The 56,352-nt window shown below is 66.7% G+C and carries 53 protein-coding genes (1 of these 53 only partly in view); 22 read left to right on the forward strand and 31 right to left on the reverse strand.

The genetic code is table 11. The features are described 5' to 3' along the window. Positions 1-809: 809 nt before the first annotated feature. Genes ACQR2C_RS30145 through ACQR2C_RS30155 form a run of 3 tightly spaced genes read right to left on the reverse strand, consistent with a single transcriptional unit; the run spans position 810 to position 3,468 of the window. A complete protein-coding gene (locus ACQR2C_RS30145) occupies positions 810-1,625 on the reverse strand; it encodes an arylamine N-acetyltransferase family protein (RefSeq protein WP_434882746.1) in 816 nt (271 codons plus the stop codon). A 15-nt stretch (positions 1,626-1,640) separates the two neighbouring features. Next, the gene (locus ACQR2C_RS30150; RefSeq protein WP_434882747.1) at positions 1,641-2,456 is read right to left on the reverse strand and encodes an arylamine N-acetyltransferase family protein; all 816 of its coding nucleotides are present in this window, start codon (positions 2,454-2,456) and stop codon (positions 1,641-1,643) included. A 10-nt stretch (positions 2,457-2,466) separates the two neighbouring features. Next, the gene (locus tag ACQR2C_RS30155) at positions 2,467-3,468 is read right to left on the reverse strand and encodes a KpsF/GutQ family sugar-phosphate isomerase (RefSeq protein WP_315801808.1); all 1,002 of its coding nucleotides are present in this window, start codon (positions 3,466-3,468) and stop codon (positions 2,467-2,469) included. Between the two features lie 169 nt (positions 3,469-3,637). On the opposite strand from ACQR2C_RS30155, the gene ACQR2C_RS30160 reads away from it, so the two are divergent. Then, complete coding sequence (locus ACQR2C_RS30160) at positions 3,638-5,356, forward strand: outer membrane beta-barrel protein (protein ID WP_434873544.1); 1,719 nt, start codon at positions 3,638-3,640, stop codon at positions 5,354-5,356. A gap of 139 nt (positions 5,357-5,495) precedes the next feature. Here ACQR2C_RS30160 and ACQR2C_RS30165 read toward each other — a convergent pair whose 3' ends face one another. The 3 genes from ACQR2C_RS30165 to hemH form a co-directional block, all read right to left on the reverse strand. Further along, positions 5,496-5,942, reverse strand: a complete 447-nt coding sequence (locus ACQR2C_RS30165) for an NfeD family protein (protein WP_316236783.1) — start codon at positions 5,940-5,942, stop codon at positions 5,496-5,498. A gap of 16 nt (positions 5,943-5,958) precedes the next feature. Then, a complete protein-coding gene (locus tag ACQR2C_RS30170; RefSeq protein WP_315801805.1) occupies positions 5,959-6,963 on the reverse strand; it encodes an SPFH domain-containing protein in 1,005 nt (334 codons plus the stop codon). A gap of 209 nt (positions 6,964-7,172) precedes the next feature. Beyond that, the gene (gene hemH / locus ACQR2C_RS30175; protein WP_316217184.1) at positions 7,173-8,255 is read right to left on the reverse strand and encodes a ferrochelatase; all 1,083 of its coding nucleotides are present in this window, start codon (positions 8,253-8,255) and stop codon (positions 7,173-7,175) included. A 95-nt stretch (positions 8,256-8,350) separates the two neighbouring features. On the opposite strand from hemH, the gene ACQR2C_RS30180 reads away from it, so the two are divergent. Both ACQR2C_RS30180 and shc read left to right on the forward strand, forming a co-directional pair. Beyond that, the gene (locus tag ACQR2C_RS30180) at positions 8,351-8,758 is read left to right on the forward strand and encodes an MAPEG family protein (protein WP_434873545.1); all 408 of its coding nucleotides are present in this window, start codon (positions 8,351-8,353) and stop codon (positions 8,756-8,758) included. Between the two features lie 216 nt (positions 8,759-8,974). Then, the gene (gene shc, locus ACQR2C_RS30185) at positions 8,975-11,065 is read left to right on the forward strand and encodes a squalene--hopene cyclase (RefSeq protein WP_434873634.1); all 2,091 of its coding nucleotides are present in this window, start codon (positions 8,975-8,977) and stop codon (positions 11,063-11,065) included. Positions 11,066-11,290: 225 nt separating this feature from the next. Here shc and ACQR2C_RS30190 read toward each other — a convergent pair whose 3' ends face one another. Genes ACQR2C_RS30190 through ACQR2C_RS30200 form a run of 3 tightly spaced genes read right to left on the reverse strand, consistent with a single transcriptional unit; the run spans position 11,291 to position 15,238 of the window. Then, positions 11,291-12,514: a nickel/cobalt transporter gene (locus ACQR2C_RS30190; protein WP_434873546.1), complete on the reverse strand. Its 1,224-nt coding sequence runs from the start codon at positions 12,512-12,514 to the stop codon at positions 11,291-11,293. Continuing rightward, the gene (locus ACQR2C_RS30195) at positions 12,511-13,146 is read right to left on the reverse strand and encodes a DUF1007 family protein (RefSeq protein ID WP_315801801.1); all 636 of its coding nucleotides are present in this window, start codon (positions 13,144-13,146) and stop codon (positions 12,511-12,513) included. Before ACQR2C_RS30195 ends, ACQR2C_RS30190 begins: the two co-directional genes overlap by 4 nt. A 10-nt stretch (positions 13,147-13,156) precedes the next feature. Further along, a complete protein-coding gene (locus ACQR2C_RS30200) occupies positions 13,157-15,238 on the reverse strand; it encodes a M3 family metallopeptidase (RefSeq protein ID WP_434873547.1) in 2,082 nt (693 codons plus the stop codon). A 132-nt stretch (positions 15,239-15,370) separates the two neighbouring features. Here ACQR2C_RS30200 and ACQR2C_RS30205 point away from each other — a divergent pair, with 132 nt between their 5' ends. From ACQR2C_RS30205 to ACQR2C_RS30230, 6 genes are all read left to right on the forward strand, one after another. Then, the gene (locus tag ACQR2C_RS30205; RefSeq protein ID WP_434873548.1) at positions 15,371-15,631 is read left to right on the forward strand and encodes a hypothetical protein; all 261 of its coding nucleotides are present in this window, start codon (positions 15,371-15,373) and stop codon (positions 15,629-15,631) included. 674 nt (positions 15,632-16,305) lie between these two features. Beyond that, on the forward strand, positions 16,306-17,448 hold the full coding sequence (locus tag ACQR2C_RS30210) for a type III PLP-dependent enzyme (protein ID WP_315716540.1): 1,143 nt from the start codon (positions 16,306-16,308) through the stop codon (positions 17,446-17,448). A gap of 177 nt (positions 17,449-17,625) precedes the next feature. After that, a complete protein-coding gene (locus tag ACQR2C_RS30215) occupies positions 17,626-18,219 on the forward strand; it encodes a GNAT family N-acetyltransferase (RefSeq protein WP_434873549.1) in 594 nt (197 codons plus the stop codon). Then, positions 18,207-18,371, forward strand: coding sequence for a hypothetical protein (locus ACQR2C_RS30220; protein WP_434873550.1), 165 nt, complete (start codon positions 18,207-18,209; stop codon positions 18,369-18,371). The genes ACQR2C_RS30215 and ACQR2C_RS30220 overlap by 13 nt, the downstream gene beginning before the upstream one ends. Before the next feature lie 95 nt (positions 18,372-18,466). After that, a complete protein-coding gene (locus tag ACQR2C_RS30225; RefSeq protein ID WP_434873551.1) occupies positions 18,467-18,856 on the forward strand; it encodes a RidA family protein in 390 nt (129 codons plus the stop codon). Positions 18,857-18,929: 73 nt separating this feature from the next. Continuing rightward, complete coding sequence (locus tag ACQR2C_RS30230; RefSeq protein ID WP_434882748.1) at positions 18,930-20,354, forward strand: homospermidine synthase; 1,425 nt, start codon at positions 18,930-18,932, stop codon at positions 20,352-20,354. A 382-nt stretch (positions 20,355-20,736) separates the two neighbouring features. On the opposite strand, the gene ACQR2C_RS30235 is transcribed toward ACQR2C_RS30230, so the two are convergent. The 9 genes from ACQR2C_RS30235 to ACQR2C_RS30275 form a co-directional block, all read right to left on the reverse strand. Continuing rightward, positions 20,737-21,057 carry a hypothetical protein gene (locus ACQR2C_RS30235; RefSeq protein WP_434882749.1) on the reverse strand — a complete coding sequence of 107 codons (321 nt, stop codon included), beginning with the start codon at positions 21,055-21,057 and terminating at the stop codon, positions 20,737-20,739. Positions 21,058-21,203: 146 nt separating this feature from the next. Next, positions 21,204-22,223: a WD40 repeat domain-containing protein gene (locus ACQR2C_RS30240; RefSeq protein WP_316217195.1), complete on the reverse strand. Its 1,020-nt coding sequence runs from the start codon at positions 22,221-22,223 to the stop codon at positions 21,204-21,206. Next, positions 22,223-23,266, reverse strand: a complete 1,044-nt coding sequence (locus ACQR2C_RS30245; RefSeq protein ID WP_409997906.1) for a CobW family GTP-binding protein — start codon at positions 23,264-23,266, stop codon at positions 22,223-22,225. The genes ACQR2C_RS30240 and ACQR2C_RS30245 overlap by 1 nt, the downstream gene beginning before the upstream one ends. A 69-nt stretch (positions 23,267-23,335) precedes the next feature. Continuing rightward, positions 23,336-24,205, reverse strand: coding sequence for a metal ABC transporter substrate-binding protein (locus tag ACQR2C_RS30250; protein ID WP_434882750.1), 870 nt, complete (start codon positions 24,203-24,205; stop codon positions 23,336-23,338). Between the two features lie 11 nt (positions 24,206-24,216). Next, entirely contained in the window at positions 24,217-25,089 is an 873-nt protein-coding gene (locus ACQR2C_RS30255) for a metal ABC transporter permease (protein WP_316236776.1), read from the reverse strand. Then, positions 25,086-25,844 carry a metal ABC transporter ATP-binding protein gene (locus ACQR2C_RS30260; protein ID WP_315801791.1) on the reverse strand — a complete coding sequence of 253 codons (759 nt, stop codon included), beginning with the start codon at positions 25,842-25,844 and terminating at the stop codon, positions 25,086-25,088. Before ACQR2C_RS30260 ends, ACQR2C_RS30255 begins: the two co-directional genes overlap by 4 nt. Before the next feature lie 2 nt (positions 25,845-25,846). Continuing rightward, on the reverse strand, positions 25,847-26,068 hold the full coding sequence (locus ACQR2C_RS30265) for a hypothetical protein (protein WP_315801790.1): 222 nt from the start codon (positions 26,066-26,068) through the stop codon (positions 25,847-25,849). A 330-nt stretch (positions 26,069-26,398) separates the two neighbouring features. Then, the gene (crcB, locus tag ACQR2C_RS30270) at positions 26,399-26,785 is read right to left on the reverse strand and encodes a fluoride efflux transporter CrcB (protein WP_315801789.1); all 387 of its coding nucleotides are present in this window, start codon (positions 26,783-26,785) and stop codon (positions 26,399-26,401) included. A gap of 175 nt (positions 26,786-26,960) precedes the next feature. Next, a complete protein-coding gene (locus tag ACQR2C_RS30275) occupies positions 26,961-27,560 on the reverse strand; it encodes a superoxide dismutase (protein WP_315801788.1) in 600 nt (199 codons plus the stop codon). A gap of 105 nt (positions 27,561-27,665) precedes the next feature. Here ACQR2C_RS30275 and ACQR2C_RS30280 point away from each other — a divergent pair, with 105 nt between their 5' ends. Then, on the forward strand, positions 27,666-28,199 hold the full coding sequence (locus ACQR2C_RS30280; protein ID WP_316217199.1) for a GNAT family N-acetyltransferase: 534 nt from the start codon (positions 27,666-27,668) through the stop codon (positions 28,197-28,199). A 1,155-nt stretch (positions 28,200-29,354) separates the two neighbouring features. Beyond that, positions 29,355-29,789: a DUF2147 domain-containing protein gene (locus ACQR2C_RS30285; RefSeq protein ID WP_315802707.1), complete on the forward strand. Its 435-nt coding sequence runs from the start codon at positions 29,355-29,357 to the stop codon at positions 29,787-29,789. Positions 29,790-29,796: 7 nt separating this feature from the next. Here ACQR2C_RS30285 and ACQR2C_RS30290 read toward each other — a convergent pair whose 3' ends face one another. Continuing rightward, a complete protein-coding gene (locus ACQR2C_RS30290) occupies positions 29,797-30,945 on the reverse strand; it encodes a DUF3095 domain-containing protein (RefSeq protein ID WP_316236774.1) in 1,149 nt (382 codons plus the stop codon). Between the two features lie 155 nt (positions 30,946-31,100). Between ACQR2C_RS30290 and ACQR2C_RS30295 the strand changes: the two genes are divergently transcribed. Then, entirely contained in the window at positions 31,101-31,901 is an 801-nt protein-coding gene (locus tag ACQR2C_RS30295) for an RMD1 family protein (RefSeq protein WP_434882751.1), read from the forward strand. A gap of 203 nt (positions 31,902-32,104) precedes the next feature. Here ACQR2C_RS30295 and ACQR2C_RS30300 read toward each other — a convergent pair whose 3' ends face one another. Further along, positions 32,105-32,821 (reverse strand): MgtC/SapB family protein, encoded by a 717-nt coding sequence (locus ACQR2C_RS30300; protein ID WP_315802704.1) that lies wholly within the window; start codon positions 32,819-32,821, stop codon positions 32,105-32,107. A 157-nt stretch (positions 32,822-32,978) separates the two neighbouring features. On the opposite strand from ACQR2C_RS30300, the gene ACQR2C_RS30305 reads away from it, so the two are divergent. Further along, entirely contained in the window at positions 32,979-33,386 is a 408-nt protein-coding gene (locus tag ACQR2C_RS30305) for a hypothetical protein (RefSeq protein WP_434882752.1), read from the forward strand. 10 nt (positions 33,387-33,396) lie between these two features. On the opposite strand, the gene ACQR2C_RS30310 is transcribed toward ACQR2C_RS30305, so the two are convergent. From ACQR2C_RS30310 to ACQR2C_RS30330, 5 genes are all read right to left on the reverse strand, one after another. Then, positions 33,397-35,691: a heavy metal translocating P-type ATPase gene (locus ACQR2C_RS30310; protein ID WP_434882753.1), complete on the reverse strand. Its 2,295-nt coding sequence runs from the start codon at positions 35,689-35,691 to the stop codon at positions 33,397-33,399. 98 nt (positions 35,692-35,789) lie between these two features. Beyond that, entirely contained in the window at positions 35,790-36,521 is a 732-nt protein-coding gene (locus ACQR2C_RS30315; protein WP_434882754.1) for an SDR family NAD(P)-dependent oxidoreductase, read from the reverse strand. Further along, entirely contained in the window at positions 36,514-37,902 is a 1,389-nt protein-coding gene (locus ACQR2C_RS30320) for a class I adenylate-forming enzyme family protein (RefSeq protein WP_434882755.1), read from the reverse strand. Before ACQR2C_RS30320 ends, ACQR2C_RS30315 begins: the two co-directional genes overlap by 8 nt. Next, positions 37,889-38,134, reverse strand: a complete 246-nt coding sequence (locus ACQR2C_RS30325; RefSeq protein ID WP_315802699.1) for an acyl carrier protein — start codon at positions 38,132-38,134, stop codon at positions 37,889-37,891. The genes ACQR2C_RS30320 and ACQR2C_RS30325 overlap by 14 nt, the downstream gene beginning before the upstream one ends. Positions 38,135-38,261: 127 nt before the next feature. Continuing rightward, the gene (locus ACQR2C_RS30330) at positions 38,262-40,067 is read right to left on the reverse strand and encodes a long-chain-acyl-CoA synthetase (protein WP_434882756.1); all 1,806 of its coding nucleotides are present in this window, start codon (positions 40,065-40,067) and stop codon (positions 38,262-38,264) included. Positions 40,068-40,243: 176 nt separating this feature from the next. On the opposite strand from ACQR2C_RS30330, the gene ACQR2C_RS30335 reads away from it, so the two are divergent. Continuing rightward, entirely contained in the window at positions 40,244-41,224 is a 981-nt protein-coding gene (locus ACQR2C_RS30335) for a Bug family tripartite tricarboxylate transporter substrate binding protein (protein ID WP_434882757.1), read from the forward strand. A 24-nt stretch (positions 41,225-41,248) separates the two neighbouring features. Here the strand turns inward: ACQR2C_RS30335 and htpG are convergent, their stop codons facing one another. Further along, complete coding sequence (gene htpG, locus ACQR2C_RS30340; protein WP_434882758.1) at positions 41,249-43,120, reverse strand: molecular chaperone HtpG; 1,872 nt, start codon at positions 43,118-43,120, stop codon at positions 41,249-41,251. 68 nt (positions 43,121-43,188) lie between these two features. Beyond that, entirely contained in the window at positions 43,189-43,707 is a 519-nt protein-coding gene (locus ACQR2C_RS30345) for a MarR family winged helix-turn-helix transcriptional regulator (RefSeq protein ID WP_434882759.1), read from the reverse strand. A gap of 137 nt (positions 43,708-43,844) precedes the next feature. Between ACQR2C_RS30345 and ACQR2C_RS30350 the strand changes: the two genes are divergently transcribed. The 6 genes from ACQR2C_RS30350 (at position 43,845) to ACQR2C_RS30375 (ending at position 48,790) form a co-directional block, all read left to right on the forward strand. Then, positions 43,845-44,387: a VOC family protein gene (locus tag ACQR2C_RS30350; protein WP_434882760.1), complete on the forward strand. Its 543-nt coding sequence runs from the start codon at positions 43,845-43,847 to the stop codon at positions 44,385-44,387. A gap of 51 nt (positions 44,388-44,438) precedes the next feature. Further along, a complete protein-coding gene (locus ACQR2C_RS30355) occupies positions 44,439-46,076 on the forward strand; it encodes an FAD-dependent oxidoreductase (RefSeq protein WP_434882761.1) in 1,638 nt (545 codons plus the stop codon). Further along, positions 46,073-46,267 (forward strand): DUF2783 domain-containing protein, encoded by a 195-nt coding sequence (locus ACQR2C_RS30360; protein WP_315802692.1) that lies wholly within the window; start codon positions 46,073-46,075, stop codon positions 46,265-46,267. Before ACQR2C_RS30355 ends, ACQR2C_RS30360 begins: the two co-directional genes overlap by 4 nt. Positions 46,268-46,514: 247 nt before the next feature. After that, positions 46,515-47,165: an Mpo1-like protein gene (locus ACQR2C_RS30365; protein WP_315802691.1), complete on the forward strand. Its 651-nt coding sequence runs from the start codon at positions 46,515-46,517 to the stop codon at positions 47,163-47,165. 126 nt (positions 47,166-47,291) lie between these two features. Beyond that, positions 47,292-47,702, forward strand: coding sequence for a hypothetical protein (locus tag ACQR2C_RS30370; RefSeq protein WP_434882762.1), 411 nt, complete (start codon positions 47,292-47,294; stop codon positions 47,700-47,702). Between the two features lie 656 nt (positions 47,703-48,358). Beyond that, on the forward strand, positions 48,359-48,790 hold the full coding sequence (locus tag ACQR2C_RS30375) for a bleomycin resistance protein (protein ID WP_434882763.1): 432 nt from the start codon (positions 48,359-48,361) through the stop codon (positions 48,788-48,790). 250 nt (positions 48,791-49,040) lie between these two features. Here ACQR2C_RS30375 and ACQR2C_RS30380 read toward each other — a convergent pair whose 3' ends face one another. The 4 genes from ACQR2C_RS30380 to ACQR2C_RS30395 form a co-directional block, all read right to left on the reverse strand. Further along, positions 49,041-49,523: a hypothetical protein gene (locus ACQR2C_RS30380; protein ID WP_434882764.1), complete on the reverse strand. Its 483-nt coding sequence runs from the start codon at positions 49,521-49,523 to the stop codon at positions 49,041-49,043. Between the two features lie 152 nt (positions 49,524-49,675). Then, a complete protein-coding gene (locus tag ACQR2C_RS30385) occupies positions 49,676-50,164 on the reverse strand; it encodes a DUF427 domain-containing protein (RefSeq protein WP_434882765.1) in 489 nt (162 codons plus the stop codon). 120 nt (positions 50,165-50,284) lie between these two features. Then, the gene (locus tag ACQR2C_RS30390; protein WP_434882766.1) at positions 50,285-51,892 is read right to left on the reverse strand and encodes a hypothetical protein; all 1,608 of its coding nucleotides are present in this window, start codon (positions 51,890-51,892) and stop codon (positions 50,285-50,287) included. A 220-nt stretch (positions 51,893-52,112) separates the two neighbouring features. After that, a complete protein-coding gene (locus ACQR2C_RS30395) occupies positions 52,113-52,916 on the reverse strand; it encodes an MBL fold metallo-hydrolase (protein WP_434882767.1) in 804 nt (267 codons plus the stop codon). A 120-nt stretch (positions 52,917-53,036) separates the two neighbouring features. On the opposite strand from ACQR2C_RS30395, the gene ACQR2C_RS30400 reads away from it, so the two are divergent. Beyond that, positions 53,037-54,155, forward strand: a complete 1,119-nt coding sequence (locus tag ACQR2C_RS30400) for a ring-opening amidohydrolase (protein WP_434882768.1) — start codon at positions 53,037-53,039, stop codon at positions 54,153-54,155. Positions 54,156-54,426: 271 nt separating this feature from the next. Next, positions 54,427-56,352: the 5' portion of a TonB-dependent receptor gene (locus ACQR2C_RS30405; RefSeq protein ID WP_434839620.1), read on the forward strand. Its footprint extends 468 nt past the window's final position; the window shows 1,926 of its 2,394 coding nt (coding positions 1-1,926); the start codon lies at positions 54,427-54,429; the stop codon falls past the right edge of the window.

Below are 56,352 nucleotides of genomic sequence, written 5' to 3' on the forward strand. Positions count from 1 at the left end.
CAAGACGGAAAATTCGGAGTTTTCTTTGCCGCTCATCAGATCGCAGCGATCGATTTGCGTGACCCCAAAAGTGTCAACCATGTCCCCGAACAGGTGTAAGCTATGTCTCCGGGCTAAACGCTGCGCTCGCAATGACGCGGTGAGACTATCGAGCTCAGCAGGCGCCCTACTCACGGATAGAGAATTCAGCTCTCATCAGATCGAACGTGACTCGTGGACCCTCACCCCCGCGACCCCTCCCCGCAAGGGGGAGGGGAGCGCACCGATAGCGTCGCTTGCAGCTCCAATCCAATTTGCAGCATTCATTGCACGGACAACAAAAAAGGGGTGGGGGCTTCCTCGACACGAGTCTCCGCTCGGCCTGAAGTGGCAGGTCAGGCCGTGGTCTCATGATCGATCGGATGAGCGTCGAAGCGTCAGGGTCGACGTTGCAACCTTGAAGCCCCCACCCGTCCTGGCCGTGAGGCCAGCTCGGATGAGCCGCGGTGCGCGGCTCCGATGTCAGGAAGGATGCGGCCGTGTTCGGTGAGGGCAGCCCTGCTCGGACACACTCGGCAGGATTGATCGCGTCGCGTGCATCACGATGTCAGTCATGCTGGACGATCCCCATTGTTCGACGGCTGGCAGCCGCGAGCCCCTCAGGTTTCCGCAACCTAAGGGTGCGACCCTTAACATAAACACAATGAGAGGGCCGGCATTCCCGTCAAATTCCGCACGACACGCGAAAAAGGTCCGCAGCGACTCGTGCTCGCATGCGCGGCCGCAACGCACGTTCGATCACAGAACATCGCGTGCAACCTGCAACGCGATCAGCTCGACGTCCGCGCCCAGATGTCTTCGACCGGCACCGGGGGCGTCACACGGAAGATGTCGTCGATGAGACGGCCAAGCTCGCCGGCGCTCTCGATGATCCGCTCCTCGATCACCTCGCCATCGCGCGCCTGCCGCTGATAGCGGCGGCTGACCAGCTTGTGCCGCACACGAGGCTCGACACGCTCCATCATCAGCGTATGCGTGGCCGGCACGTTCGGGCTGGTCGAGGTGTACCAGTTGCCGAGCACGTAGTCGGCATGGATCTGCGGCGCGAGATCGAAGGCGTACATCATGCGCCAGCCCGCCGGCTGCTTTGCGCTGACCGTGTAGAGTCCGTCCCACGTGCCGATGCGAAACGTCCCCATCGGCGTCTGCTGCTCGGGCCCGATCTCGAGACGGATGGGCGCATCCATCATGCAGATGCCGAAGCCGACATCGACGAGATGCGGATGGCCGTCGACCTCGACGAGCAGCATCATGTGCTGGCGCGGCCCGAGCGGATCTGATGGCGCCGAGCGCCAGCGCACGCGCCCCGTCAGGCCGTTGACCTTGAATCCGATCGCTTCCAGCGCGGCCTGGAACAGCACGTTCTGCTCGAAGCAGTAGCCGCCGCGGCGGCCGAGCACGAGCTTCTGCTGCACGGACGGCAGGTCGACATGGACGAGACGGCCCATCAACGGATCGAGCGCCTCGAATGGCAGCGCGTCGACATGCGCGGCCTGCAGCGCTGCGAGCGTCGCCAGGTCGGGCGCGAGCGGCCCGCGATAGTCGATGCGGGCAAGATAGGAATCCAGCTGAAACTCATCCGCCATCGCAACGCCTTCCCGTCAACCCTCGATGCGCGCCCAGATCACATCGACGGACACCGGAGGTGTCAGCCCGAACACCTCCTCGATGACGCTGCGCAGCGTCTCGGGCGTTTCGATGATCTGCTCGCTCCTCACCTCGCCATCGCGCGCCTCGATGACCAGGCGGCGATTGACCAGCTTGTAGCGCGCCTCGCGGGTCAACCGCTCCAGGATCAGCATCGAGGTGAACGGCGTCAACGGGCTGGTCGAGGTAAACCAGTTGCCGAGCACGTAGTCGGCATGAATCTGCGGCGCGAGGTCGAAGACGTACATCGTGCGCCAGCCGGCCGGCTGCCTCGCCGCGAGCCAATACAGCCCGTCGGAGAGCGTCAGACGGAACGTCCCCATCGCGGTCGGCTGCTCGATGTCGGCAACCATCTGCAGCGGCGTATCGAGCAGGCAGGAGCCGAAACCGACATCGGCGAGATAAGGCCCCTCCGGCAGGTCCACCTTCAGCATCATGTGCGTGCGCGGCGTCAGCGGCGCATCGGCATCGAGCCGCCAGCGCACCCGTGCCGAGAGCGGCGTCACCGCAAAGCCGATCGCCTCGAGCGCGGCCTTGAACAGCGCGTTCTGCTCGAAGCAATAGCCGCCGCGGCGGCCGTCGACGATCTTAGCCTGCACCGAGGCGAGATCGATGTTCACGGGCCGGCCGAGCAGCGGATCGATGCCTTCGAAGGCGATGGCATCGACATGCGCCGCCTGCAATCCGGCCAGCGTGTCGAAGGTGGGGGCCAGCGGCCCGCGATAGCCGATCCGGGCGAGATATTTATCGAGGTTGAAACGGTCGGTCATGGTGGAAAGATCACGCCACCCCTGCGCGCAACAGATCGTGCATGTGCAGGATGCCGACCGGCTTGGCGCCGTCGGTCACGATCAGGGTCGTGATCTTGGCGGAGTTCAGGATTTCCAGCGCCTCGGAGGCCAGCGCCTCGCGGCGCACGGTGCGCGGGTTCGCGGTCATGATCTCGTCGACCGAGACGGACAGCAGGTCGGCACGCATCTTCCGGCGGAGGTCGCCGTCGGTGATGATGCCGGCGACATGGCCACGGCCATCGACGATGATGACGCAGCCCAGACCCTTGGCCGACATCTCGGCAAGCGCATCGGCCATGCCGGTGCCGAGCGGCTTCAGCGGCACCGCGTCGCCCGAGCGCATCAGATCGGAGATATGTTTGAGCATGGCGCCGAGCTTGCCGCCCGGATGGAAATTGGCGAATTCGAGCGCGGTGAAGCCGCGGCCTTCGAGCAGCGCGATCGCGAGCGCATCGCCGATCGCGGCCTGCATCAGGGTCGAGGTGGTCGGCGCCAGATTGTGCGGACAGGCCTCGCGCGCCTTCGGCAGCTCCAGCACGATGCGCGCCGCCTCTCCCAGCGACGATTGCGCATTGGAGGTGACCGCGATCAGCGGGATGGCGAAGCGCTTGGTATAGTTGACCAGCGTCTTCATCTCCGGCTGCTCGCCGGACCACGACAGCGCGATGACGACGTCGTCCGAGGTGATCATGCCGAGATCGCCATGGCCGGCCTCGGCGGAATGGACGAAGAAGGCGGGCGTGCCGGTCGAGGCGAGGGTTGCGGCCATCTTGCGGGCGACGTGGCCGGACTTGCCGAGGCCGGTGAGGATCGCCCGGCCCTTGGCTTGGCGGATCAGCTCGACGGCAGCGGCGAAGGCTGCTCCCAAGGGCCCGGATAGCGCCGCGGAGATCGCGGCAATGCCGTTGCTGCCGGCGTCGAGCGTGCGCAGCGCCGACTGGATATCTGCGTTGGCGGGAGCGGTGTCGGGCAACGGCTTCGATCTCGGCATGCGGACTTCCAGGGCTGAACAGTCAGGCGCCGCTCTTTAGCATGGGTAAGGCAGCAAGGCGCCATCAACAGCCCATTAACCATATTTGTTTTTACTCCCTTAACGACGCGGTTTGCCGGCGGCGCGGGCGTCCCGACGACGCAATTGATTTTGTTGGAGTATTTTCATCGTGGGGTGGAGGCCTGACAGCGGCCGCGCGAGGCGCGCGCGAAGGCGCGCGGTGTGGCGCGGCGCGTCCGCCGCATGCCTGCTGCTCGCCGCGCTCGGCCCCGAGGCGGCCCGCTCCCAGACCATCGACGTGTTCCGGCCGGTGCGCGACGGCTTCCTGGCTCCGCAGGACTCCCCGTTGCGGCGGACCGTGGTCAGCGGCCTGACCGATGCCGTCCCGACGCCAGGGCTGCCCGCGACGCCTACGCCGGCCAGCTCGGCCGCACGACGAAATCTGGTCCCCCTGCCCGGTGTGCCCGCGGCCAGCGGCGCATCCGATGTCGGCTATGATTCGCTGAATCGCACCCGCAAGAAGCCGAAATACTATCCCGCCCAGGCGCGGCCCAAGCCGGCGCCGGGCCCCGGCACACCGCCGTCCGGCGAGCTGACCGGCCAGTTGCGCCCGACCCTGCCGCCCTCGGCCTCCGCCAACCGGCAACCGCTGCCGCCCGCGATGGCGGGCACCGTCCCCGGCCAGCCGCCGCGCAAGCGCCTCAGAATCGACGATGACCCGTTCGGCGCGGTCGGCGACTACGCCGGGCCGTTCCTGATCAAGGGCGCGGTGGAGCTCTCCGCCGGCTATGACAGCAACCCGGCCCGCCTCGCCAGGCCGCGCGGCATGCCGGCCTGGGTGATCGCGCCGGAATTCCTGGCGGTGTCGAACTGGGAGCGTCACGCCCTCGTCGCCGACCTCAGGGGATCCTTCACCGGCTATGGCAGCACCCTGCCGGCCATCATGGACGGCGGCATCAATTCGGCGCCGACCACGCTCGACCGCCCCGACTTCACCGGCCATGTCGACGGCCGCCTCGATATCACGCGCGACACCTCGATCGGCGCCCAGCTCCGCCTGCGCGCGGCGACCGACAATCCCGGCAGCCCCAGCGTGCAGGCCGGATTGTCGCGCTATCCGGTCTACACCACGCTCGGCACCACCTTAGGCATCGACCAGCGCTTCAACCGGCTGCAGGTCTCGGCCGGCGCCACCGCCGATCGCACCAGCTATCAGCAGAGCAAGCTGACCGACGGCACGATGACGTCGAACGATGACCGCAACTACAACCAGTTCGGCGGCATCGGCCGGGTGTCCTACGAGGTCATGCCCGGCCTGAAGCCGTTCGCCGAGATCCAGGGCGACAGCCGCGTGCACGATGAGCGGATCGACCGTTCCGGCTATCAGCGCGATTCCTCCGGCGGCTACGCCAAGGCCGGCACCTCGTTCGAGTTCACCCGGCTGCTGACCGGCGAGGTCTCGCTCGGCTATGCCACGCGCAGCTATGTCGACCCGCGGCTGAACCGGCTGCAGGGCTTCCTGACCACGGCCTCGCTGGTGTGGTCGGCGACGCCGCTGACCACCGCGCGCTTTCTCTCCGACACGCAGCTCGCGGAGACCACGGTGGCCGGCGCCTCCGGCGTGCTGGTGCGCACCTACACGGTGCAGGTCGATCACGATTTCCGCCGCTGGCTGACCGGCATCGGCAAGTTCAGCTTCGGCACGCTCGACTATCAGGGCTACGGCCGCAGCGACCGCACCTATTCGGCCGAAGGCAACCTCGTCTACAAGATGTCGCGCAACGTCTGGGTCAAGGGCACGCTGCGCTATGACAAGCTGGACTCCAACATTGCCGGTGCCGGTTCGTCGGGCACGGTGGTGATGCTGGGCGTGCGGCTGCAGAACTGATCCCCGCTCTCTCCTCCGTCATTGCGAGGAGCGCAGCGACGAAGCAATCCAGGGTTTTGGAAACGACTCTGGATTGCTTCGCTGCGCTCGCAATGACGTGGTGAGAGCGTTGCTTCAATCAGGCGACATCACCCGGAGCTTACGCCGCCGTCACCGTCAGATGTGCGCCGTCCGCCTGCACGATGCGCACGCGGCTGCCGGCGGGCGTGTCCGGGCCGGCGACGCGCCACACCGTGTCGTCGATGCGCACGGTGCCGTTGCCGCCGACGATCGGCTTCTCCAGGGTGAACTCGCGGCCGACCAGCGCGGCCGAGCGGCGGTTGAGGAACGGATTGTCCTGCGATGGCGCCGCGTTGGCGCGCGCCAGCCGCCGCCACAGCGGCACGGCCGCGATCGCGAACAGCGCGAACAGCAGGATCTGCAGCTGCCATCCCGGCGCGACGACGAACGAGATCAGGCCGACCAGCAGCGCCGCGAGGCCTAGCCAGAACAGGAAGATGCCGGGCGCCAGCAGCTCCAGCGCCATCAGCAGGACGCCGAAGATCAGCCAGTTCCAGGTGCCGAGCGTGACGAACATGTCGCTCATGATCGCCTCCTTCGCTCTACGTCCGCGGCGGCACGGGCGGCGCCGGCGGCGTCCCCGCCGACGGCACCGAACCGCCGCGGCGCGCGGCGGCCACGGCCGAAGCCGCGCTCTCACCGAACGTCGCCTTGGCGATCTCGCCGATGCCGGCGAGCGAGGCCAGCATGCCCGTCGCCTCCAGCGGCAGCATGATCACCTTCTGGTTCGGTGAATCGGCGAGCTGGCCGAATGCCTTGATGTATTTGTCCGCGATGAAGTAGTTGAGCGCGGCGACATCGCCCTTGCCGATCGCGTCCGACACCATCTGCGTCGCCTTGGCCTCGGCTTCGGCCGCGCGCTCGCGCGCCTGGGCATCGAGAAAGGCCGATTCGCGGCGGCCCTCCGCCTGCAGGATCTGGCTCTGCTTCGCACCTTCCGCGCGCAGAATCTCCGACTGGCGCTGGCCCTCGGCCTGCAGGATGTCGGCGCGCTTGACGCGCTCGGCCTTCATCTGACGGCCCATCGCCTCGACCAGATCGGCCGGCGGCACGATGTCCTTGATCTCGATCCGGTTCACCTTGAGGCCCCACGGCGACACCGCGGCGTCGACGACCCGCAGCAGCCGCTCGTTGATCTCGTCGCGATGCGACAGCACCTGGTCGAGATCCATCGCGCCCATCACCGAGCGGATGTTGGTCATGGTCAGCGTGACGATCGCCTGGTTGAGGTTCGACACCTCGTAGCTCGCCTTGGCGGCGTCGAACACCTGGTAGAAGGCGACGCCGTCGACCGTCACGGTGGCGTTGTCCTTGGTGATGACCTCCTGCTCGGGGATGTCGATCACCTGCTCCATCATGTTGATCTTGCGCCCGATGCGATCGAAGAAGGGCACGATGATGTTGAGGCCCGGCGACAAGGTGCGGGTGTATTTGCCGAACCGCTCGACGGTCCAGTCGAACCCCTGTGGCACGGTCTTCACGCCGGAATACAGCGTGAAGATGACCAGCAGCACCAGCGCTATGGCGAAAATGTCGAAACCGCTCATGGATCCTCCAAGGGAGGAGACGGTCGTCCCCTCACCAGCCTCTGCAGCCATCACAATCTAGGGATTGCTGCATGATTTTGTCGGGGATTCGCTAGGCGCGGTTCAGGAAAGTATTTTCGAAGGTTGCGGCGGCATTAACCTTGCGCCGCCGCACGGCTCACCTAGCCGAAGGCAGAGAAGCGCCGGCGGGCCGGCTCGGAGCCAGCCCGTTACAGCCAACCCTGCAGCTCGCGCAGCACGAGCTGCCGCAGCACCTCCATGCCCGGGGCACTGTCGTTCAGGCACGGCACGGCGGAGAATTCCTCGCCGCCATTGTGCTTGAAGATCTCGCAGTTCTCGCCGGAGATCTCCTCCAGCGTCTCCAGGCAGTCGGCGGCGAAGCCGGGCATCACCACGGCGATGCGCTTGACGCCGTCCTTGGCGAGCTTCTCGATGGTCTTGTCGGTGTAGGGCTGCAGCCACTCCGAGAAGCCGAAACGCGACTGGAAGGTCAACAGCAGCTTGGTGTCGTCCATGCCGAGCCGCTTGCGCAGCAGCTCGGTGGTGGCGACGCACTGCTCGCGATAGGGGTCGCCCTTGTCGACATATTCCTTCGGCATGCCGTGGAACGACGCCACGATCAGCTCGGGCGTGTACGGCAGCGTCTTCAGATGGTCCTCGATCGAGACCGCCAGCGCCTCGATGTAGAAATCGTCGTTGTAATAGGGCGGCGTCACCCGGATGGTCGGCTGCGCCCGCAGCTCGGTCAGGACGCGGAACGCCTCGTCGCACACGGTGGCCGAGGTCGCGGCCGAATATTGCGGATACAGCGGCACGACCAGGATGCGGTCACAGCCTTTGGCCATCAGGCCATCGACACCGGCCTTGATCGACGGATTGCCGTAGCGCATCGCCCAGTCGACGAGGACGTGGCTGCGGTCGGCGATCGCAGCGGCCAGCTTCTCGCTCTGCGCGCGGGTGATCGTCTTCAGCGGCGATTCGTTCTTCTCGGTGTTCCAGATCGACTGGTAGTCCTTGGCCTTCTTGCGCGGCCGGACGTTGAGGATGATCCCGTTGAGGATGATCTTCCACAGCAGGCCCTGGTCCTCGATGACGCGACGGTCGGACAGGAACTCTTTCAGATACACCCGCACGCCAGCGGCGTCGGCCGTATCGGGCGTCCCGAGATTGACCAGCAGCACGCCGACGCGTGACGTGCTCGCGGCCGGCAACGGTTTGGCATCAAGAGCCTTGGCATCAAGAGCCTTGGCATCGACAGGCCTGGCATTGTCGAGGGAGATGGCGGCGGTCATGATGCCTGTGACTGGTGAAGGGCGTGGCTTGGCGGCTTGTTTCGACATTGTCAAGATAAGGGCCATTTCACCGATGTCATCGGGCTGGAGGAGCCATGACGATTGCAGAATGGTGCATTTTCGCCAGCGTAATGCTCTACCTTTTAACGATCGTGCCGGCGAAATGGATCAAGGTCGACGGCGCCGGGCGCTATGACAACGCCCGGCCGCGAGATCCCGCCTTCTACGCCGGCGGCATCCGCGAGCGGGCGCTGGGCGCCCACCAGAACGGCATCGAGGCGTTCCCGTTCTTTGCGGCGGCGGTACTGCTGGCCGAGTTCCGCGGCGCGCCGCAGAACCTGATCAACGAGCTGTCGGTGCTGTTCCTGATCGTGCGCATCGCCTACGTCCTGACCTACGTCGGCGACCGGCCGTCGCTGCGCTCGATCCTGTGGGCGATCGGCTTCCTCATCACGGTCGGGATCTTCTTCCTGCCTTTGCTGCGCAATTACCTGCCGGTTTGAGCGGAAGCCGCGGTCCCTGCGCGTGAGCGGTGTCACATCCCTGTCCCCGCCGAGGTGCTAACCACGAGCGCTGAAGACCTCGGTCCGTACGCTTTTCGTTTCCGCTTTGATCCGGCCTGCTACGGCCAGTTGATTGGATTTGACGGCGAAATTCCCTATAGGGCGGGGTGAATTCGACGGCTGCAGCGGCGCTATCGGGCCGCCAGAGGGATGATGATGACTTTGACCAGCTCGGCTTCCGCGCGCGCGCCGCGCGACCCGGGAAATTACCAGACCGCCCTGCAATCGACGGTGCGGGCGGCTTCGGACTGGCTGATCGCCAACCAGAAGCCGGACGGCCACTGGGTCGGCCGCGCCGAATCCAACGCCTGCATGGAGGCGCAATGGTGCCTGGCGCTGTGGTTCATGGGGCTCGAGGACCATCCGCTGCGCAAGCGCCTGGGCCAGTCGCTGCTCGACAGCCAGCGCCCGGACGGCGCCTGGCAGGTTTATTTCGGCGCGCCCAATGGCGACATCAACGCGACCGTCGAGGCCTATGCCGCGCTGCGCTCGCTCGGCTTCCGCGACGATGAGCCGCCGGTGCGCCGCGCCCGCGAATGGATCGAGGCCAAGGGCGGCTTGCGCAACATCCGCGTGTTCACGCGCTACTGGCTGGCGCTGATCGGCGAATGGCCGTGGGAGAAGACGCCGAACATCCCGCCCGAAGTGATCTGGTTTCCGCTCTGGTTTCCGTTCTCGATCTACAATTTCGCGCAATGGGCACGCGCCACCCTGATGCCGATCGCCGTGCTGTCGGCGCGGCGCCCGAGCCGGCCGCTGCCGCCCGAAAACCGGCTCGACGCGCTGTTTCCGCATGGGCGCAACGCGTTCGACTACGACCTGCCGGTCAAGGCCAACGCCGGCGGCTGGGACAAGTTCTTCCGCGGCGCCGACAAGGTGCTGCACGCCCTCCAGAACTTCGGCAACAAGCTCAATCTCGGCCTGTTTCGCCCGGCGGCGACCAGCCGCGTGCTGGAATGGATGATCCGCCATCAGGATTTCGACGGCGCCTGGGGCGGTATCCAGCCGCCCTGGATCTACGGCCTGATGGCGCTCTATGCCGAGGGCTATCCGCTCAATCACCCCGTTCTCGCCAAGGGCCTCGATGCCCTGAACGATCCCGGCTGGCGGGTCGATGTTGGCGATGCCACCTACATCCAGGCGACCAACAGCCCGGTGTGGGACACGATCCTCACTTTGCTCGCCTTCGACGATGCCGGCGTGCTCGGCGATTATCCGGAAGCCGTCGACAAGGCGGTGAACTGGGTACTGGAGCGCCAGGTGCGCGTGCCCGGCGACTGGTCGATGAAGCTGCCGCACGTCAAGCCCGGCGGCTGGGCGTTCGAATACGCCAACAACTACTATCCCGACACCGACGACACCGCGGTCGCGCTGATCGCGCTGGCGCCGCTGCGGCATGACCCCAAGTGGAAGGCGAAAGGCATCGACGAGGCCATTCAGCTCGGCGTCGACTGGCTGATCGGCATGCAGAGCCACGGCGGCGGCTGGGGCGCGTTCGACAAGGACAACAACCAGCAGATCCTGACCAAGATTCCGTTCTGCGACTACGGCGAGGCGCTCGATCCGCCGTCGGTCGACGTCACCGCGCATATCGTCGAGGCGTTCGGCAAGCTCGGCATCTCGCGCAACCATCCCGCCATGGTGCGCGCGCTGGACTACATCCGACGGGAGCAGGAGCCGAGCGGTCCATGGTTCGGCCGCTGGGGCGTCAACTACGTCTACGGCACCGGCGCCGTGCTGCCGGCGCTGGCCGCGATCGGCGAGGACATGACGCAACCCTATATCGGCCGCGCCTGCGACTGGCTCGTCGCCCATCAGCAGCCGGACGGCGGCTGGGGCGAGAGCTGCGCGTCCTACATGGACGTCAGCGCGGTCGGGCGCGGCACCACCACAGCGTCGCAGACCGCCTGGGCGCTGATGGCGCTGCTCGCCGCCAACCGTCCACAGGACAAGGACGCCATCGAGCGCGGCTGCCTGTGGCTGGTCGAACGCCAGTCCGCCGGCACCTGGGACGAGCCGGAGTTCACCGGCACCGGCTTCCCCGGCTACGGCGTCGGCCAGACCATCAAGCTCAACGATCCCTCGTTGCAGGAACGGCTGATGCAGGGCCCGGAACTGTCCCGCGCCTTCATGCTCCGCTACGGCATGTACCGCCACTACTTCCCGCTGATGGCCTTGGGACGCGCGCTGCGGCCGCAGGGGCATGGCAACACCGCATCCGCACCCTCGCTGTCGTCCCGGCCTTGAGCCGGGACCCATAACCACAGGGAGCGGTTTGAGGCAGGCGGGCAACTACGTGCTCGCGCCTCACGACCGCCGCGGAGTATGGGTCCCGGCTCAAGGCCGGGACGACACTCGTGGTGTTGCGCGATCTGGGCCACATCCACCGCTGTCATGCCCCGCGCAGGCGGGGCATCCAGTACGCCGTGGCGGATGTGGTGGGCAGACGCGTAGTCGCTGGGCGCTGTCCGCTCAGAAGCAGGTCGTGCGTTCCGCCGCCATGTAGCCGAACAGCAGGCCGACACCGAACAGCAGCACCAGCCCGGCCGCGCCGAACTCCAGTCCCCGCATGATCAGGGCGCCGCCGCCGTCGCGGCCGGCGCTGAGGCGACGGGCGATGTCCTTGGCGGCGACCGCGATGACGGCGATGGTGGCGACGGTGATCGCGGTGCCCATACCCATCACGATGGTGGCGGCGACGCCGGCCCAGAACATTCCCTGTGCCAGGGCGAACACCAGCACCAGGATCGCACCCGAGCAGGGGCGGATGCCGGCGGCGAAGATCGCCTGGAAGCCGCGCTGCCAGCCGCCGGGGCCGGCGAGCTCGCTCGGCGCGGGTCCGTGCGAATGGCCGCAACCGCAATCGTCGCCATGGACGTGATCATGATGCACGTGATCGTGATGGACATGATCATGATGGACATGATCGTGAGCGGCGTGACCATGGGCCGCGGCCGCATGCGTGTGAGCATGACCGTGGTGATGATCATGTCCATGATGGTCGTGGCCGTGATGGTGGTCATGCCCATGGTGATCTTGAGGCGCGCGATGCTGATGATCATGCGCGTGGCCGTGATCATGCCCTGACGGCACCACCGCAGCCGCCGGCCCACCAGCCAGCGCCAGCGCTGGGGTCGCCGGCTGCCACGTCCGCAGGAATGCCGCGCCCTTGACCCAGACCAGACGTGCGCCGAGCAGCGCGATCAGGCCGTAGCTTGCAATCTCCACCACCTTCTCGGCGCTGCACATGCTGGCCGCCGTCGCGTTCAGCAGCACCGCGCCGATGCCGACGATCGCCACTGCCACCAGCGCCTGCATCAGGCCCGAAGCAAATGACAGCACGATGCCGCGCTTCGCCGTCTCCTGGTTGGCAACGAGATAGGAGGCGATGACCGCCTTGCCATGGCCGGGGCCAGCCGCATGGAAAATGCCGTAGGCAAAGGAGATCGCGAGCAGCCACCACACCGCCGAGCCGTCCTCTTTGGCGGAGCGGATCGCGCCCGACATCTGCCGGTAGAACTCCGACTGCTTGGCGAGCAGCCAGCCGACGATGCCGCCGACCTGCGGCTCGCCCGCAGGCGCGCCGAATGGCGACTTGGCGAGCAGCACGTGCGAGGCGGCGTCGGCGGCAGCCAGCGCAGCGAGGATCGCAGCGCAAGTCAGGAGTGGTCGGGCGGCGTTGGGGCGAGGTGTCATGGACATTCCACTGAGATCTTGTTGGCGAAGTTCATTCCGAAATTGGCGTTCGCCCCGCCGCTCAGGAATGTCTGTTCGTTCATGGTCTGCGCGACGGTGCCGCCGTCGCTCGGTCTCACCAGGCCGAACTTGCAGCCTGCGGGAGCACTGACCAGCTTGACGGGATCCTTCTCCGCCATCTGGAAATCAATGAAATAGCTGGGATCGTAGACCTCGACCTGGAGCTGGTTGGACTTCACCGGCGCCTTCAGCGGCAAGGTGAAGTGGAGCGTCAGCTTGGTGTCCTTGTATTCGAGGTAGTAGTCGACGGGATCCTCGAGCTTCTGCTTGCGGCCGTCGGACTTGATGAACGTGAAATAGGCATATTCCTTCAGCGACTCGGCATTGGTCTGCGCCAGCGGCGCCAGCTCCTCGCGGGTGTAGACGCCCTTCTGCTTGGTCTCGAGGCCCTGCAACGCGTAGGTCGCGAACATGTCGTCGAAGGTCCAGGCGTGCCGCACGCCGGTCAGCGAACCGTCGGCCGCGTAGAGCAGCTCGCTGGTCGCGGTGACCCAGACATGCGGATGGGCGCTCGCCGCGCTCGCGCCGAGCACGAGCATCAGCGCACCGAGAACGAAACGAACCACCGCCATCCCCTTCACCTCAAGCCGCCGCGGGGACATCGAGCAGGCCACGTCGGCGGAGCAGCGCGTCGGGCTCGGGCTCGCGGCCCCGGAACGCGACATACGCCGCTTCCGGATCGAGCGAGCCGCCCGAGGAATAGACGTTGTCGTGAAGCCGCTTGGCGACGGTGGGATCGAAGATGTTGCCGGCTTCCTCGAAGGCGCCGAAGGCATCCGCATCCATCACCTCCGACCACATGTAGCTGTAATAGCCCGCCGCATAATGGTCTCCCGAGAAGATATGGCCGAATTGAGTCGGCCGGTGGCGCAGCGCGATCTCCTGCGGCATGCCGATCTTCTCCATCTCGGCCTTTTCGAACGCGCGCACATCCTTCGAAGCCGATGCCGGCTGGGTGTGGAACTCGAGGTCGATCAGCGCCGAGGAGACGAACTCGACCGTGGCAAAGCCCTGGTTGAAGCGGCGCGCCGCCAGGAAGCGGTCGAGCAGGTCCTGCGGCAGCGGCTCGCCGGTCTGGTAGTGACGCGCGAAGGTTTGCAGCACCTCGGGGCGCTCCTGCCAGTGCTCGTAGAGCTGCGACGGCAGCTCGACGAAGTCGGTGAACACGGCAGTGCCCGACAGCGACGGATAGGTCACGTTGGACAGGATACCGTGCAGGCCGTGGCCGAACTCGTGGAACAGCGTGCGCGCATCGTCCGGCGACAGCAGCGAGGGCTGGCCGTCCGCGCCCTTGGCGAAGTTGCAGACGTTGATGATCAAGGGCGCGGTGTCGCCGTCGAGCTTCTGCTGGTCGCGCAGCGAGGTCATCCAGGCGCCGGAGCGCTTCGACGAGCGCGCAAAGTAGTCGCCATAGAACAGCGCCTTGTGGCTGCCATCGGCCGCCTTGATCTCCCACACCCGGACGTCCGGATGCCAGACCGGGATGTCCTTGCGCTCGGCGAAGGTGATGCCGAACAGCCGCGTGGCGCAATCGAAGGCGGCCGCGATCATGTTGTCGAGCGAAAGATACGGCTTGATCGCCGCGTCGTCGAAGTTGGCCTTCGCCTGGCGCAGCTTCTCGGCATAGTAACGCCAGTCCCAGGCCTCGAGCTTGAAGTTGCCGCCCTCCGCCGTGATCATCGCCTGGAGCTGGTCGCGGTCGGCCAGCGCCTTGGCGCGGGCCGGCTTCCAGACCCGCTCCAGGAGGCCGCGCACCGCCTCCGGCGTCTTCGCCATGGAATCCTCGAGGCGATAGGCGGCGAAGTTGGGAAAGCCCATGATCCTGGCGGCCTGCTCGCGCAACGCCAGGATCTCGCCGATGACGGCGTTGTTGTCGTTGGAATTGCCATTGTCGCCGCGCGCGGTGAACGCCTTGAACACCTTCTCGCGGAGGTCGCGGCGGGCGGAGCTCTGCAGGAACGGCTCGACCGAGGAGCGCGACAGGGTCACGATCGCCTTGCCGGGCATGCCGCGCTCTTCCGCCGCAGCCTTGGCGGCAGCCACGAAGCTCTCGGACAGGCCGGCACGGTCGTCCTCGCCGAGCTCGAGGACCCAGTCCTGCTCGTCGCCGAGCACGTGGTGGCTGAAGGTGGTGCCGAGCTGGGCGAGCTTCTCGTTGATCTCGGCCATCCGCACCTTGTCGTCATCGGACAGGCCGGCGCCGGCACGGCGGAAGCGGGTGTAGGTGCGCTCCAGGAGCCGCTGCTCCTCACCGGTGAGCTTGAGGTCCTTGCGGTTGTCGTAGAGCAGCGCGATGCGGCCAAACAGCACGGCATTCATCATGATCGGGTTCCAGTGCCGCGCCATCCGCAGCGACACGTCCTTGTCGATCTCCAGAATCGCCGGGTTCGAATGCGCCGACACCAAGTCGTAGAACACCGCCGCGACCTTCGACAGCAGCTTGCCCGAGCGCTCCAGCGCCGTGATGGTGTTGGCGAAGTCGGGCTCGGCCGGATCGTGAGTGATCGCGGTGATTTCGGCGGAATGGTCGGCGAAGGCGCGCTCGAAGGCCGGCAGGAAGTGCTCGGGCCTGATCGCGTCGAAGGGCGGTGTCTGGTGGGGGGTCTCCCAGGCCACGAGCAGCGGGTTGGTCTGGGCGTCGATCACAGCGGTGGTGTCTGACATCGGCTGGGGTCCGTCCTCTCCCGGAAGTTCGATGCGCCCCTCATATCACGGAGCCGGCCCTTTTTGGGTCATTTCCCCTTGAAGGGCCGGGCCTTTTCGGAGAGATTGCGGCCCGCAACAGGACCCAGGACCATGAACGCAGAGACCACCTCCAAAGCCGGCCGCCAGATCGCTTGGCCGACCGTGATCACCGTCATCTCGGCGGCGATCCTGATCGGTGCCGAAGTGTTCGGTGCGGCCTTCGCCGGCGGCTGGGCGCTGGCGATTCTGTTCGGGCTCGGCGATAGCGGCGCGCACATCGTTCAGGCCGTGCTGTTCGCGATCGGCGTGTTCGTGATGATCGGCTTCATCCGCGGCGCGCAGCGCATCGAGCCTTTCACCAAGCGCGCGTGAACAGCACAAAAACACTGTCCTGCAAGCGTGAACGCGTTACGAAAGTTTAAGCTCGCTTAACGTTCGTTCAGACATCGACGCCGCTCTGTGTGTCGCGCAAGCACAGATGAGGGAAATCTTTCCCCGCGTCCAAAAATGCCTTGCGAACGAAATTCAAAACGCTTATTTCCGCTTCTGCCCAATTTCGCACGTGCCTGTGGTCGTGTGTCAGTCGGTAGGTATCCGGACAAGAGGCCGGACAGCCGCCAAGGGATGAGGAACCGAGGGGCCCTCGGATCGTTGCGGTCAAGATCATCATGATCGAGATCGTCATGCTCCAGAGCCCAGCATCTCTCTCAAGAGATGCCGCTGAAGGTCACCCCATCTTTTGCAACCGTGACTGGCAGCCGGAGGCGAACCGGCGCACCCCGCTCTCAACGGGGGACGCGACTTAAAGCAACGACGGATCGGGCTTTTTTGGTCTCTACCGGCAGTCCAAAGCCGGCGCGGGCTACTGAAAAGGCTTGTCCTTCATTGCCAGGTGTGCGGGCGGGAAATTCCCAACCAATCCACGGCAGCACAATTCGGCTACGGGTTCGAGGTTTTGTCGCCTTTCCATCGGGCGGCAACGCCAAGGCACCCGTGTCGGGATCATTTTGAACGGGTCTCGTCGCTGGGGCCGTTTGGAGGGTGCTATGACCGAACGTATCCGGGAATTCCTGCGCAACCGCCGCGAGGAAGGTCTGGACCACGAGCCCTGTCTCGTCGTCGACCTCGAGATCGTGCGCGACAACTACATGAGCTTCGCTCGGGCGTTGCCGGACAGCCGCGTGTTCTACGCGGTCAAGGCCAACCCGGCGCCGGAAGTGCTGTCGCTGCTCGCCTCGCTCGGCTCCTCCTTCGACACGGCGACCGTCGCCGAGATCGAGATGGCGCTGGCCGCCGGTGCGACGCCGGACCGCATCTCCTATGGCAACACCATCAAGAAGGAGCGGGACATCGCGCGCGCCTATGCGCTCGGCATCCGCCTCTTCGCCGTCGACTGCGCCGCCGAGGTCGAGAAGATCGCGCGCGCAGCGCCGGGCGCGAAGGTGTTCTGCCGCATCCTGTACGATTGCGCCGGCGCCGAGTGGCCGCTGTCGCGCAAGTTCGGCTGTGATCCCGAGATGGCGGTCGAAGTGCTGGACCTGGCGAAGCGCCTGGGCCTGGAGCCGTGCGGCATCTCGTTCCATGTCGGCTCGCAGCAGCGCAAGGTGAAGGCGTGGGACCGCGCGCTGGCGATGGCCTCGACGGTGTTCCGTGACTGCGCCGAGCGCGGCATCAACCTGACCATGGTCAACATGGGCGGGGGCTTCCCGACCAAGTACCTGAAGGACGTGCCGCCGGTCGTGCAGTACGGCCGCTCGATCTTCCGTGCGCTGCGCAAGCATTTCGGCAACCAGATCCCGGAGACGATCATCGAGCCGGGCCGCGGCATGGTCGGCAATGCCGGGATCATCGAGTCGGAAGTGGTGCTGATCTCGAAGAAGAGCGACGAGGACGAGCTGCGCTGGGTCTATCTCGACATCGGCAAGTTCGGCGGTCTCGCCGAGACGATGGACGAGTCGATCCGCTACGCCATCCGCACGCCGCATGAGGGCGCGGAGATGACCCCGTGCGTGCTCGCAGGCCCGACCTGCGATTCGGCTGACGTGATGTACGAGAAGCTGCCATATCCGCTGCCGGTGACGCTCTCGATCGGCGACAAGGTGCTGATCGAGGGGACCGGGGCGTATACCTCGACCTACGCGTCGGTGGCCTTCAACGGCATCCCCCCGCTGAAGACCTATCACATCTGATCTGGCTGCCCTCGCCCCTGCGCGGGTGAGATGGGCAAGAGCCTCGGGTGGGGCTGCCCCCACCCCGACCCTCCCCCGCAAGCGGGGGAGGGAGCGATCCACCGTCATCTTCAACCTGACATCACGTGTTTGCGCGCGAGCCCAAGGTCCGCCGCGCAGGCCGGGGACTGACGTGCCATGACCGCTTTTCGCATCCCTTCGACCACGCCGCTTCGGACTGCCGCTCCGTTCGTGATCCGTGCCGAGCGTGCCTCCGACGTCCCGGCGCGCGAGACGCTGCTCGATGCCTGCTTTGGCGACAATCGCCATGAGCGCACCTGCCAGCGCCTGCGCGACGGACGCGCGCCCGCCGCAGGCCTCGCCCTGTCGGCGATGCGCGGCGGCGTCCTGGTGGGAACGCTGCGGTTGTGGCACGTCAGCGCCGGCGGACGCGACGCGCTGATGCTCGGGCCGCTGGCGGTCGCCCAGGAGGCGCGCAGCCTCGGCGTTGGCGCGGCGCTGATGAATGCCGCGCTGATGATCGCGGCGTCGCGCGGCCATGGCGCGGTGATCCTGCTCGGCGACGCGCCCTACTACGCCCGCTTCGGCTTCGATGCCGCCAAGGCGGCCGGACTCGAGCTGCCGGGCGCGTTCGAGCGCGCGCGCCTGCTCGGCCTCGAGCTGGTCGAGGGCGCGCTGGACGGCGCCGCGGGCATGATCGTTGCGACCGGTTCACCTGAGCGCAAGGCCCGCCGGACGCGCCGCGAACGGCAGCTATCATGCGCGGCGTGACCGCCCGCGACCGGCTGGCGCCGGCCAAGCGGCGGACGCTGCTGCCGACGCTGGTGCTGATCCTGCTCGGCATCATGATCGTCCGCGACATCGTGGTGCGCCGCTGGAACAGCGCGCCGCCCGCCGGACCCGACGTCACCCGCCTGCGTTAGGCATTCCGGCAGGCCGCCCCTCGCCAGCCCCGCCAGGGGTTGCGCAGGTGCAGCAAAAGCTCTTTAACCCCCGAAAATCCGCCACGAGGCCCGCCATGACCCGCCGCCTGATCTCTACCGGATCACCGTTCGAGAAGACCGCCGGCTACAGCCGCGCCGTCATCGATGGCGACTTCGCCTTCGTCGCCGGCACCACCGGCTACGACTACAGCACTATGACGATGCCGGCCGATGTCACGAGCCAGTCACGCAACTGCTTCAAGACCATCGCCGCCGCCCTGCAGGAGGGCGGCTTCGAGATGGCCGACATCGTCCGTGCGACCTATTACCTCACCGACGTCAGCGACGCCGATGCGCATTTTGCGGTCTGCGGCGAGGTCCTCGGCGACATCCGCCCCGCCGCCACGATGGTCGTCGTCGCGGCGCTGCTGAAGCCGGAGATGAAGGTCGAGATCGAGGTCACCGCCAAGCGCCGCGGCACCTAAACGCGGCGAGGCATCTGAAGGCGCGCGCCGCCTGAGTCCATCCATCCCACGCACCTTTCGCGGAGAACCATTCATGAGCTCGCAGATCCACGCGAAGATCACCGGCCCCATCGTGATGATCGGCTTCGGCTCGATCGGCAAGGGCACCCTGCCCCTGATCGAACGCCATTTCGATTACGACAAGAGCCGGTTCGTCATCATCGATCCGCATGACGACGGCGCGCTGGCCAAGAAGCACGGCGTCCGCTTCATCCAGCAGGGCGTGACCCGCGACAATTACCGCGAGCTCTTGGTGCCGCTGCTCACCGAAGGCGGCGGCCAGGGCTTCTGCGTCAATCTCTCGGTCGACACCTCCTCGGTCGACATCATGACGATGTGCCGCGAGATCGGTGCGCTCTACATCGACACCGTCGTCGAGCCGTGGCTCGGCTTCTATTTCGACAAGCAGAAGGGTGTCGAGCAGCGCTCCAACTACGCGCTGCGCGAGACGCTGCTGGCTGCGCGCCGCAAGAGCCCGGGCGGCACCACCGCCGTTTCGACCTGCGGCGCCAATCCCGGCATGGTCTCCTGGTTCGTCAAGCAGGCGCTGCTGAACATCGCCAAGGACACCAAGACCGAGATCGTCGAGCCGAAGAGCCGCGAGGGCTGGGCGCAGCTGATGCAGAAGCTCGGCGTCAAGGGCGTGCACATCGCCGAGCGCGACACCCAGCGCTCCAAGAACCCGAAGCCGATGGACGTGTTCGTCAACACCTGGTCGGTCGAGGGTTTCGTGTCCGAGGGCATGCAGCCGGCCGAGCTCGGCTGGGGCACGCATGAAACGTGGATGCCGGAGAACGGCCGCCGCCACGGCGAAGGCTGCGGCGCTGCGATCTACCTGCTGCAGCCCGGCGCCAACACCCGCGTCCGCTCGTGGTGCCCGACGCCGGGCGCGCAATACGGCTTCCTGGTGACCCACAACGAGTCGATCTCGATCGCCGACTACTACACCGTGCGCGACGGCGACAAGGTCGTGTACCGCCCGACCTGCCATTACGCCTATCACCCCGCCAACGACGCGGTGCTGTCGCTGCACGAGATCTTCGGCGCCACCGGCAAGATGCAGGAGAAGTGGCACATCCTCGACGAGAACGAGATCGTCGACGGCATCGACGAGCTCGGCGTGCTGCTCTACGGCCACGGTAAGAACGCCTATTGGTACGGCTCGCAGCTCTCGATCGAAGAGACCCGCCGCATCGCGCCGTACCAGAACGCGACCGGCCTGCAGGTGTCCTCGGCGGTGCTCGCCGGCATGGTATGGGCGCTGGAGAACCCGACCGCCGGCATCGTCGAGGCCGACGAGATGGACTTCCGCCGCTGCCTGGAGATCCAGACGCCGTATCTCGGCCCGGTGAAGGGCTACTACACGGACTGGACGCCGCTGAACGACCGGCCGGGCCTGTTCCCGGAGGACATCGACACGTCAGATCCCTGGCAGTTCCGCAACATCCTGGTGCGGTAAACCCGGCCGTCGTCCCGGGCAAGCCGCGACGCGCATCGGCGCGGCGCGGCGACCCGGGATCCACGCCCCGCAGCAGCCTCGAGGCGGGCTGGAGCGGCCAGCCTGCCTCACAAGCCGACCTGTGGTTATGGGTCCCTGCGTTCGCAGGGACGACAGCGGAGTGTTGTGAGGGCGTGCGCTGCAAATGTGCGCCAGGACCGTGCTCCACGACAGATGGGCGGCCCAATTACCGGTGTCGTCCCTGCGAACGCAGGGACCCATACCGCGGATGCTCTCGAGGGCACGGAGCTGTCAGCGGCCAGCCTCATGACGGGCCGGTAGCTATGGTCCCGGCATTCGCCGGGACGACAGCGGAGTGTGCGGCGCCGCTCGGCTGACCGAACTACTTCTTGTCCATCGGCGGCGCGACCTTCTCGGCCGGGGCTGGCGGCAAGGCCGGCTTGGCGCCTTCCTTCTGGGCTTCGACGTCAGGACGCGCGGGCTCGGGGGCCGGCGTGGTCGGGCGGGTGCCGCCGGGCTTGGATTCAGCGGGAGTTGCCGACGGCTCTGGCGAAGCTGACGGCGTGGCCTGCGCCATCTGGTCGAGATGGCCGGCCTTGATCTCCGTCAGCGAGACGATCGCCACCAGCGCGCCCAGACCAAGCAGGCCGGCTGCAAGCCAAAGGTCGCGGCGCAGGGTGCGTTTGCTGTTGATCGGGGCCATGAGCAGTCCTCCGCATTGTCCGATGCAAATCACACCACCGCATGTGGCGCTCGCATCGGATCACGCGCGGGAACAACGGATTGACAGCGGCGCGGTTCCCATTCGGGCCTGCGCCGCTATGCCCCACTCCCGCCCGAAACGGCGGATCACAGCCGCAGCAGGCCCGCCTCGCCACTTTCATCGGAGAAAGCGAGCCACGTTCCCGCGGCATTCCAGCCCAGCGCCACGACCGGCGGTGTCTCGTTCCGCCGCACCAGGATCTCGGCGCCGTCCTGCATCCGCACCATCAGCACGGTGCCGTCCTCGTAGCCGCAGGCCAGGATGTCCTGCTTGGGATGGCAGGCGACCGCGGTGACCTTGGCCTTCATCGGCGCCAGCATCGCCGGCTCCTTGCCCATCGGGCCGTCCTTGCCGACGAACGGCCAGAGGATGACCATGTCGGCGCCGGAGGTGGCGAGAAAGCGCCCGCCGCTGCCCCACGACATCGACTTGACCCGCGACGGGTAGCCGGTCATGCGCATGTGCCGGGAATCGGCCAGCCGCCAGCCATGCAGCGCCGGCTCGTGCATCGCGGTGACCAGGAACTTGTTGTCCGGGCTGAACGTGACGGCGTGATGCGAGCCGGCCCAGCCGAGGAATTCCGGCTCGCCCGCCATGTTCGGAAACCACAAGGTCGCGCCGTTGTAATGCGCGATCGCGAGCCGCAGGCCCTTCGGCGCGAACGCCAGTCCGCCCGCGGTCGAGGGCACCTCGAGCGACTTCTCCTCGCCCTTCGGCGCGCGCACGAACGCGGTCTTGCCGACCGACCAGGCGATCGCACCGTCCGGATGAACCGCGACGTTGTCGATCCAGCGCCGCTTCGGATCGGTGGCGAGCACGCTGACGCTGCCGGCCTTGTCGAGCGCGGAGACCTTGCCGTCATCACCGCCGAACAGGATGCGCGATCCGTCCGACACCGCCGACAGGATGCCGCCGCCTGATACCTCGATCTTGCTGATCTCGCCCTCGGCGTCGACAACCGCGACGCTCTCCTCGGTGCCGACGAAGACCGCGCGGTCGCCGAGATAGTGCACGGCCGTGACGGCCATGCCGAGCGCGACCTGCTTCACCTTGTCGGTGACGGAGACGATGGATGCGGCCTCGCCGCCCTGGTCGAACGACGTCATCAGGTCACGATGCAGCGTTCGAAGCCTTCGCGGATGGCGTCTTCCGGCAACTCGCGGCCGATGAAGACGACGCGGCTCTGGCGCGCCTCATCCGGCTTCCACTTCCGCTGATGATCGCCTTCCAGCATCATGTGCACGCCCTGGAAGACGTAGCGGTCGTCATCGTCCTGAAACGCCAGGATGCCCTTGGAGCGCAGGATCTTGCCGCCCTCGGTCTGCACCAGGTTCTGCAGCCACGGCATGAACTTCGACGGATCGAGCGGCTTGTCGGAACGCAGCGACAGCGACTGCATCTCCTCGTCGTGATAGTGCTTCAGGCCGTGATCGTGATGGTGGTGATGATGATCATGACCGTGGTCGTGATCATGATGGTGATGATCGTGGTCGTCGCCGGCTTCGAGGAATTGCGGCTCGATCTCCAGGATACGATCGAGATCGAACGCGCCGCGCTCCAGCACATCGGAGATCGCGATCTGGCAGCGCTCGGTGCGATGCAGCTTTGCGTAGGGGTTGATGGCGCGGATGCGCGCCTCGACCTCGGCGAGCTCCGGCTTGCTGACGAGATCGGTCTTGTTGAGCACGATGACGTCGGCGAAGGCGATCTGGTTCTTGGCCTCCGGCGCATCCTTGAGCCGGTCCGACAGCCACTTCGCGTCGGCCACCGTCACCACCGCATCGAGCCGGGCGTTCTTCTGCACGTCCTCGTCGACGAAGAAGGTCTGCGCCACCGGCGCGGGGTCGGCGAGCCCGGTGGTCTCGACGATGATGGCGTCGAACTTGCCCTTGCGCCGCATCAGGCCGGAGATGATGCGCACGAGGTCGCCGCGCACCGTGCAACAGATGCAGCCATTGTTCATCTCGAACACTTCCTCATCGGCGCCGACGATGAGATCGTTGTCGATGCCGATCTCGCCGAATTCGTTGACGATGACGGCGTACTTCTTGCCGTGGTCTTCCGAGAGGATGCGGTTCAGAAGCGTGGTCTTGCCCGCCCCGAGATAGCCGGTCAGGACCGTCACTGGTGTCTTGCTCGCGTCGGACATGCTCACTCCGAAAACCTCAGATCGCATCGAAAATGGCTCAAAAGCGCTGGCCGCGAGGGCTTGAAAACCCTAACGGACCAGCGCGCTCGTCAAGGCCCTTATATTGTGCCTGACCATGGCAATGTAAGTGGGAACGGGGCCCTTTTCATCGCTCAGGGCGTCGGAATACAGCGTACCGCCGATCGTGGCGCCGGTCTCGGCGGCGATCCGGCCGACCAGCCGGTCATCGTTGAAATTCTCCAGGAAGACGGCCGGAATCCCTGTTTTTTTCACCTGGCGGATGATCTCGGCGACGTCGCGGGCCGAGGGCTCGGTCTCGGTGGAGACGCCGAGCGGGGCGATGAAGGCGACGCCATAGGCATCGGCGAAATAGCCGAAGGCGTCATGGGTCGAGATCACCTTGCGCCGCTCGGCCGGGATCTTGTCGATCTCGGCGCGGACCTCGCGGTCGAGCGCATCGAGCTCGGCGAGGTAGCGCTCCGCATTGGCCTTGAAGACCTCCGCGTCTGCGGGGTCGGCCGCCACCAGCGCGTCGCGGATATTCCGTACGTAGACCTTGGCATTGCCGACCGACTGCCAGGCATGCGGATCGGCATCCGTGCCGCGCTTGCGCGGGCTGATGCCCTGCGTGGCCGTGATGATCGGCGCCTTGCTGCCGGAGGCCTGCTGCAGCCGCGGCAGCCAGCCCTCCAGCCCGAGGCCGTTGACGATCAGCAGCCGCGCCGCGCCGACGTCCTTCGCATCATGCGGCGTCGGCGTGTAGACGTGCACGTCGCTGTCCGGCCCGACCAGCGAGGCGACACTGACCTTGTCGCCGCCGACCTGGCGGACGAAGTCGGCGAGGATCGAGAAGCTGGTGACGACGTTCAGCCGGGTCTCGGCCGATGCGGGGGCGACGAGCGACAGCAGCAGAGTGAGGACGGACAGCAAACGTTTCATGGGGATGGACTTCAGGCTTCGAGGTGACGTCCCGGAAACAGTTGCGGAAGCACGCCGCCCACGCGTCCGAACAGCACCGAGCCGAGATAGAGGAGCGACGCGACCAGGATGATCGCTGGCCCCGAGGGAATGCGGGTCTGGAACGACAGCACCAGGCCGACATAGCCGGAGACGATCGCGGAGGTGACGGCGATGCAGATCATCGGCGTGACGTCGCGCGACCAGAACCGGGCGATGCCCGCCGGCAGGATCATCAGGCCGACCGCGAGCAAGGTGCCGAGCGCCTGGAAGCCGTTGACGAGGTTGACCACGATCAGGCCGAGGAAGATCAGGTGCGCCGGCGCGCCGGCGCGGCTGACGGTGCGCAGGAACAGCGGGTCGACGCTCTCGACCACCAGCGGGCGATAGATCACGGCGAGCACGACCAGGGTGAGCGTGGCATTGAAGGCCACCATCAGCAGGGTCGGATCGTCCATCGCCAGGATGTTGCCGAACAGCACGTGCAGCAGATCGATATTGGTGCCCTTGACCGAGACGATGGTGACACCGATCGCCAGTGACGCCAGATAGAAGGTCGCGAGCGACGCGTCCTCCTTCAGCCCGGTCGAGCGCGACACCAGGCCCGACAGCAGCGCCACGGCGAAGCCTGCGATCAGCCCGCCGGTCGTCATCGCGAACAGATTGAGCCCCGACAGTAGGAAGCCGATCGCGGCTCCCGGCAGGATCGCATGCGCCATGGCGTCGCCGACCAGGCTCATGCGCCTGAGCATCAGGAAGACGCCGATCGGTCCGGAGCCGAGCGACAGCGCGATGACCGCGGCGAGCGCGCGGCGCATGAACTCGAAATCCGAGAACGGAGCGAACAGCACCTCGCGCAGCATCATGCCGCCTTGGAGGCTGGCGCGGGCACGCAGGGCGCGGCGGCGTCGTCGAACGCCTCGCACATCCGGCGCGCCTGCGCGAGATTGTCCGTTGTCAGCACCTCCGCCGTCGGCCCCCAGGCCACGGCCTCGCGCGCCAGCAGCAGGGTCTGCGGGAAATGCGCGCGCACCATGTCCATGTCGTGCAGCGCCGCCAGCACGGTGCGCCGCTCGCCATGCCAGTGCTCGATCAGTTGCAGAAGGTCGGCCGAGGTCTTGGAATCCATCGCGTTGAACGGCTCGTCGAGCACGATCACGCGGGCATCCTGCAGCAGCACGCGCGCGAACAGCATGCGCTGCATCTGGCCGCCCGACAGCGTGCCGATGCCGCGGCCCTCGAAGCCGGTGAGGCCGACGGCGGCGATGGCCCGGGCGATCTTCTCGCGCGCGGCCGCGCCGATGCCGCCGAACATGCCGGTGCTGCGCCACAGTCCGGTGCTGACGAAATCGAACACCGAGATCGGGAAAGAGCGGTCGATGTCGGCGATCTGCGGCAGATAGGCGATCTCGCGCGGCTTGAGGCCGGCGGCCGTGATGCTGCCGGCGAGCGGCTTCAACAGGCCGACGATGCCGCGGAACAAGGTCGATTTACCGGCGCCGTTGGGACCGATCACGGCCAGCAGCGCGCCCTCCGCCACGTCGCCCGAAAGATGATGCACGGCCGGGTGCCGGTCATAGCCGAGCGTGACGTCCCGGAACTGCAGCTGCACCATCGCCATCCTCACCGCATCGCCATGATGACGATGACCCAGAGCACCGCGCTGGCCGCGATCGCGGCCCCCAGCCGTGTCGTCACGGGCATCCGCAGGATCGACCAGGACGCCGGCTGCGCCGGATGCGGCGCGCCCGGACCATGACCGTGGGCGTGATTGTGGCCGTGGCCATGCCCGTGCGCGCCATGCGCATGGCTGTGATCGTGGCTCTGGAGCGCGGACTGGGTCATTTCGTTATAATGTTACATTATAACATCACCCCTGTCCACCGGCGGCGCGCTATGCAAGGCCGTCACCATTGACGCCCGCTCGTGCGGGCCTCGCCCTTCGAGACGCCCGCCTGCGGCGGGCTCCTCAGGGTGAGGAGCGAAGGTTCGCACTCTGGACTGGACTGAGCAGATCGCAGCGGCCCTCGCGCCGTCAACACGCTGTTTCCGATCAACGTGCCACGCTGGCTACGAAGCTGCCCCTCATGGTGAGGAGCGCCGAAAGGCGCGTCTCGAACCATGAGGCCCGGAATGTTTCCGGGGCCATTAGCGCCAGCGGGAGCCGAAGATGCCTCAGCTCAAGACCCGCACCAGCGCCAGGCCGCCGAACAGGCCGGCGATGGAGATGCCGACCGAGCCCAGCACATACAACGCCGCCAGCCCCGGTGCGCCGCGCTCATAGAGCAGCGCGGTATCGAGCGAGAATGCCGAGAAGGTCGTGTAGCCGCCGAGGATGCCGGTCATCAGGAACAGCCGCCAATGCTGAGAGGCGCCGCCCTTGAAGGCGAGGTAGCCGGCGATCAGCCCCATCACGGTGGAGCCAGTGATGTTGATGATGAAGGTGCCCCACGGAAAATCGGTGCCGAGCGCGCGGGCGCTCGCCATGTTGATCGCGTGCCGGAGCGAGGCGCCGCAGCCACCGCCGACGAAGACGAGAAGATAGCCCAACAATTGATTCACAGAACCTGACCTTGCACACGGCGCCGGAGAACGGATGCCCTACCCTCCGCACCTCACCAGCAAAATTCTTGCCGAAACGCGCCTTCGCTTGCAAGGACCGGTCGCGTCAATATCCTGTCACGAAAAAGGGCGGCGAGCTTAGAGCTCACCGCCCTCCTCCGTGGATCATAAGCGATCAGACAGCCTTGCCGTAGAGCTCGTCGACGTAGTCCCAGTTGATGAGATTCTCGACGAACGCCTTCAGATAGTCGGGACGGCGGTTGCGATAGTCGATGTAGTAGGAGTGCTCCCAGACGTCGCAGCCGAGGATCGGGGTCGCGCCGTGCACCAGCGGGTTCTCGCCGTTCGGGGTCTTGGAGATCTCCAGCTTGCCGTTCTTGACCGAGAGCCAGCACCAGCCCGAGCCGAACTGGCCGACGCCGGCGGCGGCGAAGTCGGCCTTGAACTTCTCGAAGCCGCCGAGATCCTCGTCGATCTTCTTCTCGAGCCGGCCGGGCAGCTTGGAGCCACCGCCATTCGGCTTCATCCAGGACCAGAAATGGATGTGGTTGAAATGCTGGCCGGCATTGTTGAAGACGGCGGGGTTCTTGCCGAACGAGCCCTTGACGATCTCCTCGAGGGACTTGCCTTCGAATTCGGTCCCCTTGATCGCATTGTTGCCGTTGGTCACATAGGCCTGATGATGCTTGTCGTGATGGTACTCGAGCGTCTCCTTGGACATGTAGGGTCCGAGGGCTTCATAGGCGTAAGGCAGGGGGGGAAGCGTAAAGGTCATGGGGGCGGTTCCGCAACTTGTGGAAGACGGGATTTAACGGGACCTTCTTATAGAAGGTTCCGACACCGTAAAACACCGTGAATTTGGAAAAAGCGAGCCGCTTTGATGAGCATCGAGATCGACGTATTGAATGATGACGCCGCCTGGCCGCTGGTCAAGCCGCTTTACGACGCGGTTTGGCCGCCGGAGGTGGTCGCCGGTTTGCCGTGGGCTGGTATCACATTTGCGCATGCCGACCTGCGGGTGCTGGTGCAGGACGACAGGGGCGAGGTGCTGTGCCATGTCGGCATCTATCGCCGACTCGTGAAGTGGAACGGCCAGAACGTCAATGTCGCCGGCATCGGCGGCGTTTTGACGCGTCCCGACATGCGCAACCGCGGCCTCGCCACGGTGGGACTGAACGCGGCGATCCAGACCCTGCGGCACGAGGACTCGATCAACTACGCCGTGCTGTTCTGCGCGGCGGATCGCATCCCCTTCTACACGGCGAGAGGCTTCATCCCGTTCGACGGCGACGTCTACGCCGAGCAGCCCGAGCAGGGCCGCATCCGCTTCGACCGGCTGTCCGCGCTGGTCCACGACGTCAAGCGCACCGCGCCGACCCGCGGCACCATCGACCTCTGCGGATTGCCGTGGTGACTCCGTTCTCCCCTCCCTTGTTTGAATCGTAAATCCGTTCTCCCTTCCGCTGTCGTCCCGGACAAGCCGTGACGCGCGCCAGCGCGTCGCGGCGCCGATCCGGGACCCATACGCCGCGGCGGTTGCGAGACGCGAAAGGCCAACGGCCAGCGTGCCTCAAACCGCTCCCTGGGGGTATGGGTCCCGGCGTTCGCCGGGACGACAGCGGAGTTTGTCGCGGCAGTCCAAACCATGTCCCGACCGGGACGACAGCGCAGCGCCCGGCGCAACTTCTGGAAAAAATAATTCACTTGCGCATTATCGGAAATCATGATTATCTCCGTGCATCCCGCCTCACCGCAGAGGGGCGTAGCGCGCGATCGTCACGACACGCGAGGTGGGGATGCGATGGCCGCGAGAGATCGCAGCATTCTCTTCGACGAGGATGCGGACGAACGATACCTCGCGGACGTGAAGTCGCAGCGTCCTGACACCCCGACGCTGGTGTCACCCGCGCAATGCGCAAGCATGGTCGCGGCATGGTGGCCAACAAGCCCGGCGCACCAGGGAGACTGCGTATAAGCGTGAAGACCGTCGCGCAGGGAATGCCGGAGTGTTCGGCTTTGCCTGTGGTACCTGCCGCCTGCATTTTTTTCGCAGGCGGGCCATGGGTGAGGCCTTCACCCGGCATTCCCTGCGCCCTCCGCACTTTCAAGAGGGCCACATGGATCGCAGCACTCGGGCATCACATGCCGCGAGGCCGCGCTGCCGTGTCCCGGCCCTGTCATCAGCTGTTTGAGTCGTAAATCCGCCAAACCCACCGCTGTCGTCCCGGACAAGCCGTGACGCGCGCCAGCGCGTCGCGGCGCCGATCCGGGACCCATACGCCGCGGCGGACGTGATGGGCACAATGCCAATGACCAGTCTGCCTCAAACCCCTCCCTGGTGGTATGGGTCCCGGCGCCGCGTGCGCAATTGCGCACCAGGCCGGGACGACAATGGAGTTTGTCGCGGCAGTCAAAGCCATTTCCAGTGCATGAGACAACCGAGCAAGGGATTGAGACGTTCCGTCGGCGATGCACCTGATCGTGATGATCCCGCTTTGGACAACCGCTGCTCTGCGATTGCAACTGCGCCGTTTGCTGTTATGGAAACGCGGCTTCAACGGGGGGTAAGATGATTTGGAAATTGCGTTTGGCTGGTCTTGCGCTGGCGACCGTCGTGATGGCGCAGCCCGCTTTGGCTGCCGATGATCCGACCGGCACCTGGCTGACCCAGGCCGGCGACGCCAGGATCAAGGTCGCCAAATGCGGCGCCGGTCTCTGCGGCACCGTCGTGTGGCTGAAGGAGCCGATGGACACCGACACCGGCAAGCCGGCCGTCGACAACAAGAATCCGAATCGCGCGCTTGCCAACCGCCCGATCATCGGCCTGCAACTGTTCGAAGGCGTTCACGCGGAGGGGCCGAACAAATGGTCCGGCAAGATCTATAACGCCGATGACGGCCAGAGCTACACCAGCCACATCTCCGTCTCCGGCCCGGACACGCTGAAGGTGGAAGGCTGCGTCGGATCGCTGTGCGGCGGCGAGACCTGGACCCGCGCGCGCTGATCAGCGCTCAGGCGACCGCGGCCTTCAACGCGGTCGCAGCCGACGCGTAGCCGCCTCGCGCGCCGTCGATGAAGTGGACGTGATCCGGCCGGATCGCGGACGGCGTGAAGCAGGTCATCATCGCGGCATCCTGGCGATGCAGCCCGTAGCGGACGATGCCGCGCGACGCCGCCGCGCCAAGCCGGCGCTCCAAGTCCTGCGCGAGCTCGTCGGTGCAGTCGAGGATCATGCGCAGCGCATCGTCATATTTGCGGAAGTCGGAATTCTCGACCACCTGCTGCTTGTAGAGATCCGGCACGAAGCCGCCGATGCTGATGTTGAACCGCATCACGGCATAGACGAACAGCGTCCGTCCGAGCACGCGGGCCCAGCGCGACAACAGCGGTCCGCGCGCGGCGCGGACTTCGTAGCCGAATCCCTGCGGCGGCCATCGCAGCGCCGGCGCGCCGGCCGGCACCGGCCGCCCGGCATCGGGGCTGCGTTCGGTCAGGGTGATGATCTCCTCGATCACCTTGCGATAGGCCTGCGCATCGGCGCCGGGGGCCGGCAGCACCAGCACCGACAGGATGAGGCCGCGTGCCGCCGGGATCTCCTCGAACCGGCACGACAGCCCGGACAGATCGGGCTGCGCACCGGACGCCGCCGGCGGAATCGCGAACTCGCCCCGCTTCATCGCGGCCTCGGCCCAGCCCAGTCCGCCGCCTGCGAACATCGCGTAGGACAGGTTGGCCGACGGACCGTAGCGCGCCACGCGGACGTCGAGGCCCTGCGCGCGGATCGCGCTCACCGGCACCAGGGCGACACGCATCGCGAGATCGAGATCCTCCCTGACCCAGGTCGCGGTCGCGGCAAGGGCCTCGCGCGCGGCCGCTTCGTCATCCGGGCTGACGGCGAAGCTCGCGCCGTCGCCCCCGAACACGAATGGGAATTCGCGCCCTTCCAAGGCATTGGTGACCGCGGCGATGACCGCCGCCCCGGCCATGTTGACCGCCTTGTAGCGCCTGTCGGCGATCGCCTTGGTCGACTCGACGATGTCAGCCGTGCCGATCAGCCAGTCATCCGGCACCGGCTGGTAGAGCTGCGGCTCCATCAGGCGCGCGAAGCCGCGAAACACCGGAATCGAGGCATAGTAGTCCGCAGCGCTGGTCTTCGACATTGAGAGGCATCCGTCCGGGGTGCGCGTCCAATGAGGAGCTACGTTCTTTCCTGTCAAGCGGGTTCAGGCAACGATATTCGGCAGCGGACGTGTCGCCTGACGGATTGCACCGCGTTATCGTTCCATCGGCATTGACGTGCTAGCCTATCGCCATCATGGCCGACGCCTCACCCGTTCCACAACTCGCCGCCCGCGCGCTCCAGATCGCGGACCGCATCAATACCGCCGGCTTCGAGGGCCAAGTGCTGTCGGCGACGCCGCTGGCGGTCCGCATCGGCGAGACGGGTATCGCCGTGGTCTTCCGCTACGGCGTCGTCGTCTTCATCGGCCTGTCGGTGGCGGAGGAGATCAACTTCCTCGACCGGCTGAGCGCGCGACTGTTCGGCCCGATCGCGCCGCACGAGGAAGAGACGGCCAAGGTCCAGGTCGCGCGCGAATCCGACGAGCCGATCCCGGTCGGCGGCCCGGTCCTGGTCAAGGAATTGTCGCTGGAGCGGCTGCTCATCGTCGCCGATGCGCTGGCCAAGAGCGTCGTGCTCGGCCGCAGCGAGCGCGAGATCGCCAACGTGTTCGACACGATCGAGCCGTTCGCGCGCGAGCTGGCGCTGCTGGGGCGAACATCGAAGAGCCGGGTGGCGATGCTCAAGCTGCTCGGCGAGGCGCTGCTGGTGCAGCACCGCGTCTCCGGCCGCGTGGCGGTCGGCGAGAAGCCGGACGTGTTGTGGGACCGGCCCGATCTGGAACGGCTCTATGCACGGCTCGAGGACGAGTATGAGCTGAAGGAGCGGGAGGACACCCTCAACCGCAAGCTCGCGGTGATCGCGGAGACGGCGACCACGCTCGCCGACATCATCGACACCAAGCGCTCGCTGCGGCTCGAGGTCATCGTCGTCATCCTGATCGCCTGCGAGATCGTGCTCGGCTTCTACGAGATCTTCGCCCGCGGCGGGCATTGACGGCAGAGCCTCGACCGGCTGCCATCGCATTCAGCGATGGTTCAGACGCGGCATGGAACTCTCGCATGGGCGCGATGAGCGATGCTGGGGGATGTCGAACCATGACGTGGGTGGGGAGCTTGCGACCGTCGCCGGCGGCAGCCAGCCACGAGGTGTGGCGAGCGCCCCGCCGCCGGCGCGGCGATGCTGGTCCGCCAATGCCGTCACACCAGCGCTCTGACGTTCCAAGTCGCATGACGGACCCCGGCAAGCTTCGCCAGCTCGGACACGACGCGGTCGAGATCGACCGTATCGACCGCGAGCGGCACCAGCGTCGCGATGATCTCGACGATGTCCTCGGAGCGATAGACAACCTCGGTCTCCCGCACCGGGTATTTGGCCGCCTCCAGCCGCTCGTCGAGCGCCTCGCGCAGCTCGGCGGCGCGCAGCCCGTCGGTGGTCAGGACGATCTCGTAGTTCGCCTCCGAGGTCTGCGCATTGAGCGGGATGCGATCGATCGCATTGACCAGCGGCCGCAGCAAGGTGTTGCCGGCCAGCACGAACACCGTCAGCGCCACCGACTGCGCGATCAGGTCGGCGCCGGCGCAGGCGCCGACCGCGGCGGACGCCCACAGCGTCGCGGCGGTGTTGAGGCCGCGGACGTTCATGCCCTCCTTCATGATCGTGCCGGCGCCGAGGAAGCCGATGCCCGACACCACATAGGCGATGATCCGCACCGCGCCGTCGGCGCCGGTCAGGCGGTTGCCGAGGTCGACGAAGGCGGCCGCGCCGACGGCGACCAGCACGTTGGTGCGCAGGCCGGCGCTGCGCTGCCGGTATTGCCGCTCGGCACCGATCAGCGTGCCCAGCACGAACGCCGTGAACAGGCTCACGAGCGTGTCGAGGAAGTCGAAGACCTGGAAGGTGTGGAGGAATCGCATGGGCTTGCTGACTGTCTACGGTATTGCGCTCCGTGGCCTGCCTGGCGGCAGCGGCACGCGTGGCATCCGGCGGCGGAACCGTCGCGAGAAGGTCGCTTTCTTAAGCCGTCCTTGATCGAAATCAAATCCCCGTCCCTCCCGTATACTTTAGGCTGATATGATCAACAGGCAGATGACGTCCGGCAAACACATGACGCCATTCTCCGACGTCCGCAGGGATCAGAGCCCGGCCGTCCGGCTGGGACATGATGCGGTGAGCGCGGTGAAGCTGTCCCAGGAGCTCACCGCCGAGATCGACGCCTGGGCGGAGGCTCACCAGATGACACGCTCCGACGCCATCGGCCAGTTGCTCACGATCGGCCTGCATGCATCGCGGCCGGCCGCAGCCGGGCAGCCCACGTCGCGGGATCCCGTCGCCATCGAGCAGAATGCGATCCGGCTGATCGATCGGATGCTCGATCCGAGCCTGTCCGCCGAGGAGCGCGAGCGGCGGATCCGCCGCCTGATCGAAGGTCCTGCGGAATTTGCCAACGAACGGATCGACCTGCCGCGGCATCCAGGCTGACGCGAACGGCTCAGGCGGCCGAGCGCGCCACCACGGCCTCGTAGATGTCGTCCTCCTGCGCCGTGTGCATGCGGACCAGCGTCTCGATCGCCTCGATCACCCGTTGCGCATCGCGGATCAGATAGCGGTCCACATGCTCGGACGGCAGATCCTCGACCAGCCGGCCGAGCAGGCGCGCCAGATGCAGGATCTCGCGATGCGCGCGGCTCATTGCCGACAGGCCATGGCTCTCCTGCAGGAGGCGAGCAAGCTTCGGATAGACCGAGCCCTCGTCGTCGCGCTCATGCGCCACGACCTTGTCCTGCACCACGCCGTTCGCCTCCATGATCAGCACCACGGCGCCGTCGGGCGGGGCTTCGTCGAGCGCATCGACGATCGCGCGCAGGCGGTCGAGGCCGCGCAGCAGCGCCTGGTGATCATGCCTGAGCCCTCGGCCGTCTTCGGCCGTGATCCGGCCGGCTTTGCTGCGGCCGGCCGGAAACAGAGCGCGGAGCGCGTTGAGGATGACGGCGACGTCGATGGCTTCCTGGAACAGGGCCGCAGGCACCGGCTGCAGCAGGCCGAAGGCCGCGGCCCCCATCGCCACGAACGACAGGCCCATGCCGACGAAGATGCTCTCCAGGGCGATGCGTCGGGCGCGCTGCGCGATCACGATCGCCTCGCCGACCCGATCGAGCCGATCGGCGAGAATGACCACGTCGGCGGCTTCCGACGAGGCGCTGGCACCACGGGCGCCGAGCGCGATGCCGACGTCGGCGGAGGCCAGCGCCGGAGCATCGTTGATGCCGTCGCCCACCATGATGGTGGGATGCAGCCGCTGCTCGCTCTTGACCGCCTCCACCTTGTCGGAGGGGACACGGTCCGCCAGCACGGCGTCGAGGTCGAGCGCCGCGCCGATCGCCTGGGCGGCCGCGGCGCGGTCCCCGGTCACCATGACCATGCGCGCGATGCCGGCCTCGCGGAGCCAGCGGATCGCGCGCGGCGTATCCGCGCGCAGTTCGTCCGCCAGCAGCAGCGCCCCGATCGGGCGCCCCTCGATCGCAACGAAGACGATCAGCGCCGACCGCCACGACGCCCGGCGGATCGCGCGCGCCGCCCAGGGCGGCGGCGTCCGGCTGCCGAGCACGAGGTCGCGCGAGCCGGCCATCACAGGGCGGCCATCGATCAGACCTTCGAGGCCCGAGCCCATGGTTTCCCTGACCTGTTCGGGCACCTTCAGCTTCAGCCCGCGCGCCTGGCCGGCCTGAACGATCGCGTGCGCCACCACGTGGTGCGAGGCCTGCTCGAGCGATGCGCAGAGCAGCAGCACCGCATCGGCGTCCTCGCCCGGCGCGGCGTCGACCGACAGCAGCCGCGCGCCGCCGACGGTCAGCGTGCCCGTCTTGTCGAACAGCACGGTGTGCGCACGCGCGAGCGCCTCGAGCTTGCCGCCACCTTTGACCAGAATGCCGCTTCGGGCCGCCTGCGCCACCCCGGCAATGAAAGCGACGGGTGCGGCGAGAATCAGCGGGCACGGCGTTGCCGCCACCAGCACGGCAAGACTCCGGATCACATCGCCCGAGGCCAAATAGGCGGCCCCGGCGATGGCGAGGCTGACGGGCAGGAAGATCAGGGCATAGCGGTCGGCCAGCCGCACGAACGGCGCCTTCGCGGTCTGGGCCGTCGTCACCAGCTTGACGATGCCGGCATAGGTGCTTTCGCCCGCAGTGGCGGTGACCGCCATTTCGAACGTGTCGCCGGCATTCACCGATCCCGACAGGATCGCCATCCCGCGCGTCTTCGTCACCGGGATCGGCTCCCCCGTGAGCGCCGACTCGTCGACGACCGCGATGGTCGCTTCGACCATGCCATCGACCGGGACGATCTCGCCGGCGCGGACCATCAGGCGATCACCGACCGCGACGCTGGCGATCGGAACGTTGTCGATCTGGTCGCCACGGCGGCGATGTGCCTCGCGCGGCGCGCGATCGACCAGCGCGCGCAGATCGTGCTCGGCGCGGGCGACGGCAATGTCTTCGAGCACGTTGCCGCCGGAATACATCAGCGCCACGACAGCGCCGGCCAGCGGCTCGCCGAGGATGATCGCCGCGCTCATCGACACCAGCGCGATCGCGTCGACGCCGATGCGGCCGGCCAGGACATCGCGGACGATCGAGACGATCAGCCCCAGGATGACCGGAACGGTCGAGGCCGTAAAAGCGATCCCGGCAAGATCGGGGCGACCGAGCACATGCGCGAGGCCGCCCGCGGCGAGGCCCGCGATTGCGATCGCGACGAGGGTCCACCGCAGAATGCGCTCGAACATGGATACCGGTTCCGGATTGCGCCGGCACTATCGCTGCTGCCGCCCGTCGGACGCTTGAGCGAAATCAACGGCGAGAGCGACCGATCGCCGCAAATGGCTCAGGCGGTATTGCCTGCATCGACCGTCAGCACGGTGCCGGTGACATTGCGCCCGCCATCGCCGAGCAGGAATTCAACCATCGCCGCCACGTCATCCGTTTCCGGCAGCCGCCGCAACGCGCTGCGGCCGGCGATGCGCCGCTGCTGCTCCTCGTCCATGCTCTGCGTCAGCTCGGTGGCGATGAAGCCCGGTGCGATCGCGTTCACGGTGATGCCGACCTTGCCGACCTCGCGCGCCAGCGAGCGCGTGAAGCCGTTGGCCGCCGCCTTGGTCGCGCCGTAGACGGACAGGCCGTTGTAGCCGGTGGAGGCGATGATCGAGGAGATGTTGATCACCCGCCCCTCGCCCGCGGCCATCATGTGGCGAACGACATATTTCGTCAGGATCATCGGTGCCAGCACGTTCAGCCGCACCAGGGCCTCGATCTCCGAATTATGCATGGTCGCGAGCAGGCCCTCGGTGCCGAGACCGGCATTGTTGACGAGACCGTAGAGCGGACCAAACTCGTCGCGCACCGACTTCACGAAGGCCGGAAGTTCGTCGACGACGCTGAGATCACAGGCGCGGAAATGAATGCCGGCGCTGCTGGCGCTGAACTCGGCGATCGCAGCGCGCAGTTCCTCGCTCTCCCGGCGGGCCACCGTGACGACGTCATAGCCAGCGCCAGCGAGCCTGCGCGCGATGGCGAGCCCGATGCCGCGGCTGCCGCCGGTGACGAGAACGTTACGCATCGGCGCGCGCCAGCTTGCCGGCCGGTGTGACGTCGAGCGCCGGCACGACACGGATCATCGCCGGCACCTTGTGGGGCGCGAGGCGCGCGCGGCACGCGGCGAGGATCTCATTGCGGACCGCCTCGGTCCGCGCCGGATCGGCATCCGCCGTCAGCACGACCTCGGCGACGACGATGCCGCCGGTGATCGGGCTGCGCCGCGACTTGGCGCGCGACATCCGCACCTCGGGATGGCCATTGATCACGGCCTCGATTTCTTCCGGATGGACCTTGAGCCCGCCGACATTGATGATGCCGTTGCGGCGCCCGACGAAGTAGTAGCGATCGCCGCGCAGCTCGACCATGTCACCGGTATCGACATAACCATCCGTATCGGTCAGGGCGGCCGCAGCGCGTCCGACATAGGCGTGCGCGGCGCGCTTGGAGCGAATGCGCAGCGAGCCGTCGGCGACCTTCATGTCGACGGCGCCGCGGCCTTCGCCAAGCAGCGTCGCCGGAAACCCCTCCAGCCCATCATTCACGGCGAAGCCGACGCCGGCCTCGGTCGAGGCGTAGGCATGACCGATCGAAGCGTGGGGGAATGCCAGCTTCAATCCATCGAGCACGGCCTGGTCGGCGATCTCGCCGGAGAGACGCACATAGCGCGGCGCGAAGCCTTCCACTGCCCCACTCATCAGCAGCTTGCGCCAATGCGACGGCGTTCCGGACATGTGCGTAACGCCGCGTGCGTTGAGACGCGCGACGTGGTCCGATAGCCCCTCGCCCGGATCCGACAATACCATGGAGCCGCCGCCGACGATGGCGCGCAGGAAGATCTGCAGGCCGCCATAGCGGCGGATGTCGTAGAACGTCGCCCACACCGGCATGGCTTCGCCAGGTACCGGACGGTCGCCGATGATCGCGCCGCACAGACCGTCCAGCGTATGCCCGACAATCTTTGGCACGCCCGATGTACCCGATGTCAGCATCAGCCATTCGGTGGCGCGCACCGTCTGCACGACCGCGGCAGAAGGCTGCGGCAGGGCGACCTCGATCACGAGATCGACGCCGCAGGCGTCGAAACGCTGGACCTCATCGGTCACGATGGCGTCGATGTCCGCATCGGCAATGATGCTGGCGAGATGCTCGCCCTTGAGATCCGGCGGACACAACAGGAGACGTCGTGCGACGCCATCGATCTCGATCAGCGCAAGGCCGGCGAGGAGCTGGCCGGAGGTCGCCAGCAGCACCGAACGTCCGTTGAGCTCTTCGGTGCGGCCGCCGAGGCTGCTTCCGCGCGAGAGCTCGGCGAGCGATATGACGTGACGCGGATCGGAGATCGTCCGTTCGGTCAGCGCGGTCCCGAGATGGTCGCGAAGGGCGAAGATCTCACGCGGGGACATTCTCATAGGCCCCGATGAAGTCGCCTATCGTGTTGGGGAACGTCACATCCTCGGACAGGGTGAACGGATCGACGCCGAGATCGTCCTCGAGACGGGCGACCAGGATGGCGAAAGCGAGCGAGTCGAAGCCGGTCTCATGCAACGTCAGCTCATCGGTCAGCGGCGGCAGCTTGACCTTCTGTTCTTCCGCAATCTGCTTGATCGCTGCAATGATTCTTAACCGTACCGACATGGGCCAATCCGCGCACTGTTCAAACGATGAGACCGACCATAGGGCCAGAAGGTGAAGGAACCCGGACTGGCCCGCGATGTTTCGGGACCGTTGGTAAATACCCATCATGGCCTATGATTAAAATCACCTACAAACGAACCTCGCCGGCGAGGATCCGCGCATGCAGATCGCGATCGAGCGGGTAATATGCACCTGTCCCGGCGTCCCGCACGTAGAGCGGCTCGTGCACGACCGACGGATCGAAGCCGTCGCGCATCAGCTCCTGCTTCTTCTGCTTGAATGTTTCAGTCGACTGCAGCGACGACGTGATGCGGAGCGCCACCGGCCGCGCGTAGGACGGCAACCTTCGGGCAAGTTCGACGGAGAGACGATCGAGATCGAAGCTGTCGCCGACGACGAGCGCGGCCATCCCGGCGCGCCCATCGGTCCCCGGCACGACAACACCATAGGTCGATGCTTCCAACACGCCGGGACATTGCAGGATCGCCTCGTTCACCTCGCTGGTCGCGACGTTCTCGCCCTTCCAGCGGAAGGTGTCGCCGAGACGATCGACGAAATAGAAGAAGCCCTGGTCGTCCTGGCGCATCAGGTCACCGGTGCGGAACCAGGCGTCGCCCTTCTCGAAGACGTCGCGCAGGATCTTCCTCTCCGTCTCGCCCGTATCGGTATAGCCTTCGAAGCGACCGCCTCCCTTGTCCGCCGTACCGATGCGGCCGATGGCCTCGCCGATCTCGCCGCGCGTGCAGACGAGGCACCGTCCGTCGGCTCCGCGCAGGGGTGCGCGCTGGTCGGCATCCAGCTTGATGATTTCGGCGGGAAAGCGATGCGCGAGCAGCGACGGCACGCGCCCGATCGATCCCACCCTGCCCTCGACATTGTAGAGCGAGAAGTTGCCTTCGGTCGCGGCATAGAATTCCAGCACCTGAGGAATGCGGAAACGCGCCTGGAACGCCTCCCAGACGTCACCGCGCATGCCGTTGCCGCAGGCGAGCCGCAGCCGATGCGCGCGGTCGAAATCGGACGGCGCGGCGGCCAGCAGATAGCGGCAGAGCTCGCCGATATATTGCAGCAGCGTGCAATCGTGACGGACGATGTCGCGCCAGAAATTGCGCGCCGAGAATTTCTCGGCGAGCACCGCGGCTCCCCCGGCGCGCAGCATGCTGCAGGGCGCGACGATGCCGCCGACGGAATGATAGACCGGCAGACAGTCATAGAGGCGATCGTCGGGACCTGCGCCGGTGAGGCCGGCAAACCATCCCCCCCAGTTCATGATGCGGCGATGGCTGATGCTCGCGGCCTTGGGCAGGCCCGTCGTGCCGGAGGTGTAGATCAGCAGCGCGCGGTCGTTGATCGTCACGGCGCGGCGCTCGATTCGGTCGAGCGCGTGCGTATCCATCGCGGCGAGCGCGAGGTCGAGATCGCCGCCGTCGGCAAACCAGACACGCGGCCCGCCCGCGATCAACGGCGCAACCTCCGTATAGGCTTCGTGGAAGTCCTTGGAGACGATCACATGGATTGGCCGGGCCACATTGATGCAATGCGCGAGCGACGGTCCGATGAGATTGGCGTTGATGAGCGCAACAACACCGCCGACGCGGCTGATCCCGAGCCAGGCGGCCAGGTAGTCGGGCCGGCTCGGCATCATCAAGGCGACCTTGTGGCCCGGCCCGATGCCGTTGGCCAGCGCCCAGCGGGCGTATCGGTTGATGCGCGCAGACAGGGCGGAATAGCTCAGCGTCTCGCGATCGGAGACCAGCGCCGGCCGTTCGGGCTGCTTCGCAGCCCAGTCGTCCACCACGTCGGCGAACAGCCGCGTGGGCTCTGCCTCGATGCGCGAGGTCAGCTCGATCGCCTTCAGCCAGATCTTCGCCGCCGACGGCTTCCGAGAGGCCGTGCTGAGTTCCACAGATCGATCCGACTGCCCGGAGTTCATGAACGCCCTCACCCCAATTCGGCGTGCTTATAGGCGGTGTGGCCTCACCAGCCGTTAATCGGGAGGGTTAACCGGCCGAGAGTGCGTGGCTGTTGATGCGAATGCGATCCTTTACGAAGTTCTCGGAAATACCGGTTAGCGTACCGCTCCCAGAACATGCCAACGCGAAGGCCGGCATGCCCAAGGACACGATGACACGACGCGCATTGCTGCGCTGCGCCGCCTGGAGCAGTGTTGCAGCCATGACTTCGACCACGGCGTTCGCCGGAGTTGATGCGCCCTATCCGGCTCAGCCCGTCACCTGGGTCATTCCGTTTGCCCCGGGCGGAGCCACCGGCCGGCTGTCGCTGCCGATCTGCGATCGGCTGACCCGCCGCCTGGGCCAGCCCTTCGTGCTCGATCACCGGCCGGGTGCGGGCGGTGCGACCGCCACCAAGAGCGTCGCGAGCGCCCCGCCGGACGGCTATACGATCCTTGCGACCTCGACCGCCAACGTCATCACCGCCTCGACCGACCGCTCGCCCGACGCCGATCTCATCCCCGTCGCCGGCATGGCGCGCATGCCGCTGCTGCTGCTGGTCAGTCGGCAGCTGCCTGTCAAGACGCTGCCCGAATTCCTGGCCTATGCCAAGGCCAACCCGGGCAAGCTCAGCGTCGGCTCCGCCGGTCCCGGCACCGTCCAGCTGCTGTCGGCCGAGCTGTTCCGGACACTCGGCGGCCTCACGTGGTCGACTGTGCACTATCGTGGCTCGGGTCCGGCCCTGACCGACCTCGCCTCCGGCCACATCCACGCGATGTTCGACAACGCCGCTTCCGCCGTCGACCTCCTGCGCAGCGGCAAGGTCCGGGCGCTGGCCGTCACGACGCGCGAGCACGCCGCCGCCTTCCCCGATCTGCCGCCGGTCGCCGACGTCCTGCCGGCGTTCGAAACCTCCGGCTTCTATGGCGTCGCCGTGCCGCACGGCACGCCGAAAGCCATCGTCGAGCTGCTCAACCGCGAGATCAACGCCGCGCTGGCCGATCCCGACATCAGCAGGCAGTTCGCCGAGGTCGGCGCCACGCCGCTCACCGGCGACGTCGGCGTCTACACCGCGACCTACCGCGCCGAGATCATGCACTGGCGCAAGCTGGTGCCGCAGGTGCGCGCGAAGAACTGACCTCCGCGCCCACGCCTGCCTGCCTCAGGCCCCCGCGACGCCCTGCAGCACCAGCCGGTTGAGACGGGCCGCGAAGGCGGCCGGATCCTCCGGCAGTTCGCCGTCGAGGATCTGCGCCTGCTCGAGCAGCAGGAACGACAGATCGTCGACCTTGGCCTTGTCGGCGGCGGCTTTTGCGACTGCCACGACCAGCGGATGGCGCAGATTGATCTCGAGGATCGGCTTGGTGCGGGCGCCGCGCGCCTGCTGCGAGAGGATGCGCTCCAGCTCACGATCGGGACCATGGCTGCCGGCCACCAGGCAGGACGCGCTGGTGGTCAGCCGGGTCGAGACCTTCACGTCGGTGACGTGCTCGCCGAGGCTCGCCTTGATCAACGCGATCGTGTTGGCCTCGTCGGCCGCCGGCTGCGCCTCGTCCTCGGCCTTCGGCTCCGTCACCGGGATCGGATCGAAGTTGATGTCGCCCTGGCTCAGCGACTTCAGCGGCTTGCCGTCATATTCGAGCCGCGCCGAGGTCCAGAACGCATCGACCGGATCGGTCAAGAGCAGCACCTCGACGCCACGTGCCTTGGCCGCCTCGAGCCGCGGATTGGACTTCAGCCGCTCGATGCTGTCACCGACCAGGAAGTAGATCTCGGTCTGGTTCTCCTTGAGGCCCTCGACATATTGCTTCAGCGAGCGCTTCTCGCCGGTCGTCGTGGTGAAGCGCGCCAGCGCCAGCAGCTTGTCACGGCGCTCGAAGTCCTCGTAGAGTCCCTCCTTGATGACGGCGCCGAAGGAGTCCCAGATCTTGTCGAAGTTCTCGGCGTCCTTCTCGGCCAGCTGCTCCAGCTCGCTGATCACCCGCGTCGTCACCGCTTTGCGGATCTGCGCCAGCTGCGGATTGTTCTGCAGCATCTCGCGCGACAGATTGAGCGGCAGATCCTCACTGTCGATCACGCCGCGGATGAAGCGCAGGTACGCCGGCATCAGGTCGGCGTCGTCGGTGATGAAGACGCGGCGGACATAGAGTTTGACCTTGCCCTTGCGCGCCGGCTCGAACAGGTCGAACGGCTTGGTCGAGGGCGCGAACAGCAGCACGGCATAGGAATAGCGGCCCTCGGCGCGGTAGTGCAGCGTCATCGCCGGCTCGTCGAACGCATGCGCGATCGACTTGTAGGCCTTGCTGTAGTCCTCCGGCGTCAGCTCGGATTTGGAGCGCTGCCACAGCGCGCTGGCGGAGTTGATCTGGCGCGGCTCGCCCTCCTCCGGCACCAGCATGATCGGGAACTGGATGTTGTCGGAATAGGCGGTGACGATGCGCTCGATCTCATAGGTTTCGAGATATTTCTTCGCGTCGTCCTTGAGGTGCAGCACGATCTCGGTGCCGCGCGCAACCCGCTTGGCATCCTCCTCGGACGCGGGCGCCACCTCGAAGCCCGCCCCGCCCGACGAGGTCCAGGTCCAGACCTCGCCGCCGCCGGCGCGGCGGCTGATCACCTGGATGCGGTCGGCGACCATGAAGGCCGAATAGAAGCCGACGCCGAACTGGCCGATCAGGCCGGTGCCGTCCTTGGCCTCGGCCAGCTTCTGCACGAACGCCTTGGTGCCGGAGCGGGCGATGGTGCCGAGATGGTCGATCAGCTCCTGGCGCTCCATGCCGATGCCGCTGTCGGCAATGGTCAGCGTATCAGCGGCCTTGTTCGGGATGATGCGGATCTGCGGCGGCTCGCCGTCGCCGATCAGATCGGGTCTGGCGATCGCCTCGTAACGCAGCTTGTCACAGGCGTCCGAGGCGTTCGAAATCAGCTCGCGCAGGAAAATGTCGGTCTCGGAGTAGACCGAATGCACCATCAGATGCAGCAGCTCGGAGACTTCGGCCTGGAAGGAATGGCTAACGGTGGCGGTGTCGGTCATCGTCGTACGTTGGCCCATGCTATCAGGGGAGGAGAGAGACCGTCGATATAGCGCGGCGGCGGCACCGATCAAGCCTTTCGGCCAGGGGGATCGTCGACCGATCGTTCGGCGGCCGCGAGCAGCTTGTCGATGACCGTGTCGAGGGTCGCGATCTCGGCGGCCGAAAGCACGCTCAGCAGATCGGCCTCGCGCGCCAGCGCATGGGGCACGATCCTGCGGTACAGCCCTCTGCCGGCAGCCGTCAACGCCACGATCCGCTCGCGGCCGTCCGCGGGATCGCGGCTCCGGCTGACGATGCCGCGGGCCTCCAGGCTCTGCATGGCGCGGCTGACATTCATCTTGTCGAGCGTCGTCAGCCGGCCGATCTCCTTGGTCGGCAGCCGCGGCTGCTCGCCGAGCGCCGCCAGGATCCGCCATTCCTGGCGCGACAGCGCGAAGCGGTCGGCATAGACCTCCGCCACCGCCAGCGACACCTGCTCGGCGAGCCGGGCCAGCCGGTAGGGAAAATAGCGCTGCAGCCGAAGCTCGGGCTCGGCGGCCCCCTCTCTATTTGTCCGGCCGCGGGTCTCGTTGGCCACCTTCGTCATCTCATCCCTGCCTTCGTCCGTTCCAGGCGCTCGTCCCGGCGACCTCGATCCGATCCACATCGGGTTGATCTGGATCAAAGCCACACAATCGTATCATTCGTTACTATCCTGCCAACAATGATCATGGGAGGACCATCGTGCAGATCGAGAAGATTCATCACGTCGCCTATCGCTGCGTCGACGCCAAGGCCACCGTCGAGTTCTACAAGAAGGTCCTCAACATGGACCTGCTCGGCGCGATCGCCGAGGACAAGGTGCCCTCGACCAAGGCGCCAGATCCCTACATGCACATCTTCCTCGATGCCGGGAACGGCAACATCCTCGCCTTCTTCGAGCTGCCGAACTCGCCGCCGATGGGGCGCGATCCGAACACGCCGGAATGGACCCAGCACATCGCCTTCCAGGTGAAGAACATGGAGGAACTCGAGGAAGCCAAGGCCCGCGCCGAGGCCGCCGGTCTCGACGTCGTCGGCATCACCGACCACACCATCTTCAAGTCGATCTATTTCCATGATCCGAGCGGCCACCGGCTGGAGATCGCAGCCTGGACCGCGACGCCGGAGCAGATCACGCGGATGAAGTCGGTCGCCCACGCCATGGTCGACGAATGGGCCACGACCAGGAAGCCGCCGCGGCACACCGCCTGGATGCACGAGAAGGAATTCGCGGGCAGCGACTGAGCGATTGCTCGTCCCGACAGTCCCGACCGCAACGCGCGAGGCGAGGCAGCCATGAGCAACTATGTCTATCCGCGATTTCCCTATGTCTGCTCGGCGGAGCAGCGCAGCGGCGAGACCCGCCGCCATCCGATCGTCGTGATCGGCGCCGGGCCGATCGGCCTCACCGCGGCGCTCGATGTCGCCGCCCGCGGCCAGCCGGTGGTCGTGCTCGACGACAACGACACCGTCAGCATCGGCTCGCGCGCGGTGTGCTACGCCAAGCGCCCGCTGGAGATCTGGGACCGGCTCGGCTGTGCCGCGCCGATGGTCGAGAAAGGCGTGAGCTGGAACATCGGCAAGGTGTTCTTCCGCGACCAGCTCTCCTATCAGTTCGACCTGCTGCCCGAGCCCGACCATCGCTGGCCGGCGATGATCAACCTGCAGCAATACTATCTGGAGGAGATCCTGGTCGACGCCTGCAGCAGGAGCCCGCTGGTCGATCTGCGCTGGAAGCATCGCCTCGTCAGCCTGAAGCAGAGCGAGGATTGCGCGCAGCTCGCGGTGGAGACGCCCGACGGCATCTTCACCATGGAGGCGCAATGGGTGATCGCCTGCGACGGCGCCAATTCCGACACCCGCCGGATGGTCGGCGCCGAGTTCACCGGCCAGTTCTTCCAGGACCGCTTCCTGATCGCCGACGTCAGGATGAAGGCGGACTTCCCCACCGAGCGCTGGTTCTGGTTCGACCCGCCGTTCCATCCGGGACAGTCGGTGCTGCTGCATCGCCAATCGGACAACATCTGGCGCATCGACTTCCAGCTCGGTTGGGACGCCAATCCGGACGAGGAGAAGAAGCCCGAGCGCGTGATCCCGCGCATCCGGGCGATGCTCGGCGAGACCGCCGAATTCGAGCTGGAATGGGTGTCGATCTATCAGTTCGCCTGCCGGAGGATCGACAATTTCCGTCGGGGACGCGTGCTGTTCGCCGGCGACGCGGCGCACCAGGTGTCGCCGTTCGGCGCCCGCGGCGCCAACACCGGCGTGCAGGACATCGACAACCTCGCCTGGAAGCTGGCAATGGTGCTGCGCGGCGAGGCGCCGGAGAGCCTGATCGACAGCTATCACGAGGAACGCGCTTACGCGGCCGACGACAACATCCTGAACTCGACACGGGCGACCGATTTCATCACCCCGAAGACGAAAGCGAGCCGCACCTTCCGCGACGCCGTGCTCGACCTCGCGCAGCATCACGCTTTTGCGCGGCCGCTGGTCAACAGCGGCCGGCTGTCGACGCCGACGCCCTATGCCACATCGTCCCTGAACACGCCCGATGGCGGGGGCGTCCCCGGCGCGATGACGCCCGGGACCAATGCCGCGGACGCGCCGGTGATGATCGCGGGCGAGCCCGGCTGGTTCCTGAACTGCCTCGGCTCGGGCTTCACGGTTGTCACCTTCGACAACGCCGTCACCGCCGAGCAGCTCAGCCTCGACGGCATCACGGCGCGGGTGCTCGTCGTCGGCCGCGACCTCGCTGATCCCAAGGGCCTGCTCGCGGCACGATACGGCGCCTCGCCCGGCACGACCTATCTGTTCCGCCCCGATCAATATGTCAGCGCCCGCTGGCCGCAGTTCGACGGGGACGCGATCACGGATGCGGTCCGGCGCGCCTGCGGCAGGCGCCCCGCGGCCCAGCAGGAGCTTGCAGCATGAGCCTCACCCTCACCCCGAACATTCGCGATCCCGACGACTTCTATGCCGAGCTGATCGGTGGCCAGCGCGACCTCAGCGAGGACGAGGCCCTGCGCATGAACGCCAGACTCGTGCTGCTGCTCGCCAACCATATCGGCGACCGCGCGATCCTGAGCGAGGCGATCCGGCTGGCGAGGTCGCCCGGCGGCTGACCGCATCAATTCTTGTTCGACTTTCGGCGCGGTTTTGATCCCGATCAAAGCCGCGCGTGCGCGTTCTCTGGCAGGAAAAGAGACCCGCAGGCGGCTCACTCGCCGGCACAGGATTGGCGTGTTCGTGCTCATATCGCCTCCCGATCCGCTCCCGGCCGGTTTCATTGTGACAACATCATAATGTCACGCCACCTTCACTGAGGCCCTCTACGTCTTCGCCTCGTTCCACACTGGCACGGGGATTCGCATGTCGCGCTACTACAAGACGCTGCAGACGCAGCGCTTCGACGACTATCGCTACTATCATCAGAGCCGGATCAATCAGACGCTGCACCTGATCAGCGCCGTGATCTTCCTCGTGTGCTATGCGCTGCTGTTCAAGGATCCGGCGATGGCCGGCCTGGTCGGCTGGCTCGCGATGCTGACGCGGCAGACCGGGCACTTCTTCTTCGAACCGAACGGCTATGACCACGTCAACGGCGTCAGCAATGACTACAAGGAGGCGGTCAAGGTCGGCTACAATCAGACCCGCAAGATCGTGCTGCTGACGGTGTGGGGCCTGGTGCCGGTGGCGCTGTTCGCGTTTCCGACGCTGTTCGGCCTGTTCGCCGAGCCGGCCGGCCGGATGGACTTCGTCCGCCACGTCGGCCTGCTCTGGCTCGCGGTCGGCATCGGCGGCGGTCTGTTTCGCGTCATCCAGCTGTTTGCGACGCAGGATGTCCCGACCGGCCTGATCTGGGCCTTCAAGGTGCTGACCGACCCGTTCCACAACATCGCGCTGTACTGGAAGTCGCCGCTGGCGCTGCTGCGTGGCGAGTTGATCGATCCGACCATCAAGGACGCCTCGCATTGGGGCGCCGCCGAGGACGAGGCCGAAGAAGCCGCGCATCTCACCTGATCGCGAGTTCCCGCCGCGGGACCGGCCCGCGGCGGGCGTCGTCGAAGTGACGGGCTTCAACATCATGGAACGACTCTCCTGCTGCGCCGTTGCGGGCTTAGTGCTGGTGGCCTTCAGGAGCTTTCCATGTGTGACTACAGCCTCCATACTGTTGCTTCCCGTGACGCCAAGACTGCCGACGTGCTGGTCTCCTGTCGCTTTCCCGGCACGGAGACCCGCGGCTTCTGCACCAAGGACGATCCGCTGACCGCGGTGTGCCTGCGTCCAGGCACCGAGCTCGCCTTCGAGGGCGACGTGCGGATCAAGGGCTTGTTCTTCCGCCGCAAGGTCGGCGCGCATCTCGCCCGCTTCCGCCAGGTCGACACCAACAGGCCGACTGAACATCACGATGCGCTCGAATTCTCCAATGGCCGGATCGTCAAGGTCACCGACCTGGCCACCGGCCAGCGCGCCCGCGTGCTGCAGATGCCGGCCGACCCGGCCGCCCGGCGGACGACCGCGCCGCTCACGATCGAGCTGCGGGCGACCCAGCTCTGAAGACGTCGACATGACCGGCGTCAGCGCCGAGGCGGCGCTGACGTCGGACATGACCGGCTGAAGCCGATGCGGGTCGTCGATGGCTGCGCGCCCGTCCCCTGATGTCATCCTGAACATGTGATCTTGCATGCGTGTTCGCGATCCCGCGGCACGCTCGGTGCCCGGGTGATGCGCTCGTCAGCCCGCTCGACGCGAGAGGGCGCGGGGAAGGCCGGGTGCTGACCGCGGCCCATGGCCCGCCTGCAACAAGAAAAGCAGGCGGCAGTCACCACAGGTCGGGCCACCAAGCGGCCTCCCCCGCGCAATGGTTTTACGGTGTCCTTCGTGCTCTCCCTGGGGATCGGCTTTCTTGCCCCCATCGCCCGCCCCGAGCCGTCACAGCACCGAAAGCGAACTTGACCTCAGCGTCGAGAGGCCAGGACCACACGACTTCGCCGTCCGTGACCGCGAGCGCGAGCGCGAGCGCGAGCGCTCGTCTGGCGCCGCCGTCACGTCCATCGCAGCCCACCTCCACGTTCGTGACGACGCGTACGTCCCTCTGCACGAGGCGGGATTGGCGGAGATAAACATGATTTCGGAAAAATGGCAAGAACAAAATTCGGATTTTCTGCGCCAGATGGGATGTTGCCCAGCTACTACCACGGCTATGATGCGCCATGACTGTATCCGACACGATACCAAGCGGTGGCTTTGCAGCGCTCGTTCCCGAACTCGACGTCACCGACCTCGACGCAAGCCGGAGGTTCTGGTGCGATGTCCTGGGCTTCCGGATCGCCTATCAGCGGCCTGAGAATCGCTTCCTGTATCTCGAGATGCAGGGCGCCCAAGTGATGCTCACGCAGTACAACGGCAATTGGCAGACCGGCGAGCTCGAACGCCCGTTCGGCCGCGGTCTCAATTTCCAGATCATCGTCGAAGACGTCAGCCCCATGCTGGACAGGCTTGCGCGCGCGAACTGGCCGCTGTTCCAACCGTGCCGCGATGCTTGGTATCAGGTCGGAGAGCAAGCACGCGGGCAGCGTCAGTTCCTGGTCCAGGATCCCGACGGCTACCTGCTGAGGTTCGCGCAGGATTTGGGGATGAGATAGCCCCCCTCTACAAGCAAGATGCTGCCCCGATCTTCTAAGATGAGCCCGACCGCTCGCGGCGACCGCGGTCTGCTCCCCTCCCCCTTGCGGGGAGGGGTTGGGGGTGGGGGTCCGCGGGCGATGAGCTTCGTTTGAGGCTGTTTGGATCAGAGTGGATTTGAGATCATCCGAGATACTTCCCGTGGGGACCCCCACCCCCGACCCCTCCCCGCAAGGGGGAGGGGAGCAGAGAGAGTCGGGGGCGTGGCCCTCAATCCGGCAGATTGGTAAACCTCGGTCGCCACACGCCCAATATGACGTTCACGGTGGCGACGCCGAGCATGACCCAGATGGCGCCCTGCTCGGTGCCGAAGTTGGGCGCAAGCGTCGCCGGGTCGATCTGGCCGGCGACGGCGCGGGCGGCCTCCTCGGCCGCCTCCTGCATCGGACCCTGCACGGCGGCAAAACCCCATTCGAAGACCAGGATGCCGGAGGCCAGCTTGGCAAGCGCCCAGCCGGCGCTATGCAGCGCGCGGTTGATCGCGATCGCGAGCAGGCCGGCGATCAGGGTCAGGCCGAGCGAGGGGAAGAACACGTAACGCACGATGGCGCCCATCGCGGCGCGCATCTCGGCGTAATGCGACAGCGACACCGACGGCTGCGGGATCAGGCCGAGCAGCACGACGAGGCAGGCCATCGCGCCCATCATGCCGATCGCGCCCATCGTGTGCAGGAACTTCATCAACCGTCGCATGGCATTCCCCGACGTCGTGAAGATGAGATCTCGTCCGGCAGGGATCGCTGCCCTGCCAGGTCAAGCCACGCTGCATGCGCGGGCTGCCGTCACCCGTCATCCATACGATCAAGACAGGCCATCGGATCACGCATCGGGACGAGCGCCTGTCTCTACCAGTGCCGCGTACCCGGCCCGCCCTTGAACGGTCCGACGACGCGGGAGGTGATCCAGCCGCCGTAGAAATCGCCCTCTTGCGCGGCAACGCGCTCGTCGCCGACGAAGCAGGCCTCGACCCGAGAGGCATAGAACGCAAGATGGCCCGCGATCGGCGCGAACGGCGCCGTCGGCTGCTCGTAGCTCCAGGCCGCCTGCTCGGACACGCGGCCGCCGACCTCCAGCGTCCAGTAGCCGGCGACGCCCTTGAACTCGCAGAACGACCCGCCGGGCGCGCGCCGCAGCCACTGCATCGCGACATCCTGCGATGGGATGTAGTAGACGGGCGGATGGCTGGTCTCGAGCACGCGATAGCCGTCCTGCGTGTCGGCGATGGTGACGCCGGCGAATGCGATGCGCAGCCGCGCCGTGCAGCGCTCCAGCCGCGGCGGCCGCGGATAGTCCCACACCGATTCCTGTCCCGGCCCCGGCACGATCCGCTGCATGTCCCTTCTCCGTGGTGGCGCCGCCGACCGCGCGCAACGCACGACCAAGCACCAGACAACGACCAAGCGGAGACGAAGGATCACCCGGGACTGATGGGGACGGCGGCCGTCGCCCCAGCCTCAGGACGGCGAGGCTGCCGGCGGAGCGGGTTCAGGCTCGCGCACCGCGGCCTTGCCGTTGCCCTGCCCAATGCGGAACAGTTGGATGTAGCTGCCGAGATAGAGCGGCGAGAGGCCGGCGACGGGCTGCTCCGGGACCGGCGGGTCGAGCAGCAGGACTGCATCGAAGTTCGAGCGCCAGCCGGCCAGATAGCGCGCGAGCGGCAACACGTCGGCGGGCGGCGTGTCCGGCTGCAGCCAGCGCCACGCGGCGGGCTCGGCCAGCGGCTGCGCGAGACGCGCGAAAGAGGGACGCACCGTGACGGGCTGCTGGTTCGGATGGGCGAACATCAGCGGCCAGAACGCCCGCCGCTCGATCACGAGCAGCGCCGCCATATGGGAATCGACATAACGGAAGCCGGGCAGGATGCGCTCGCGCCGGCTGGAGACGGGCTGCTCGTGGCCATGCGCGGCGATGACGCGCGCGCCGGGCTGCACATGCGCGATCGCCGCGCGCAGTTCGGCGAGGTCGACCCGGTGATCGATCCAGGCCGATGCGATATCCGCGGTCCGAACCAGCATCAGCCCTGCGAGGACGATGCCGACGAGCGCCGCCTTCCTGCCGGACACGACCGGATGCAGGCCGGCGAACAGCAGCAGGCCGCCCATCGCGGCAAAGCGCATGTCGATCAGCGTTCCTCCCAGCGCCGTCCAGGGCGCCGCGACGAAGGCCGTGAACAGCGCCGCCAGCGCCAGCGGAATGCCCGGCGCGATGACGAGCTGGCGCCGGACGAGAACCAGCACCGACATCACCACGACGGTCGTGATGATCGTCAGCTCGGCGCTGGTGGTCAGGAACGGCGTCATGATGCGCCACAGCTTCGGCGGTCCGTCCCAGTCGCCGAGTTGCAACCCTCCCTCGCCCAGCGGACAGAGCCCATAGAGCAGCACGGCCGGGCTGAGCGTGAGTCCGAGCGCACAGGCCGCGACCGCCAGCTCCCGCGTCAGGACCGCCGACCGGCGCAGCCGCCACAGCCGATCGGCCTCTCCGGCGCCGATCAGGACCGCGAAGAACAGCAAGCCGAAGATGTGGCAGAGGAAGGCAGCCGACGCAGTGATGGCCCCCCAGGCGATCGCCGGCAGCCAGCCGCCCCGACGGCGCAGCGCCACCCAGCCGGCGGCGCCGCCGAGGGCAAGACCGAGCGAGAGCTGGAAATTCATGAAGCCGAGCAGGAAGACGCCGTCATAGGCGACGATGCCGGCCGCCAGCGGCCATAAGGACAGCCGGCCGAACACCGCGCGGTGATAGGCGATGACCCCGAGGAGCGGCGCGAACAGGCTAAGCGCGAGCAGGATGCGGCCGCCGACATGAACGTCGGTGATGCGCAGCAGCGCGACGCCGATCACGTCCATGCCGAGATTGGGCAGGACGCGCCAGTTCGGCGCGTACATCTGCGACAGCACGGGGTCATCGGGATGCGCCAGCACGAACAGCCGCGCGAGGTGGTTGGGATAGTCGAGCACCGGCGGCACATCGACCAGCAGAAACGGCACCGCGAGCACGATGGCGAGCCCCAGCGCCAGCAGGATCCAGCGCCAGGGCAGGTCGCCGGCGCTGGAGGCGGACACTGGACGATGGGGGGCTGATCGGAGGTCTGAACGCACGAGGAGGCTGGCCGGCGCGATGGCGCCAGTCGCCGGCGAGCACGATGGCCAATGCATTGAGGTACCCCATTCCGCCCGGGATACTTCGATACCATCCGACCAAAGACTGCAAGATGTCCTGAAACAACCTTCTGGTTGTGCCTAATGCCCCGTTACTTTACGGGGATTCCGCCAAGCCGGCGGCTCAAGCGATCGCCTGGAGATAGCGCCGCACCGAGCGATCGAACGCCGCCTTGGCATCGTCGGCGATGTTCTTCTGCCACCAGGCGCCGTAGATGCGATCGAAGGCGAGCGGCGCGACCGCATCGGCGATGCGGCGCACGGCGGCGGCGCCGAGCGGGATGTAGTTCGGATAGGAATACATGAAGCTGACATGGCGGCGATCCATCGCCACCATGGCGATGTCGCCGGTCAACAGCGCGCCCTTGCCACCGGCGCCTTTGCGCCAATGCAGGATGGTTGCGCCGGCGAAATGCCCGCCGGTCCGCAGCAGCAGGATGTCGTCGGAGATGGCGAGGCGGTCGCCGGTCCACGGCACGATTGCAGGATGCGGCCGGGTGACGAAGCCACGGTCGTCGCCGTGCAGATAGACCGGCACGTTGCCAAACGCCGCGCTCCAATCGGCGACCGCGCCATAGAAGTGCGGGTGGGATACGGCGATGGCCTTCAGTCCACCGAGAGAGCGCACATGAGCAATGGCCGCATCCGTCGCCAGGGGAATGCAGTCCCACATCACGCAGCCGTCCGGCTCGCGAACGAGCAATGCGCGCTGGCCGATCGCGAAGCTGGGCTCCAACCCAAGGCCGGTCAGCCCATCATCGTCACGCCAGATGATCTGGTTCCGCTGGGCAAATTCGTCGCGAGCCAAGAAGCCTTGTCCCTTCCAGTTCACGAACTGGCGCTCCTCGTTGCAGATCTTGCAAGCCGTCGGCGGCACTGTCGTGTCGGGAAACTGCGCGCCGCATTGAAAGCAGGTCCAGAAAGGCATGGATCACCGATAGTCGGGGTTGGGAATGCCGACGATAGCATGCGGACCATCCCGGAACACCGTCGCGCGCGGCTTCGTGATTGCCTAGTGTCGCCGGACCGCACCACAGGAGTTCTCGACATGCCGACCCGGCTGCGCCGCGCCTACGTTCACCGCCTGCCGATGCGGAGCCCGGACGATGTCGGCGCGCTCGCGGCCGGAATCGCGCAGGGCGCGATCGATCCCGCAGGGATCGTCGCCATTCTCGGCAAGACCGAGGGCAATGGCTGCGTCAATGACTTCACCCGCGCCTTCGCCGTGCGCTCGCTGGAGGCGCTGCTCGGCCGATATCTCGCGGCGGACGCCGTGCGGCAGATCGCGATGGTGATGTCCGGCGGCACCGAGGGCGCGCTGTCACCGCACATGATCGTGTTCGAGGCACGCGACGGCGGCGATGCCGCGAAGCCGCGCGATGTGCCGACGTCGCTGGCGCTGGGGCGCGCACGCACGCCGGTGCTGGCGGGCGAGCATCTCGGCCGCATGCCGCAGGTCGAGCTCGTGGCCGCCGGCGTGCGTGCGGCGATGGCCGACGCCGGCATCGACGATCCCGCCGACGTTCACTACGTACAGGTGAAATGCCCGCTGCTGACGATGGAGCGGATCGAGGCGGTCGAGGCCCGGGGACAGCGCACCGCCGTGCGCGATACGTTGAAGTCGATGGGCTTTTCGCGCGGCGCCTCGGCGCTCGGGGTCGCCGTCGCGCTCGGCGAGCTCGCAGCCGGCGATCTCTCCGATGCGACGATCTGCGCCGATGTCTCGCGCTACAGCGGACGCGCGGCCACCTCGGGCGGCGTCGAGCTGCTCGACCACGAGATCATGGTGGCCGGCATGTCGGCCAAGTGGAGCGGGCCGCTCGCGATCGATCATGCCGTCATGGGCGATGCCATCGACATCGAGCCGGCGCGGCAGGCGCTCGCCCGGCTCGGCCTGAACGTGACGGGCCAGGTGCCGGCGGCCGACCGCAGCCGCATCGCCGCGGTGCTCGCCAAGGCGGAGGCGGCGCAGAGCGGCCGGCTGCGCGGCCAGCGGCATACCATGCTGGACGACAGCGACGTCTCCTCCACCCGCCATGCCCGCGCTTTCGTCGGCGGCGCGCTGGCCGGGCTGTTCGGCTTCACCGACCTGTTCGTCTCGGGCGGCGCCGAACACCAGGGCCCTGACGGCGGCGGGCCGGTCGCGGTGATCGTCGCGCGCGGCTAGATCGGCGGTATCGAGATCCGGCAGGCGCCGCTCCCGCGGTTTGCGGAGACCTCGCGGGAGTTTGGGCGCGACCGGTAATGAATAACCAACAGACCCTTACCTGCGACTGATTATCACATGCATTAGGTACGATCATCCCAGGCGGGCCACCAGCACAACCCGTTTTGGTCGAATTTCGAGGACTTGTTGAGAGGCGTTCGCAACAGGAGTGATCCTGATGGCGAATCCACGAACAAGATTTGTCCTTGAGTAGCCATTGGGGTGGTTGAGTATGGGTCGAGCCGTCTTTCCAGCAAGCTTGCGCGGGGGCACCGCGCTTCGAGGCGATCCCTCCGCTGATGTATCGGGGGTCAAGGTGTCGGCGGTCGCGGGGCTGATCGCCGTCGCCTCGTTCTCCGGCGCCGAGGCGCAGCAGGCGCCCCTGCCCTCCGTCACCGTCGAAGCGCCGGCCGCGCGCGCCAAGCCGGCGCCGTCGCGGCCGTCGGCCGACCAGGTCCGCGCCCGCAGCGCGCTGCGCCGCGCCGCCCGCCAGCCGCAGCAGCCGCCGGCTCAGACCGGACCGCAGACGCCGCCCGACGCCAACCCTTACGCGGACGCGGCCGCGCCCTACAAGGTCGACCGCGTCGCTTCCGGCAAGTTCACCGAGAAGCTGGTGAACACGCCGAAGACCATCACCGTGATGAGCAAGGAGGTGCTGGAGGACAAGCACGTCACCACGCTGAAGGAGGTCGGCCGCTCGACCGCGGGCGTCACGCTCGGCTCCGGCGAAGGCGGCAACGCGTTCGGCGACCGCTTCTTCATCCGCGGCTTCGATGCCCGCAACGACATCTTCATCGACGGCATCCGCGATCCCGCCGTGTCGGTGCGCGAGAACTTCTTCACCGAGCAGGTCGAGATCCTGCGCGGTCCCGCCTCGGCCTATGCCGGCCGCGGCACCGCGGGAGGTGCCATCAACATCATCACCAAGCAGGCCGGCGACCGCAATTTCTATAACGCGGAGTCGACCCTCGGCACCGACCAGACCAAGCGCGTGACGCTGGACGTCAACCAGACGATCTCGCCGACCTTCTCGGTGCGCACCGGCGGCCTGTTCCAGGACGCCAATGTCGCGGGACGCGACCACGTCACCGACGACCGCTGGGGCGGCTTCATCTCAACCAAGTGGACGCCGACGGACTCGCTGAAGGTCACGACCAACTACGTCCACACCGACCTCTCCGGCTATCCGGACTTCGGCGTGCCGTTCTACAAGCAGGGCAACATTCCGGCGACCTCGGCCGGCATCCCGCGCAACAATTGGTACGGCTTCCTCAACCGCGACTTCCAGGCGGCGCGGCAGGATTTCGGCACGCTGGCCGGCGAGCTCAAGCTCAGCGACAGCGTCACCTTCACGAGCAAGCTGCGCGGCGAGCATTCCGAGCTGAACTACATCGGCACCCTGCCGAATGCGAGCGTGGCGGGAACGGCGAGCCCCGATCCGACCAAATGGTTCTTCAATGCCAGCGCGCAGAGCCGCTATCAGACCGTCGACAACTGGGCCAACCAGAACGACCTCACGTTCAAATACGACACCGGCCCGGTCAAGCACACCACCGTGGTCGGCACGGAGTTCTCCAAGGAGAACATCTCGATCGACCGCTACGCCGGGCTGACCTCGGAGGCGTTCGGCTCCCAGGGCACCACCGGCGGGGGCCTGCAGAACCAGAACATGTTCAGCCCCGCCTATACCAACCTGCCGTTCACGACCGTGCCGTTCCTGACCGGTAATCCGACTCGCTACGATGTCGACAGCAAGAGCGCCTATGTGATCGACACCGCGAACTGGCGCGACACCATCATCCTCACCGGCGGCCTGCGCTATGACGGCTATGCGATGCGCTCGTCGAACAACACCGCCTCGGCGACCGTCGATTCCGACCTGATCAACTACAATCTCGGCCTCGTCTACAAGCCGCTGCCGATCGGCAGCCTCTATGCCGCCTATGCGACCTCCGCCAATCCGTTCGGCTCCGAGCTCGACGGCACCGCGACCGACTACGGCGGCATTCCGCCGAACAGCACCATCATCCTCGGGCCGGAGCGCAACAAGGGCGCCGAGATCGGCACCAAATGGGAGCTGGTCGACCGCCATCTGCTGGTGACCGGCGCGCTGTTCCAGACGGTGAAGGAGAACGCCCGCGAGACCGTCAACGGCCTT

Source organism: Bradyrhizobium sp. HKCCYLRH3061 (assembly GCF_051168015.1).
Taxonomy (GTDB): domain Bacteria; phylum Pseudomonadota; class Alphaproteobacteria; order Rhizobiales; family Xanthobacteraceae; genus Bradyrhizobium.

Coding starts and splice junctions, on each gene's coding strand:
- ACQR2C_RS30395 (WP_434882767.1), bottom strand. CDS start 52,916: ATGCCTTTCTGGACCTGCTTTCAATGCGGCGCGCAGTTTCCCGACACG.
- ACQR2C_RS30400 (WP_434882768.1), top strand. CDS start 53,037: ATGCCGACCCGGCTGCGCCGCGCCTACGTTCACCGCCTGCCGATGCGG.
- ACQR2C_RS30155 (WP_315801808.1), bottom strand. CDS start 3,468: ATGCCGAGATCGAAGCCGTTGCCCGACACCGCTCCCGCCAACGCAGAT.
- ACQR2C_RS30360 (WP_315802692.1), top strand. CDS start 46,073: ATGAGCCTCACCCTCACCCCGAACATTCGCGATCCCGACGACTTCTAT.
- ACQR2C_RS30200 (WP_434873547.1), bottom strand. CDS start 15,238: ATGTCAGACACCACCGCTGTGATCGACGCCCAGACCAACCCGCTGCTC.
- ACQR2C_RS30230 (WP_434882748.1), top strand. CDS start 18,930: ATGAGCTCGCAGATCCACGCGAAGATCACCGGCCCCATCGTGATGATC.
- ACQR2C_RS30275 (WP_315801788.1), bottom strand. CDS start 27,560: ATGACCTTTACGCTTCCCCCCCTGCCTTACGCCTATGAAGCCCTCGGA.
- ACQR2C_RS30225 (WP_434873551.1), top strand. CDS start 18,467: ATGACCCGCCGCCTGATCTCTACCGGATCACCGTTCGAGAAGACCGCC.
- ACQR2C_RS30330 (WP_434882756.1), bottom strand. CDS start 40,067: ATGAACTCCGGGCAGTCGGATCGATCTGTGGAACTCAGCACGGCCTCT.
- ACQR2C_RS30385 (WP_434882765.1), bottom strand. CDS start 50,164: ATGCAGCGGATCGTGCCGGGGCCGGGACAGGAATCGGTGTGGGACTAT.
- ACQR2C_RS30335 (WP_434882757.1), top strand. CDS start 40,244: ATGCCCAAGGACACGATGACACGACGCGCATTGCTGCGCTGCGCCGCC.
- ACQR2C_RS30345 (WP_434882759.1), bottom strand. CDS start 43,707: ATGACGAAGGTGGCCAACGAGACCCGCGGCCGGACAAATAGAGAGGGG.
- hemH (WP_316217184.1), bottom strand. CDS start 8,255: ATGACCGCCGCCATCTCCCTCGACAATGCCAGGCCTGTCGATGCCAAG.
- ACQR2C_RS30290 (WP_316236774.1), bottom strand. CDS start 30,945: ATGTCGAAGACCAGCGCTGCGGACTACTATGCCTCGATTCCGGTGTTT.
- ACQR2C_RS30235 (WP_434882749.1), bottom strand. CDS start 21,057: ATGGCCCCGATCAACAGCAAACGCACCCTGCGCCGCGACCTTTGGCTT.
- ACQR2C_RS30355 (WP_434882761.1), top strand. CDS start 44,439: ATGAGCAACTATGTCTATCCGCGATTTCCCTATGTCTGCTCGGCGGAG.
- ACQR2C_RS30380 (WP_434882764.1), bottom strand. CDS start 49,523: ATGCGACGGTTGATGAAGTTCCTGCACACGATGGGCGCGATCGGCATG.
- ACQR2C_RS30375 (WP_434882763.1), top strand. CDS start 48,359: ATGACTGTATCCGACACGATACCAAGCGGTGGCTTTGCAGCGCTCGTT.
- ACQR2C_RS30325 (WP_315802699.1), bottom strand. CDS start 38,134: ATGTCGGTACGGTTAAGAATCATTGCAGCGATCAAGCAGATTGCGGAA.
- ACQR2C_RS30245 (WP_409997906.1), bottom strand. CDS start 23,266: ATGTCCGACGCGAGCAAGACACCAGTGACGGTCCTGACCGGCTATCTC.
- ACQR2C_RS30370 (WP_434882762.1), top strand. CDS start 47,292: ATGTGTGACTACAGCCTCCATACTGTTGCTTCCCGTGACGCCAAGACT.
- ACQR2C_RS30305 (WP_434882752.1), top strand. CDS start 32,979: ATGATCAACAGGCAGATGACGTCCGGCAAACACATGACGCCATTCTCC.
- ACQR2C_RS30255 (WP_316236776.1), bottom strand. CDS start 25,089: ATGATGCTGCGCGAGGTGCTGTTCGCTCCGTTCTCGGATTTCGAGTTC.
- ACQR2C_RS30190 (WP_434873546.1), bottom strand. CDS start 12,514: ATGACACCTCGCCCCAACGCCGCCCGACCACTCCTGACTTGCGCTGCG.
- ACQR2C_RS30195 (WP_315801801.1), bottom strand. CDS start 13,146: ATGGCGGTGGTTCGTTTCGTTCTCGGTGCGCTGATGCTCGTGCTCGGC.
- ACQR2C_RS30145 (WP_434882746.1), bottom strand. CDS start 1,625: ATGGCGGATGAGTTTCAGCTGGATTCCTATCTTGCCCGCATCGACTAT.
- ACQR2C_RS30170 (WP_315801805.1), bottom strand. CDS start 6,963: ATGAGCGGTTTCGACATTTTCGCCATAGCGCTGGTGCTGCTGGTCATC.
- ACQR2C_RS30300 (WP_315802704.1), bottom strand. CDS start 32,821: ATGCGATTCCTCCACACCTTCCAGGTCTTCGACTTCCTCGACACGCTC.
- ACQR2C_RS30365 (WP_315802691.1), top strand. CDS start 46,515: ATGTCGCGCTACTACAAGACGCTGCAGACGCAGCGCTTCGACGACTAT.
- ACQR2C_RS30180 (WP_434873545.1), top strand. CDS start 8,351: ATGACGATTGCAGAATGGTGCATTTTCGCCAGCGTAATGCTCTACCTT.
- ACQR2C_RS30250 (WP_434882750.1), bottom strand. CDS start 24,205: ATGAAACGTTTGCTGTCCGTCCTCACTCTGCTGCTGTCGCTCGTCGCC.
- ACQR2C_RS30165 (WP_316236783.1), bottom strand. CDS start 5,942: ATGAGCGACATGTTCGTCACGCTCGGCACCTGGAACTGGCTGATCTTC.
- ACQR2C_RS30210 (WP_315716540.1), top strand. CDS start 16,306: ATGACCGAACGTATCCGGGAATTCCTGCGCAACCGCCGCGAGGAAGGT.
- ACQR2C_RS30260 (WP_315801791.1), bottom strand. CDS start 25,844: ATGGCGATGGTGCAGCTGCAGTTCCGGGACGTCACGCTCGGCTATGAC.
- ACQR2C_RS30320 (WP_434882755.1), bottom strand. CDS start 37,902: ATGTCCCCGCGTGAGATCTTCGCCCTTCGCGACCATCTCGGGACCGCG.
- ACQR2C_RS30285 (WP_315802707.1), top strand. CDS start 29,355: ATGATTTGGAAATTGCGTTTGGCTGGTCTTGCGCTGGCGACCGTCGTG.
- ACQR2C_RS30205 (WP_434873548.1), top strand. CDS start 15,371: ATGAACGCAGAGACCACCTCCAAAGCCGGCCGCCAGATCGCTTGGCCG.
- ACQR2C_RS30295 (WP_434882751.1), top strand. CDS start 31,101: ATGGCCGACGCCTCACCCGTTCCACAACTCGCCGCCCGCGCGCTCCAG.
- ACQR2C_RS30280 (WP_316217199.1), top strand. CDS start 27,666: ATGAGCATCGAGATCGACGTATTGAATGATGACGCCGCCTGGCCGCTG.
- ACQR2C_RS30315 (WP_434882754.1), bottom strand. CDS start 36,521: ATGCGTAACGTTCTCGTCACCGGCGGCAGCCGCGGCATCGGGCTCGCC.
- htpG (WP_434882758.1), bottom strand. CDS start 43,120: ATGACCGACACCGCCACCGTTAGCCATTCCTTCCAGGCCGAAGTCTCC.
- ACQR2C_RS30215 (WP_434873549.1), top strand. CDS start 17,626: ATGACCGCTTTTCGCATCCCTTCGACCACGCCGCTTCGGACTGCCGCT.
- ACQR2C_RS30265 (WP_315801790.1), bottom strand. CDS start 26,068: ATGACCCAGTCCGCGCTCCAGAGCCACGATCACAGCCATGCGCATGGC.
- ACQR2C_RS30310 (WP_434882753.1), bottom strand. CDS start 35,691: ATGTTCGAGCGCATTCTGCGGTGGACCCTCGTCGCGATCGCAATCGCG.
- ACQR2C_RS30220 (WP_434873550.1), top strand. CDS start 18,207: ATGCGCGGCGTGACCGCCCGCGACCGGCTGGCGCCGGCCAAGCGGCGG.
- shc (WP_434873634.1), top strand. CDS start 8,975: ATGACTTTGACCAGCTCGGCTTCCGCGCGCGCGCCGCGCGACCCGGGA.
- ACQR2C_RS30150 (WP_434882747.1), bottom strand. CDS start 2,456: ATGACCGACCGTTTCAACCTCGATAAATATCTCGCCCGGATCGGCTAT.
- ACQR2C_RS30240 (WP_316217195.1), bottom strand. CDS start 22,223: ATGACGTCGTTCGACCAGGGCGGCGAGGCCGCATCCATCGTCTCCGTC.